This is a genomic window from Luteococcus sp. H91 (genome assembly GCF_038433135.1).
Classification (GTDB): Bacteria; Actinomycetota; Actinomycetes; order Propionibacteriales; family Propionibacteriaceae; genus Luteococcus.
In genome coordinates this window covers 1-50,646 of record NZ_JBCDMV010000029.1, presented here as the reverse complement: position 1 = coordinate 50,646, position 50,646 = coordinate 1, and the positions used below count along the sequence as shown (strand labels likewise).

Here is a 50,646-nt window from a genome sequence, read left to right as displayed (position 1 = left end):
GGCAGTGGAACCGACGCCTACCCGCAGCGCATGCGGGACCTTGTCACACCCCCATGCCAGAATCATGACTACGAGACCGGCAACGACGCTGGACCGTTGACCAACCAGCCCTCATGAAAGATCGAGGCTAGACGTGCAGCCGTTGCACTACTCCCTGGAATAGAAGAGGATGGGCAACATTATTGGGTATTGCTGGCACGAGTGCCTCGGGGATGGGTGGCGCAGATGGCTCGTTTGGCTTCGCTGACTTTCGGTGATCTCAAGGCGTGCGTTGATGAAAAGCTCGAGAGAGCCCGTGAGCAGTCGTCGGTGCAGGCTTGGCAGCGGCTCCGTGAGGTGATTGAAGAGCTGGCCGGGGAAAGCCCAAGGCAAGGTGAGTTCGATCCTGCCGCGAGTGGGGCTGTTTGGTGGCTGATTCGCGCAGAAGTATCGGGAATTCGTGGGATCCCAGAGTCGGGTATGGCTCTTGACTTCGAAGCAGGGCCCGGGATCACGATTGTGCATGGCGCCAACGGATCTGGGAAGTCTAGTTTCGCGCATGGTGTCGATATGGCTATTCACGGGAGCACCGCGGGTGGGGTGGTGCGTGCTTCAGGGGCAGCCGGCAGAGCGCGAGTCTGGGCGCCGGTGCCGGTGCATGATCAAGCACCTTCGGGGCGGATCCTGTTGGTGCTGCAGCAGTCAACGGGGGAGAAGCTCGCGCTGACGGTCAGAGTGCCTCGGGATGGTGAGGTGGAGATTCAGGCAACCCGAACGCCTGTTGGAGGTGTCGGGGCAACCGTGACGCTTGGGTCGGGGTGGCGCGATGCGGCTGTTGCGTATAGTCCGGTCTTTGCCTACGCGGAGTGGGAGAGTTATATCCAAAATTCTAAACAGTTGCAGGAGTATCTTGAGCGGCTTCTCGTTCTCGGCAACTGCTTTTCTCTCGTTCGTGATGAGATCGCAACTCGTTCCGAAGAAGCGCTCGAGGCTGCGCGGGCAGTGGAGCAAACTCGTGCCGACACGGTGCGAAACCTGGCCCAGCTGGCTGCAGATGAGGGGCGCCCAACTATTTCCCTTTTTTCGTTGGGTGACAACGTGGAGACCTGGCTCTCCGAGAACGAACTTGTGATGGCCGGTGGCGATGAGGTGCCCGTCAAGCTGGACCCGCAAGCCTTGAATGCATTGAATGGTCTCTTCGATGATGTCGAGACCGCCACTCTTGCGGTGGCCGGTCTGGGGCAGCAGCATAATCCGGGTCTCATTGGGAATCTGAAAGACCTGAATGACGCCCCTGATGAGTCCCCCCTGGCCTGTCCAGTTTGCGGCTCAGTCACGGATTGGCGCAAGCATCTTCAGGAGACCCTGAAGGCAAACAAGCAAGTTGTGGTTGCGGTGACGCGGTGGCGAGGGCTGATCGGTCAAGTGATCGAGGCAACCAGCGTGCTTCTCGCTGCTATGGGCGGCATGGCCGAAACCAGTGAACGGGACGAGACAGACAAGGCTATCGAGATCTTGAGTCGGCTCCGTGAGACGTTTCTGGATTCGGGCTATTCTGACCGCTGCTGCGCTGCTGCTGAAGAATTGGGCCAACACATGCGTTCGGATTCGTTTGCCGACGAGTATCGCCTTATGGTTGAGCGCGCATCAGACGAAGCGCGCTGGAGGCGGAGCTGTGCCGCGGCTGTAGCGCCATTGCTCCAAATTGTGCAAACGCGCGGTGAAGAGGCGATCCAATCCAAGCTCTGGGAGGATGTCAAGAAGCAACTGGCCAAGCTTGAGACTGATCTGATGCAGCAACGCCAAGGGGCCTTGAGGGTCGAGTCCAGTAGGGTGTTGAAGCACCTGTTGCAGGACGTCGGAATGGAGATCAGCAATCTCAGGGTGCTCAAGAAGCAAGCCACTGTCGAGCTGCAGGAAGACAGTGGAAATGTGCTGGGTCCCGGCATGTTGAGTGCGGGGCAACGCAATGCCCTGTTGCTCGCGCCTGCGTTGGCTGGAGTGGAAGATAGTCCGTTTGGTTTCCTGATTGTCGATGACCCTGTTCATTCCTTTGACGAGTTGCGGGTTGACTACTTGGCAAAGCACTTGGTCCAGGTGGCCAAAGATCGTCGCGTTGTTGTGTTAACCCACGATGAGCGGCTCCGGGAACATTTGGTGGCCAGTAGCCTTGACGCGGACGCGCGTAGTGTCAGGAGAGTGTCTGGGTCCAACAAGATCTGTGTGACAAGTGCTCCCTCGATTTCCGCACTCCTGATGGATGATGCAGAGTCATTGATGTTGCTAGACAACAGTCCAGATACGCTGATGGCGATGACGAATCCTATCCGTATTCTGTGTCGACAGGCTGTCGAAAATGCCCTACGTCGATTCGTCATTTCGAGGGCAATCGTTTGCGGTCAGGATCCGCGCGCGTGGCTTGAGAAGCTCGATGATGAATCCGCTGCTACGACGAAGAAGCGAATGGGGGTAGCGGCTGATCTGGTGGGTAGTGAAGGTTCAGTCGCCATTGATCGGGCGAAGCTCTTGATGTCTCCCTATGATGTTGGGTGGAACCAGGCGAGTCATGGAAATCCGCCTCGGTGCGTAGTATCGGATATCGAGCTCCAAGCAGCTCGGTCGGCCTGTGAGGCGCTGTCATGAACTCTATTGACGAGCTGCCAGGGGTCGAATCTCTGCCGGATGATACCTTCCTCCGTCTTCGGGTATCCGTACTTCGAACTCGTATTGAAGTGGTGGTCGCTGATGGATACTCGAAGTGTTCGGGGCGACCTGCGCGGCAGAATCGAGTGAACGAAAAGATCCCAGTGCTCCTGCGTCACTCCAAACCTCAGGAATGGATGAATGACTATGAGACGGTCAGGCTCGCTCGGTATTGCTATTCGCGATCGTCGGATGTCATGCACGGCCGCGCAACCATGCTCGCGGTAAACTCGTCGATCGTGGCAGAATGGGAGTCAATCGTCGACGACTTGGTTGAGTTGTACTCGCGTTTTGTGGAACGCGACAAGCAGGTTAGATCGATGTAGATTAGCCATCGGCTGTTTTCGATAGATTATTTCTCCGATTCGTCCGTGGATCGTCTAGCTCTCGTTGCAGCTCTTAATGGCTTGGCGGCGCACTTCTGTTCGCTGCCGCCAGGGGTTCCGATGCACTTTTGGAATGTGTCCCGGTCCGCTGGTCACCTGTTGCGGCGCAAGGCCGCTGCTGACGAGTCGATTGGTTTGTGGTAAGGCGAAATTGCAGAGCATCAGGCTGGTGATCGATCGGCCACGCCGAACATCCATTATGATGTCTTAGTGTTCGTCAAGTGTCGGCCGATGTAGCCCACGTACACGTTCCCGTCTAGTGATGTTGCATCGTAGTAGTAGAGGCGTGGGGAGATCATCCCGTAGTTGGCGATTCGGAAATGCGCCTGCATGAATGTGCTGCCGGACGGGTCGATCGTTGGTGGAACGGGTAGTGTCCGCTCCCTTTTTGCTTGCTTGTTGTTGTTCACCCACTCGGATTCCACGGCGGCGTGCTTGCCGGCCGAAGCAGCGCTGCGGGTCGTACGGCCGGGCGGCGGATTCTGCAGGAACTGATGCACGTTTCCGGAAAATTCCCCCACTTGAACGGATTGGGCATAGTCCTCCAGCGTGGCACAAATGTCGGCTACTGCTGCCGACCATGATCCGAGTGCGTCATGCTGTTCCAATGACAGAGTGTCCTTTGGGTCGCCAGTAAAGACGACGTGTGGCCACACCTGATTTGTGAACCACTCCAGGAGTGATTCCATCTGATCGGGAGCTTCAGGGACCACCGGCTCCGATGGATAGGCGAGTTCACCTTGACCGTTCACCAGTGCGTCGTGGCGAAGGCGGCTGAGCTCTGCTTCGAGTCGCCGTGTGGCGTCGGCTCGTTCGGCAACCTCAAGCTGCAGGTCCTCCTGCCTCTTGGTTAGCTCAGCGATGGAGTCCTGTTGGGACTCAATTCGATGCTGCTGGTCACTCAGACGATCTGCGAGTCGTGTCTCGCGCAGTGTTTGGGCATCGCGCATGGCCTGGAGCGTGGATGCCAAGGCGGCCCTCTGCGCATCAACAGAAACCAGTCGTTGGATCGCCTCCAGAATCTCTCGGGAGTTGCTGGAGCAGCCAAGTGTCGTGGCAATCTGCAGTAGAAGATCCGTACCGGTGTCGACGAGTGGAACCGTCGGGGTGGACTCTACTGGAGCAATCGTGATTGATTCTGCCGGTTGAAGCAGCAGTGCGTCCTGTGCGCGGTCCAGCAGACGATCCATGCGAAGTGCGCTGGGTGGCAGAGGACGCGAGACGGCATATTCTTTGACGGCATTGGTTACGATGCGACGAAGAATCTTCTCGTCGAGATTGACCAATGCGTGGGGTGACATGATTCGGTGTCGCCGATGATTGCCGCCTTCTTCGAGCTTTAGGTCAGGCAGAAAGGTGCGCAGGGATCCCGCAGGTACTGTCAAACTTCCTGGGAGATTCTCATGGAATAGCGTTGTTGTCTCAGGGGTCAGCACGTGGGTGGCAGCCATTCCTACCGTATTACGTGTGATCCCGTCCACCATCCTCCGCCAGGATTCTGGTTCAATTCCTGGCAGCGGCCCGGCGACGATCACTGGAATATGCCGCTCGGGTGAAGTGATGCCTTCGAGCAACTTATGGACATCATCGGCTGTGGTGACGAACGCTGGCTGGTCGCGAATGTCCAACGGCCCGTCCAAAGCGTGGAACTCTGCCAAGAGATCCCTGACGATGCGCGGCACACCAACGAACTGGTCCCGCTTGACGTCTCCTGCCAGCGGGCGGTTCGAGTTGGGTGGTTCGATATCGATCCAAATGCGGTTATTTGAAATCCCGAAGTGAGCAGAGATGGTGCTCGTCCACCCCTCTGGCTTGTTCTCGACCAGCTGGTAGCGAAGGCCTCGAAGCCCTTCTCCACGTGGTTCGTGGGACGCGACGGTGAGGACTGTGCTGTCGTTGAGTGAGTGAGTCCCGACAGAGACATCCTGCGATGGGAGCCGCTTGTGCCGGAGCCATTGCGATACGGCTTGGGGAAGGTTGCGTTCCAGATCGGAGTCCGCCGGCGTGCTGAAAACTGTGCGATAGCCGATCGTCATTTGGTCTTGTCCTTCGTCATGGGCCGGTCACCACGGGATATCTTCATCGTTCCTCGAAACCATGCTGCTCGAACTTGAGCGTGGCAGCGTTCTCGGACACGGTGCGGATCTGGGCCTCGGTGAACCCGGCGGCTTCGGTGGCTTCGACCTCGAGGTGGACGCTGATGCGGGTCGAGGGGTTGGCGCGCAGGTGAGCGAGGATCTCGTCGCTGATCTGCTTGAAGTCCATCGCCAGTCGGTCGGGGTTGAGCGATCGCTGCCCGTAGAAGCGGGTCTTGGCCGCTGTGGCAGGGGCGGGCGGCAGGGGCGGTGTCGGTGGCTGGGGAACCATGCCACCGCCGGTCTCGACGCTGCTGGGGCTGTCGTCACCGCCGATCGGCTGCGAGGCCGGGTCGGCGGGTTGAACATCCTTGGCCATCTGCACGGCCGCAACGTCGGCGCGGACGAGCAGCATGGTGTCGATGGTGGCAGGGGGCTGCTGGTCGAGGTGTTCGGGGGTCCAGAGTCCTTCGTAGCGCTGGGTGTCGTCGTTGTAGCGGGTGGCGAGGGCGAATCCTTCGAGCTGCCAGTGCAGGGGCATGTCGGTGACGCCGTGTTCGAGGACGGTCCGGTCCCGCAGACGGGGCATGTAGCAGTAGTCGCTGTACAGGCCCCAGAGGGTGCCGAGCGGCACGTGTCCGGACTGCCAGATCTGGGGGACGTTCTGGATCGCGAGGCGGATGGTGTTGGCGGCCTGCCGGGTGGACAGGTTGCCGTCGTTGCCGAGGCGCTTGGCGACGCGTTCGGCGAGCCAGTCGCCTTGGGTGTCAATGCGGCGCTCGTCGACGGTGAACGGCAGCTGCGGGTTGGGCTGGGTCGGCACCAACGCCCAGATGTAGGCCTGGACCAGCCGTGTGGTGGCGGTCTGGTCGGCCTGGGCCTTGCGGGTGCGGGCCTGGGTGCGCTGGTTCTCGGTCAGGTCGAGCTCGGCGCCGGAGTCGAGCACGAACGACCACCCGAGGTAGTCACGGATCGCGGCTTCGAGGCTGTCGAGCTGCTTCGTGTCGGGGGCGAGGTAGACCAGCGTGTTGCGGTGGGTGCGGTTGGCGGTGCCGCGGCTGGCGGTGGCGTGATGGGCGAAGTCCATCGCCTCGGACGTGTCCTTGCCCTTGGTGTGGGCGAAGCGTGGGTGCAGCACCACGAGCCGGGCGGTGTCGAGGTCGGGAATGTCGCTCGACGTATCAGGGCAGGTATGGACGGCTGCGAAGTCCCCGCGTCGGCCGGCCTGGGCGGCGAGGCGTCGGGTGATGTCGGCCCACACGTCTTCGATATGGAGGCTGTCAGCCTGGTCGCGGGCGGTGCGGGTGATGTTGGCCTGGATGTCGTACCAGTACTTGCCGTTGCCGGAGTAGAAGTAGGTGGCCTTGTCCTGCAGCCGGTTGAGGGCGGCGTGGAAGTTGCCGACCACGTCGCCGGGCATGGCGGTGCCGAGCATGACGCGTTGGGTGGCGATGCCCTTCGTGGTGGCGCCGGGCGCGATTGTTGGGGCAGCACCGAAGAACACGGTCCGGGCGAGGCGCTTGGTCAGCGCGCGGGCGCCGAACTGCGGGTTGTCGGTGTCGATGCGGACGGGTTCGGAGTTGGGTCCGTCCACGTCGGCGTCGATGATCGCCTTCCAGCTATCGGCCAGGTACTGGGTGAGTTCGCTGTTGACGCTCGACGCCGAGAGGGGGATGGATCCGGGCAGGATCATCGGGGCCTGGTCGTCGCCGGTCCACAGCGCGTGGATGACGGTGGCCATCAGCCGCAGCACACCACGCGTGCGCTGGAACCGCTCCAACGAGGACCACTCTTCGTAGAGAGTGTCGAACAGTTCGGGGTGCAGCGGGTAGGTCTCGCGGATTCGGCGGACGTAGTCGTTGTCGCGGACCTCGGAGGGGAACTCGCTGGGCGAGGTGCGGTACATGTCGACGAAGGCGTGGGCGGTGGCGTTGATCTCGGCCAGCGCTTCCGGGGTGGGCTGGGTGAACAGCCGCTGCTTGACGATGTGGTAGGCCTCGGTCGACGAGGCGGGCCGCCACTGGTCGGCCACGCGCCGCACCACGTTCTGCAGCCGCTTCAAGGCTTCGAGGCCGTTGGCGCCGCCCACTTCCTCGGCATTGCCGGCGGCTTCGTCGCCGTACTTGCCGACATCGGATGCGGGGATCGAGATCGCGAGCAGGACGCCGGGGGTGCCCTTCGCGGCCTCGGTCAGGGCCTGGGCGAAGGTGAACTGGTCATCAAAGGATCCGCCAGCCAAGTCGTCGCGGCCCACTAGGCTGCGGGCGTAGGCCACCCATTCGTCGATCAGGATCACCGCGGGGGCGTACTGGGCGAGCAGGATGTGGAGGGCCTGGCCTGGTGGGGTGCGGTCAGCGTCGGCGCGGGCGACGAGCTGGAACGCTTCGGGACCGCCGAGCTGCCAGGCGAGCTCGCCCCAGATGGTGTTGACGACGGTGCCATCGGGCTTGGTGACGCCGGCAGGCGAGATGTGGTTGCCGACGATCGCGACTCGGTTCACCTGCCGCGGGACATATCCGTTGGCCTGCAGCAGCTCCTGAGTCTCCTGCGGGAACGAGTCCAGCGGCAGGCCGGCGGCCAGATGCCACAGAGACAGCATGGAGTGGGTCTTGCCGCCACCGAAGTTGGTCTGCAGGTTGATCACCGGCGACGCATTCGGGTCACTGTTCAGGCGCTTCACGGCCCGACCGATCAGGTCCTGCAGGCCCTCGGTCAGGTAGGTGCGGCGAAAGAACTCACCCGGGTCGCTGTACTCGACATCGCCGCTCTGGCTGCTGGCGACCTTGTACAGGTCGGCGGCGAACTCGGAAGCGTGGAAGTTGCCCGTGGCCACGTCATGGTGCGGGGGCAGGACCTCGCGCCATGGCCGCAGGCCCTGGGCACCCGGGTTACCGACGGCCTGCTTCAGCACCTTCTTGTCGTCGCGGTCAGCTGTCATCCGGCGCAGCGAGACGCGAATTGTGCGCACACCCGCAGCAGCATCGGTCGCACCGATCAATGTCATCAACCGCTCACTGGTGTCCAAAGCGCGATAGGCATCGTCATCGGTGAATGACGCACCGTGGGCCCACTTGTTGCGCACATCCCGCAGTTCGGAGGCGAACGACTCGCCCACCCGGCCCAGCTGATTGCTGATCGGGTACCAGCCCGGCTTGAGCCCCGCGGTGACATTGGACTCGGTCAGGATCCGCAACTGTGTCTGCGGATCTGCCGGGTCGTAGACCTTGTCGGTGATGCCCTTCTTGGCGTCCTTGGCCTGCAGCAGCTGAGGCCACTGCGCACCCAGCGCCCGGTCCTCCTGCCCGATAGCGGTGGAGATGAAGTCATCCAATGCTGGCGACATCACCTGGAACATCTGGTCGATTCGGGCGCGGTTGCTGTTGAGCGACATGTCAGTTCTCCTCGTCGGTGAAGTCGAACGCACCCTGGGCGTGGCCTGTCTGAAGAGAGTGGTCGCGGGATGCTGCGACGATGTCGGGCCACGAGGTGACCAGAGTGTTGAAGCTGATGGCCTCCTTCGTCCAGCCCTGCGCCTCGCACACGCGGTAGAGCAGGTGGCCAAGCTCCTTGACCTGGTCCGGATCCACCGCAGCATCCGCACGGGCCTTCGCCTGGCGCAGGAACACACCGGCCTGGTTGATGCCCTCGGACTCGAGGACCCGGATGATGTGGTGCGCCGCCTCCCAGTTCGACGTGTGCGAATCGGTCGCCACGTCATACGACGCCGGCAGATCAGACGGCCGCAGCAGCTGCACCTTGCCCGCGCGGCTGGTGAGGATCTCGTCGCGGTCCATCACATCGACGCTGGTGTTGCGTGCCCGGGCCAGACTGTCCGCGTCACCGTAGGAACCGGACTGGTAGCCGTGCTGCTTGAACCAAGCGATCGCGAACCGACTCGTCGGATCCAGATCACCCTCCTGCTCATTGAGCACCTCATCCAGGATCTCGTTGATCCGCGCCAACGCTGAACGAACGGTCATCTTCGACCCATCAGGTTCGATCACACCCGAATAGCGGGAGAACACCGCCATGCCTGGACCGATCGCCGCTTGGGGCAGATCGACAGGTGCCACGGCGCCCTGCTGCAGCTTCCGCAGCGCATCGGGAAGCTCTGCCTGCAAGGCCTTGATGAACCCACGTCGATCCACCATCGGCGCGTCCTCCGGACGCGGACGCAACGACAACACGATGGACGATGCGAGCGCATTGGTGCCCGAGGCGATCATGCGATTGCTCAGCTCGCTGCGCATCGGCCACGTGGCGGTGATCTGCCAACCCGAGCGGATCATGCCCTCCAGCAGCGTTTCCCAACCCGACGATGCCGTGCCGGTGAGGTCGGACTCGGACTGCTTGAAGGCGTAGTACACCGTGATCGGAAAATCCCTCAGGGCTTGCTCACGCGCATTGGCGAAGACCTGCCGGAAACCATCCTCGAAGAACCGCTTCGCTCCGTCCTTGCCGTCGTGCCGGTATGGGTTGGCCACAAGCTCCTCGGCCTTCGGCACCAGCATCGTCGACAACAACTCGGGATGGACATCGCGCAGCGAACGGCGTAGCCAGACGTAGAAAAAATCCGACAGGTCGGAGTAGCCGATGTTGTCGTAGTAGGGCGGGTCTGTACTGACCAGCACTCCGGAAGTCAGCACTTGGGCAGCGTCTGCTTGGCGCGCTGTACTTGTGGCGGTGGCAGTCACGTAATGGCGCTCGAGAACTGATGCCACCCAGTTGAGGTCATTGCCGTAGTCCCCGGACGAGCCGCCGGCGAGATTCGCTTCGGCAAAGTCCCACGCCATCGGAATGGCCTGACGAGCAAAGAGGCCTCGGACAGCTTCCATCTTCGGGCTGCTGTCCCAAGTATTGATCGAGGTGCTCTTATTCAGGGTTCGGCTCAGCGCCATCGCGAGGTAAGTAGCAATCGCGTCTGCGTACTCCTCGGCCGGGCGACTGCGGGCGAGCGAGTGATGGGCGGTGTCACTGAGTAGGCGCTCCCGTGCCTCCACGACCAGATCGCTCAGCGTCGTTAGGGCTTGGAGCTGCCGTGCCGTGAAGAGGTCCACAAAGTGGGTCAAGCCGTACGTGGGCGCCTTCAGATCTCGGGGATAGTAGCCGAGAGTCCCTTCCACGGAGTGAGCTGGGATGGGCACCGCTGCGGCAGAGACTTGATCTGCGGTAGGGGACAGATAGATGCGGCGACGACTACCCTCTGCTGCGACCGCCATGAGCACCGTGCCCAAGGCGCGCTCACGTCCTTGCTCCTTGATGTACTGCAAGGGGATTCCAGTGCTACAGGCGACGCAGGTAGCCCCGGTTCGGCCAACAGTGCCCGCGTCTGCGACTGCAGGATTGACGGGCGGGCCATCCACGACAGCAAAGGTGATGTGTGTCCCACTTTGGCTGTGCACGACATTGGGCGCGATGTGCGCCTCCTTGCCCTTCTTCTTCCCTAGCCACCATGAACGAGTGAGAGGCGTCTCAGCTCGGCAAGCGGGGTTGGGGCAGGTGACGGTGCGCGCCCAGATCCAAGCGATGACGTTGGCGGTGGTGCCGTCGGGGAGTGTGGCCTTGGGGTAGAGGTGGCCGATGCGCTGCTGGGCTTGGTCGCGCATCCAGTCGCCGTAGGCCCGCACGTCGGCGGCTAGGCCTTCGGCGCCCTTCCATGAGTTTCGGGTGTCGGCGAGGCCTGGGAAGACGGGGGGCTGGTCCTTAAACTTGGGCGGGATCTCGATCAGGGCCTTGTTGATCAGTACGGCGACTGGGTTCAGGTCGGAGGCGTGGGCTTCGAGCCCGAGGCGCTGGGCTTCGAGCGGGATGGTGCCGCCGCCGGCGAAGGGGTCCAGGATCGGCGGCGGGTTGCCGTTGGTGGATTTTAGGATCTCCTGGTGCGCGGCTTCGAGGAGTTTCTCGTCGCAGGTGTTCTCCCACACGACGAGCTGTTCGATCATGCGGTGCAGCCGGTCGCGTTCGATGCGCTGCTTTTCCTCGGTCAGGGTGTCGTCGCTGGAGGGGTCGTCGACGAGCTGGGCGAACAGCACGGCCCTGGCTGCTGCGAGCGGTCGGCGGGCCCACCACAGGTGGAGGGTGGAGGGGTGGCCGTGGCGGATCGACTTCTCCCTGGCTGATTCACGGTTGATCGCCTCCAACGGGAGGGATACCTCGATCAGCTTGCGCTTGACTGCCACGGCTGGGTCACCAGTTCCTTCATGCTGTGGCGCTCCCAGCATGGGGGCGCGGTGGTTTGTTCCGGTCCCCGTACCGGTGTGTCCAAGTGTGCCGGTCACGGGGGTGAGTTTCAGCTCACGCGGGAGGAAGTTCCTTGGGAGTGTGGAGCAGGGCTCGCTGGTAGGCCAGGTTCGCGCGCATCCCGGCAAGCGTGGCCGGGTTCCCAATCGGTTGGGCGAGCGCGGTGGGGTTGGCGTTTGCGAGGCGCTGCGTGAAGTCGTCGATGTTGGCCGCCAGCGCTTCGAGCCCGAGATCGTCGAGGGCGATGGTGGGTTTGTCCGTGGTGAGCGCGTCGAGGGTCTCGATGGTGCGGTCGATGTGCTCGGTGGTGAGGCTCTGGTCCTGACCCGCGGTGATGTAGGCGGTCAAGGCCTTGTTGAGGCGACGTTTGAGGGCGTGCTTGCGGCGATCCACGAGGGTGGCGGTTCCGGCGGCCGCGGCTCCGACCGCGAGGACTGTGGCGGCGCCGGCGATGACGACGGGGTTCTTCGCGTGGGCAGCCAGGGCCTTGGCTTGTGGGGCGATGTCCTTCGCCTTCTTGACGGCGAGTTCGGCGACGGTGGGCAGGTGTTGTGCGATGGCACCCCCTGCATCGCGGACGACTCCGCCGTACTGGACGAGGGCACCGCTGTCGAGACCGGCCTGGACGGCTGGTTCGACGTAGAGGGCGACGATCTGGATCGGCATGGTCGGGGGATCCTTTGGGTCAGTGCGGTGGGTTGCCGCGGTCCCACATAGGGAGCCATTTGAGGGCGATGTACTCGGTTTGCAGATCGCCGAGGATGGTGGTGGCGAAGGGGTCGTCGACGTAGACGATGCGGTCGCGCTCGGGTCCGTCAGGGGAGACCTCGATCATGGCGAGTCGGTAGTCGGGCTGCATGTTCTTGGCCGTGAGCACTTCGGTGTGGCTGATGTTGAAAGTGTCGGCGCCCTTGATGCGGGCCTTGACCTCGATGCACAGGCTCTGTCCAGTGGTGGGGTCGATGGAGCGGATGTCGAAGCCGGGGTTGTTGAAGGGCTGTTCTTCGGGGATCCGTCCCAGGGCGCGTTCGCTGGCGAGGGCCAGCTCGACGCCGCGGCGCTCGACCTCTTTGGTCTCGCGGGCGAAGTGGGGTGGGAGCTCGTCGTCGGTGAACATGCTGCCGGGCAGCACGAGGGCGGTGGTGATGATCCGCGGCGGCCGGATCGACAGGGCGGCTTGCTTGTCGAGCAGGGCCATGCGGGCGATGCGTCGGGCTTCGAGTTCCTCGGCCTTGCGGTTCAGGTGCTCCGAGGACAGCTTGACGGGCTCGCCTGCGCGTTCCTTGTCAGCGGCCGCGATGGCGTCGAAGACGAGCCGGTCGCGTTCGTTGATGAGTCGGTTGGTGACTTGGGTGCGGGTCTTGTCGATCTCTGCGGTGATGCGGGGCTTGACCTCGCCCAGGTACTGGGGGAGGCGTTGGGTGATGATCCAGTCGCTGGCGGCCTTCTCCGCGTGGGCGATCCAGGGCAGCTGGCGGGCCTGCTCGACCGCAGCATGGTTGGTCGGTGCGGGAGTGCAGTCGAGGTAGGGGGCGGGTCCGGCGTCGGCGACTTGGCCCTGGTCGTCGACCCAGGCGTAGGAGAAGCGTCGGGCGACGGGGGTGGGGTCTGCGGCGTTGGTGATTTCCTCGACGAGGCCGACGAGCAGTTGTGGGGTGTCGATGGCCGGTGAGATCAGCACGGTGCCGGCCTCCAAGGCGTTGTCGAACTCGCGGGTGATGGCGTCCATGACGGCGTCGTGGAGGGCGTGGCCGGGGGCGATGAGCTCGGCCCTGGTGAGGCCGTCGGGTTGGATGTGGGCGAGGTCGAAGCAGACCCGTTCGTAGCGGGAGGCGATCGGCCGGTCGAGGTTGGTGCGCAGGCTGGCGGGGACGTGACGGATCTCGTAGCGGCCGTGTTCGCGGCGGGTGAGCTTGCCGCCGAGTCGGGTGAAGGCGGCGGTGAAGGCCTGCTGGATGTAGTGGGGTTGCAGGCGGCGGGCGCGGGCTTCGTCCATCGCGCGGCGCAGTTCATCGAGGCCGTCGGTGAGGGGATTGGCGGCCAGGGCGCGTTCGTCCAACAGCTCCTTCAGTCCGTCCCCGACATCCGCCTTGATCACCTGGTTGTTGCGGGCGCGCACTTCGGGATCGTCGCCGTATCGGATCGCGTTGAGGAGAAGCGTGCGCAGGGGAGTCCCTGCGAAGGCCTCGCCGAGCACGTCGAAGACGCGTCCGCCGTAGGTTTGGCGCATCTGGTCCAGTTTGCCGAGCAAGGCGGTGAACACTTCGCCTTCGCGGGTGTTGTCGGCGACCAGGTTCCACAGCCGGCAGACCTCGGTCTGGCCGATGCGGTGGATGCGGCCGAAACGCTGTTCGATGCGGTTGGGGTTCCAAGGAAGGTCGTAGTTGACCATGAGGTGCGCGACTTGCAGGTTGAGGCCCTCGCCGGCAGCGTCGGTGGCGAGCAGGATCTGCACGTCGGGGTTGTGGGTGAATTCCTCGGTGATCTGGCGCCGCTCCACACGCGAGACGCCACCGTGGATCGCGACCACCTGTTCGGGCCGGCCCAGCAGGCTGCTGATGCGCTGCTGGAGGTAGTTGAGGGTGTCGCGGTGTTCGGTGAACACGATCAGCTTGCGCGGGCGCCCGTCGGTGGCGCGGGCGATGGTTTCGTCCTGCAGGATGCGCGACAGTTCGGACCACTTCTTGTCCGTCCCCGAGGCCCGCACCTGCGCGGCCTTGCCGATCAGCATGCCCAGTTCGGCCAGTTCGGCGTCCAGCTCTTCGAGGGTGGCGGCGGCGGTGGCTTGGTCGATCAGCTCGTTCTCGAGCTGCTCGGTCTGCTCGGCGGTGTAGTCGTCGTCATCGAGGCCCTCGAGGTCGACCGTGTCGAGTTTCGAGTCGTCGACCAGGACGCCGTTGACCAGGTCGGTGCGGCGCTTGGTGAGTCGCTCGGAGCGGCGCACGAGTGACTGGTAGATCGCCTCGGGGCTGGAGGCGACGCGGCGTTGCAGGACGGTCAGGGCGAATCCGACGGTGTTCTTGCGCTGGTCGTTGAGCCGCTCGGCGCGGTTCATGCCCTCGCGGACGTAGTGGGTGACGGCCTCGTAGAGCTCCTGCTCGTCCGGGGTGAGCTCGTAGGGGACCGTCTCGGCGATGCGTTCGGGGAACAGGGGCTTGCCCTCGAAGGTGAGCAGCTGCTCCTTGACCATGCGGCGCATGATGCCGGCGGTGTCGGCCTTCTGGGTGGCCTTTCCGGCGAACCGGTCCGGGTCGAGAAGGGTGAGGAAGAGCTGGAAGTCGTCCTCCTTGCCCGAGTGCGGGGTGGCGGTCATCAGGAGCAGATGGCGGGTGACCTCCCCGAGGATTTGGCCTAGTTCGAAGCGGCGGGTGAAGCGCTGCTCGTTGCCGAAGTAGTGGGCGCCCATGCGGTGGGCCTCGTCGACGATGACCAGGTCCCACTCGGAGGTGCGCAGGCGGTCCTTGAGCTCGTCATTGCGGGAGAGCTGGTCCATGCGGGCGATCAGCAGCGGGTGCGAGTCGAAGACCGAGCCGTGGACGGTGGCCTGGATCATCGGATTGGTCAGCAGCTCGAACTCCAGCCCGAACTTGAAGTACAGCTCGTCCTGCCACTGCTCCACCAGCCCGCCCGGGGCCACGATCAGGCAGCGGTGCACGTCATCGCGCAGAAGCAGTTCCTTGATGAACAACCCAGCCATGATCGTCTTGCCAGCACCCGGGTCATCGGCGAGCAGGAAACGCAGGGGAGTGCGGGGCAGGAGTTCCTGGTAGACGGCGGTCAGCTGGTGGGGCAGGGGCTGCACATCGCTGGTCGAGACAGCCAGCATCGGGTCGTAGATGCCCGCCATCTTGATCCGCTGAGCCTCCGCCGCAAGCTTGAAATCGCTGGCAGGGGCGTCGAACGGGCGGCGGTTCGCATGAGCGAGCCTCAGATCTTCCTCATGCTCGCGGAAGAGGATCCTGGCGTTGTACAGGCCGTCAGTGGCATAGACGACCTCGATCGAGTTCGGCCCCGGCCAGTTGATGTCGATCAGCTTCACAGGGGTGCCGGGAATGATGCCGCTGACCACTTGGCCGCGCTCGAGCTCTTCAAGCTTCATTGCCATCCTCTGGGGTGGGGGATGTGGCCAGACTAGTGCTTGCATCATTGGGATTCTGCGTAGGTGTCGGGTCCCGGACGTCGATACAGCTGGCCTTCAGCTGGGGCGCTGGAAGGCTGCCGAGGTCGGAAGTGCAAGAGGTGTGTGCGACTTCGAGGTTCTCGTTTCTCCGGGGTGTTCGTGAGCACCGAGCAGTGACAGCGGGGTTGTCCTGAATGTCGAGGGTTCATCGGGACAGGCTGCGGTGGCTGATCCAGACGAGCTGGCCTCGACGGCGATCCAGGTTCACGACGGAAGGGGAGCGGTTGGGCGAAAGCTGGCGGGCTGAGCAGCCGGGTGGTGACCGGCGTGGTGGGCGGCCTGCGGCGAGCCGGAGCACGACGCTCGTGGTGGTCGGGGGACGCCGCCCGAGCAGGTGAAGTCCACCGGATGCGGCCCAGTCCGAGGGCTGTCGCTGAGCGCCGGCCCGAACAGTCAGTGGAGTTCGGAACATGTTCCGAACTATCATTGGGGCATGGCATCCATCGAGACTGGGTCCAAGGCGACCAAGCGTTCTGCTGCGCACACCACGGCGAGGAGTGCGAGTTCGGGGCGATTCGTGGGCAATGCCATGACGGTGACGCGGCGGTCCTCCGATTTGAGCAAGAAGTCGGCCGAGGTGTTCGCCGAGGCTGAGCAGGGGCCGGTGACGGTCACTCGGCGGGATGGAGAACCCATGGTGTTGATGGCTGCGAGACGGGCTGCCGAGATGGACCACTTGCTGGACTCTGCTGCCCAGTTCACCCAAGCCCTGCTGCGGGGTCAGTCTGAACCGGTTGCGGCGATGTCTGAGGTGTACCCGTGGATGATGGCGCTGACTCCCGAGGATCGGTCGGCCTGCGCCACCGAGCTCAGGGATGCTGCCCTGGCGTCCTTCTCTACTGGACAGGCGCGCCTGCTGGAGGAAGCTGAGGCATCGTGGCGCGGCACGGCTGAGGCAGTGGCGGCCGGGCTCGTGTGCGCGGACGTCGACTGGCTCGACGATGAGCCGCTCGTTGGGCGTCCCTGACCTGACCAAAGGGGGTGAGGTGCTCCAGGGCCAGGCGGAAGAACTGCTCAGTGTCGAGGCAGTTGCGGACGATCTCGGTGTCAGCCAGTTGATCGTGGCCAGACTCATCGACCGTGGCGCGATCGAGGCCACTGGTGGGGGAGTCTCTCGGAACGTCAGAGCATCCGAGGTGGAGCGTTATCTGCGGGAGCGCACGATGAAGCGTCGAGCGGCGCTCGCGACACTCGCTGGCGACATCGATGCCGATGTGCCCATCGACGAGGTGGTTAGCACGCGCTGAGCTCAACTCGCGCCAGCACCCATTGATACTAATGTGTCATCGGCCACACAATAGTGTGTATGTCGAGCATGTCCACTGGTGAGGTCGCGCAGCGGCTGGGTGTCTCCCGCACCGTCGTCGCTCGCCTGATTGCTGACGGCAGTCTGCCTGCCGAGAAGGTGGGCGGCTCCTGGGTTGTCGACGCGGATGACGTGGGGCGGGTGGCTGACGCCCGTCGTGGTCGAGCGCGACCCATGTCGCCTCGGATGGCGGCGGGTTTCCTCGATGTGATGGCCAGGGCTGAAGGGGATTCTGACGTGGGGCACTTCCTCAGCCTCAGTGCCACGGAGCGGCACCGGCTTCGGACCCGTCTGGACCGGCTGGTGGCCGCCAATGAGCCGGCGAAACTGCTGCGGTCGTGGCTCTCCAAGCGCCACCCGATTCACCGATTCACGATGCGGGGGAGCGCGGACGAGATCCTGCAGCAGTATCGCTGGGCGGCGGCGGCGGCGGGGGCGTTGCACCCTCGGCTGGGGCTGGCGATGGGGTCGGTTATCGACCTGCACTTGACCCAGCGAGGTGCTCGCGGACTGGTCGAGGACTTCTGGTTGGAGCAAGATCCGCGCGGACCGGTGCGAATCCACGTTCAGGAGGAACCTCGGGTCGACCTTGCTGCCGCGCTGGCGGATGTCGCTGACCTGGGTGGTCCCCGTGAGGACCACGCCGTTGCCGAGGTGATCCGATCGTGGCGGTGATCAGCCCTGCAAGCACCACGCCGGTCGGGCGGTGGTGGGCCCGGTCGATGCGGACGATCTTCGCGAGCGGGTGAGCGTCGGCCGCGTCTGACTTCGCCCCCGACGTCGAGTGACGTTCCCGATAGCGGGCGGCTGACAGCGGGTTCAATGCCTACACCCGGGGGCAGGGTCCGCTCTTGGCGCGGCTGTGGCGTGGCCCGAGAGGGGCCACGCCACAGTCAGTCGTGCGGTTGTGGTCAGCTCCGGCGGGCTTGTGTCAGCTCAGCGTCCTCGAGTGCGACGGTTGCGCGTCCGGTTCGGCTGCCGGTCTCGGGAATGGTTAGGTAGATGACTAGGCAGATTGCCACGATCCCCACCATGTACCAGGCGACCCACAGGGGATGGCCAGCGCCCACGAAGGCTGCAGCGATGGCGGGGGCAGTGCCACCGAGTGAGGCGATGACGAGCTGGTGGGCGAGTCCAATGCCAGAGACTCGCTTGGAGGCTGGGAAGAGCTCTGCCTGGATGGTTGGGTAGACCGCCTGCCAGATCCCGAGGAATACCCACCCTGAGGCTGCCACGACGACGTAAACGAGGAAGCCGGGGCGCTGGAGCAGCAGTAGGAGTGGGTAGAAGAGGATGATCATGCCGACCGCGCCGATGATTGGGAAGATCTTGCGGCGTCCCATTACATCGGACAGCCACCCGCAGAGGGGCACGATGGCGACGAGCAGGGCCAGACCAATCACACTGCCGGTCAGGGTGGAGGCCGCACTTCGCCCCGAAGTGATCTGTGCATAGGTGGGGAGGAAGGTTGCCCATGTGTAGTAAGCGACAGCAGGCGCAGACAGGGCCGCTGCCTGAATCAGCTGCTTGGGGTGGTTGCGGAAGAGGCTCAGAAGTCTTGCTCCAGCTGTTTCGGTGTCGACGGTGGCGCTGTCCTTGTACTCATCGGTCTCGTCGGCATGGGTGCGGGCGTAGAGACCGACCAGGCCGAGGACGCCGCCCAGGATGAAGGGGAGGCGCCAGCCCCAGGCAATAACCTGAGCGGGCTCGAGAAGACCCGTCACGAGTGCGGCGCAGCCGGTGGCGACCAAGGTGGCCAAGCCGCTGGCCATGTTGGAGAAGGACCCGAATAGTCCGCGACGATTGGCGGGGGCATGCTCGACCATGAAGGAGATGGCGCTTTGCTGCTCGCTGCCGGCCGAGATCCCTTGCAGGATTCTGGCCACGACGAAGAGGATGGGCGCTGCGAGCCCGATAGTGGCGTAGCTGGGGGTGAGGCCGATGATAAGTGAGCCCAGAGCCATGCCCGAGACAGACATGGTCAGCACGATGCGCCTGCCGTAGCGGTCTGCGAGTGGGGAGATGATCAGACCGCTGAAGGGACGGATCACGAAACCGATCGCGTAGGTGAGCAACGCCGCCATGAGCGAGGCGTGCTCGGAGTGACTGGGGAAGATCAGCGGCGAGAAGGTCTTTGCCATCAGGCCGTAGATGTACCAGTCGAACCACTCGACGAAGTGTCCGACCGTACCTGCGATGAGATTGGTGCGGGTTCGTGGATTGTGTGGAAGCCGCCCGCTTGGGGTAGGGGTAGTCGCCGAGGCGCTGATACCGTTCGACATTGAACTCTCCTGTGTGCGAGGGATCCTGCAGGGATCCCAGTCATTTGGGTGTTCGCGTGACTCGTGGTCGACTGCCATCGAGAAGACGAGTCATTGCTGTGATTGAGGGGGCGCTCGCTGTGATCAGTAGGCCCTTGTGCCGCGCTTGCGGCGGCTGTGCTGGTTCAGCGAGTGCCTCCGATCTGCGAGGTGGCCTGACTTGTCCACTCCCGATTTGGCGCCTCATGAGTGGGGAGGCCTGCAGCGGTGAGGATCTGGTCGAGCAGTTGTTGCGTTGCAACCGCTTCTCGGGCGCTGGTCAGTGGCTGGTTCCGATCCTTGATCCGGTCCAGGAAATGGTGGACGGCTTCTGCAAATCCGAGGGTCTGGGTGGCTGTGGCCCAGCCGAAGGCTTCAGAACTGAGGCTGCGGCTGGTGGTACCGGTGGGTGTGCTGATCGAAATGGACTCGGGGGCGATGATCTCGACGGAGGTGCTGTGTCCGTAGGCGTCCAGCTTCTCTCCCCAGCGGGCAGCCGTTCGTGCGGCGGTGAGGATGCCGGTGTTGCCATTGTCAAAACGGATGAGCGCGGCTGTGCCGTCTTCCTCCCATTCGTCCTGACCCGCCGCATGGGCGCTGACCTCGATGGGATGGCCGCCGCAGTACCAGCGGATGAGATCGATCATGTGAATCGCATTCTCGAAGGTCGCTCGATACTCGGACCCGGGGCGGTTCTTCTGGGCCACGCAGAAGGTGGCGCCCTTGTGGCCGAAGGCCTCTCGCCCCGCTGCGTAGACCGGCGCGTAGCGTCGGTTGAAGTCAACCATGAGGATTCGATCCACTTTGTCGGCGCTGTCGGCCAGAGCGCGTGACTCAGCGACAGTCGGCGCGAGCGGCTTCTCGCAGAAGACGTCCAGTCCGTTGGCGAGGCAGGCCTGCACGGCTTCTGCGTGCGCGAAGCGAGGGGTCAGGATGAACGCGGCGCCGAGCTCCTCGCTCTCGAGCATTTCTTCGACCGTGCGGTAGGCCTTGCCGAAGCCCCAGCGACGCATCAGGTGGGACGGATCATCCTTGCGGGTGACCAAGGCCGCCAGTTCGATGTCTTCGCGGTCGACCAATGTGGGCAGCTGTGCGATCGTCGCGATGTTTCCGGCGCCCACTACGCCAACTCGAGTCCTGGCGGTCATCGCTGCGCCTCCGTCTGCTTGTTGATCAGGGTCTTGAGGTGTTCGAGCGAGCGGGCCAGGCCCTCGCGGGGCTCGGGAAGGTCCTGAGGGTGCCAGCGATACTCGTACTCCAGCGACAAGAGCCCGTCATAACCGCGCTTGGCGAGTTCGCCGACGATGTCGGTCCACGGCAGGCTCCCTTCACCCACAACGCGAGACTTGACGGCACGCTCGGAGGCCTGAACTCGTGCAGTCTCAGCTGCCCGGAAGGGGGCGTCGGGGTCGGTGAAGACCAAATCCTTGACGTGCACGTGGCTGATCAGATCTCCTTGGACCTGAAAGGCCTGTTCGAAATCCTCGTCATGGGTGAAGGTTAGGTTGGCCTGGTCATAGAGCACGCGCACTGCTTCGTGTCCCACTTCGCGAACGAGGCGGGCCGTGGCCGCTGCGGTCTGGGTCATGGTGCCAAAGTGGTTCTCGACGCACAGGGTGGCGCCAGCGTCGGCTGCTTCTGATGCCAGCACGGACAGAGCCTTGGTCAGCTGCGCCCAGTGGCCCTCAAAATCCTCGTCGCCTGGGTGCCATGACCCAGCGTAGATTCGGATGACCTTGGCGCCCAACAGCTCCGCCGCTTCGATTGCCCCACGAAGCTCGTCGACTGCGGCTGTCCATTCCTGGTTGTTGAGGGAGTTATGCGCAGTTGTGTAGGGCGTGAGCCCCAAGATCGGAAGATCCAGCTGGTCGGCAGTCTGGCGGGCACTCTTGACCGCAGCCAAGTCGCCAACTGGCAGGCCGCTCCTGTAGTCGTTCTGGTAAATGACCTCTGCGCCGTCGAGGCCGATGGACCTGAACAGCTCGAGTGCCTCGGGCACGTTGCAGTGCGGTGTGCCAAGTGTGTGTCCGGTGATGCGCATCATGCTCCTTCGTGATGATTCGGGTGGTGGGCTTGGGAAGACCATTCAGCTGGTCCGACCAAGGCCGGCAAATTGACCGTCTTGGATCGTTCGGCCAGCTCCATCAACAGGCCCCACGGCGTGAGGAAGTACACCCAATTGCTGCCGGCCATGTTGGGGCTGTCCGAGGGCACAGTCTTTGTGTCGCCCAGGAGGCGCACCCCGGGAATGGTGCGCAAGACGGTAACCGCAGCGGCGACGTCCTCGACCGTCAGGCAGAGGTGGTGGCCGCCGGCGTCGCAGTGACGGGGCGCCAGCTCGCGGCGTGCTGCGGAGGACCACTCGAACAACTCGATGTTGAGATTGGGCGGGAATCGGAGCATTGCCAGGGTCATGGAGCTATCCGCGGGCACATCGAAGTTCTCAGGCATGAAGCTGGCATCGGCCGGACGGCTGGCCCGGTACAGCTCCTGGGCCCCGAGCACCTCGACGAAGAAGCGCACCGCCTCGTCGAGGTTGGGGACCGTGAAGGCGACGTGTTCCGTGTATTGCAATCCTGGCATGCGGGGGTAGGGGGCGGGTGAAGTGTTCATCGTGGCTCCAATGGTGAGGTGGATGAACGGACCAGCAGGTCCGGCGTGAGAGAGATATGCTCCGTGACACCGTGATCGACGCTCTTGAGGGCGAGATCGAGGGCGATGTCGCCGAGTTGTTCGATGGGTTGACGGATTGTGGTGAGTCCGGGATTGCAGCGTCCCCCCAGATCGAGGCCGTCAAACCCGATGACCGAGACATCGGCAGGCGTCTTGAAGCCGCGTTTCGCCAGCTCTGCAATGAGGCTCATCGCGGTGAGGTCGTTGGCAGCGATGATTGCGCTGGGCTTGTCCTGCATGGATTGGAAGTGGGCTGCCGCGCGCAGGCCCGCGTTCGCATCGGTCCCGTCGTCCAGCAACAAACTGTCGTTGCCGGCGTGCTCTAGGTATGACTTCAGTCGCTCTTGGCTCGTGTGAGTACCTGAAATGCCTGAGACGTAGCCGATTCGGCTGTGTCCCAGAGATCGCAGATGCTCGAAGGCCAACTCGATGCCGCGGTGGCTGTCGACCGAGACGCTGGGGGAGGGGGACGATGGCGCCACGCGATCAATCACCACGACCCGGCGCCCAAAGGGAGTGCTGGTCAGTTCTTCGAGGTCCAAGCGGGTCGAGGGCGCAATGACGCCGAATGGCGACATGAGCGAATTCATCATCTCCAAGTAGTGCATCGTTCTGTCGGCGTCGCCATTGGTGATACACATCACGAGCTGGTAGCCACGCCTCTGGGCGGCTTGGCTGACCGAGTTGGCGAGCTCGGCGAAGAAGGGGTTGAGCACGTCTGGGACGATCAGGGGGACGAAGGCGCTACTCTGACGGCGCAGTGCCTGAGCCAGCGGACTCATCGCGTAACCGAGCTCCTCGGCGACGGCCAGAACGTGGCGTCGGGTCTTCTCGTTCACTGAGTCCGGTTTGGAGAAGGCTCGCGAGACAGTGGAGCGGTGCACGCCGGCACGCTTGGCCACGTCATCGATCGTCACTTTGTCAGCCATTCTGATTCTCCTGGATATCGGCGTCACGAGCACGCCAGACGATATCCATGGAGGCTTCGAGTTCGGCGAGAGTTGGCATCCCGGCGAAGCCAGAGTTGAGAGTTGCAGCGACCTGTCGCACGAAGGGGTCATAGAGGGGGTCGCTGTCCACGTCGATCTGGGCCGTCTCGGTGTGACCATCGCTTGCAGTGAACATGACTGTGCCGACGGTATCGATCGACACGAAGCCTCCAGGGCCCGCGCTTGTGTAGCTGCAGTAGCGCTTCAATGGCGAGTCGGGGAAGGCGTAGCCAACCTCAATGATCGCCTCGGCACCTGTATCGGTGTGGATGATGAGCGTCGCATGATCCTCCACGTCCTGTTCGTGCAGGGTGGACGTCAAGTTCGAGGCAAGACCCGCTACGGATCCATTGACGTGGCGAAGGAACATGTCAATGAAGTGGGGGCCAAGATTCGCCAAGGCGCCGCAGCCAGCCTGCTGTCGCGTGAGCATCCAGGGGTTTCCGTTGAGCAGGTACCGCTGTGGGGGGCCCGCGATGAAGGAGAGTCTCTCGTAAACCGGTGCGCCGACCCTCTCCAACCACTGCTCGACAGGGCCACCCCGCTGGATGAGTGGGACAGTGGCAGGCACCCCCGCCTGTTCAGCTGCAGCACGGACAGCCTGGAGTTCGGCCAGAGATGTGCCAAGGGGCTTCTCGACGACGAAGGGAATGCCTCGTCGGATCAGGTCGAGACATGTGTCAGCCATCTGGTCATGTGAGCCGAAGACATAGGCCAGCTGCACGTCTTGCATGGCAAGCGCCTCGTCCAGGCTGTCCAGAATCGGGCATTCCCACAGAGTCGCCAGGTCCACGACCGTCGGGGTTTGGATTCCGGTGATGGCGACGACGTGGTGGGTCTCGAGGAGAGCCTGTGCGTACAGCGGGACATGCCAGTGGTGGGCGCCGATCACGATGGTGCGCGGCTTCGCTGCGCACGAGGGTGAGCCGTGTCCGGACGGCGGGTTTGACTGCCCTGGTAGTCGGGCGTCGAGCTGCTCGGATGCGTCCATCGGCGCGGTTGACATGTGAATCGCTCCTCATTGAGATCGATTGCTGAGATCGGTTGCAGAAACCGTATGGCGGGTGCGAGGATCTGTCAATAGGAGCTGTGCCACCAACAAGGAGACGACGATGTTCACCAAGCAGCGCACACTGGAAGCCATCCACCACACCGGAGCGATTCTCATCATCCGGTTGGACGACATCACGGCCACGGAGCAGGTTGCCCACCGCGCCATCGAGGGCGGCTTCAAGGCCCTCGAGATCACTCTCACAACCCCGGGCGCGGTGGACCTGATCCGCAAGTTGAGCTCTGAGTACGCCGACCGGGACATTGCCATTGGAGCCGGCACCGTCCTCGACGATCACTCTGCTTACGCCTGCGTTCAAGCAGGGGCCAAGTTCTTGGTCAGCCCTCAGCTCAACCCGGAGATGATCCGCGTTGCCAACCGCTATCAAGTCCCAACCGTTAGCGGGGCATATTCCCCGACCGAGCTTGTGGAGTCCGCGGAGGCTGGTGCGGACATCCTCAAGCTGTTCCCCACCGAAGGCGCTGGGATTCCCTATCTCAAGGCGGTGGCGGCACCATTGGCGCACCTGCCGTTGATGCCGTCCGGCGGTGTCACGACGGCTAACGTCGCAGATTGGTTCGCCGCAGGCGCGTGCTGCGTCGGCGTAGGCAGCGCCGTCACTAAGGCCTGGCAGCCGGACGGAGACTTCAGCCGGGTCACCGCCGCGGCCAAGGACTTCCTCGAGGCCATCAAGATTGCCCGGCGATGACTCGGCCGCGACTGTGGATCGTCATCGGGACCGCTGGATCGGGTAAGACAACGATCGCTCAAGGCCTTGCTCGGTCAAACGGCGCGGCCTATCTGGACAAGGATGCGATGTCAGCGCGCTTCGTTGAGGCCGCGCTCCTCGAGGCTGGGTATGACCCCGGGGATCGTGAATCCAACTCGTACTACTTGGAGCAGCTGTTGCCACTCGAGTACGAGTCTTTGCTCGACGTGGCGGGATCCAATCTTCGTTTGGGGCGATCGGTCGTCCTCGACGCCCCCTTTAGCCCATACCTGGACGATCCCGATTTCATCACCGATGCTGCCAAGCGACTTGACTGGCCGTCCGTCGACATCGAGGCAATCCAAGTTCGAGTGCCGCCGACAGTGCTTCAGGTGCGTCTCGCGGAGCGGGGCTTGGACCGCGACCGGTGGAAGCTCGCCCATTGGGATGACTACTGGGCAAAGCATGGGAACCGTGCCTGCCAATGGCGGGGTGTCGATCTGACGAACATTGATAACTCGGCGGACGTCGCCTGAGCGGTCGCTTCTAGGCCACGTCACGGACGACGTGGAGAGCTCTTTCCATTTCCAAGAGAGGTTCAATGATGATCACAGGAAATACGACCCTTGTGGCGCATCTGGGGTATCCCACGATGACCTTCAAATCTCCCCGCCTGTACAACAGCTGGTTCGCTGCGGCTGGCGTCGACGCAGTCATCGTCCCCATGGGCGCTCGTGCTGAGGGCTACCCGGAGATCTTTCGCGCAGTGTTTCAACTCACGAATCTTAGAGGCGCGTTGGTCACCATGCCGCACAAGGTGACCACCTTGGAGCTCGTGGATGAACTCACCTCGACCGCGCGCGTGGCGGGCGCCACGAATGTGGTGCTGCGTCGTGAAGACGGGACCTTGATTGGGGATCAGTTCGACGGTGCTGGGTTCACCAACGCAATCTCTGCCAAGGGGTTTGTGGCGCGCGGCAAGAGAGCCCTGATTGTAGGCAGCGGAGGGGTCGGGTCAGCTATCGCAGCTTCGCTCGCCCAAGAGGGAATACGGGAACTTGTGCTGTACGACGCTCATCGTGAGAGCTCTGAGAGGCTGGCGGCCAGAGTCGCCGACAACTTCCCGGCGGTGAAGGTCGAGCTTGGTGATACTAGCCCGGAAGGGTGCGACCTTGTGGTGAATGCCACCCCCTTGGGCACGTATCCCACAGACCCGCTGCCCGTGAATGTCAATGCGCTGGAGCCCGGGTGCTTGGTGGGGGATGTCTCGCTCAAGGCCGATATGACTCCCCTTCTCAAAGCGGCCCAGCAGCGAGGCTGCCAGATTCAGGTGGGCACTGACATGGTCTTTGCGATGGCGCCATCGGTGCTCGACTTCCTGGGTTTCCCATCGGCAGATGCGAGCCTCCTACGCAGCCACTACATGGCTGCTGAGGGATGACCTGCTGGTAGCCCTTGCTAGGACTGCGCTGGCAGTTCCTGAACCGATCGGAACCGGTCTCCGGCATGCAGCGGTGTTTTACAAGCTCTGTCGGTCAAGTCAGCGCCGCTCTGGGATGCCGAAACGGTAGGCTCAGGCCCATCCACAGTCGAAAGACACGCGAGAGACACGAACGCCCGCTCGGCCCACCTCCCAACAGGAGAAACGCCTGGTGAATCGGGGGAACGCACTGGTCATCGTCCTCTTCGAGTCCTGTCGCCCCGACAGTTTCGCGAAGATCGATGACAAGGCGTTTTCCTGGGTTGACTGAGGGAAAGGCCCTGTTTGATGTTCCAGCTCCGATGCGCACCAAGGGGCCTCCGCGGGGCTTTACCGAGCCCGGTTGAGCGTCAGCCGCTAACCGTGACGGCTTGCCCGGGCGCCGGTGTGCTGGCGGGATCCCCATGCGCTGACGTCACGATTCAGTACCGGGGCTAGGGCCTATGATGCGCCGCAAGACCCGCGCGTAGCCGAAGGCGACGGGCCCACGTGCGAGCGCCGCCACGGTGTCCGGAATGCCACGCGCGCCGAACTCTTGTTGCCAGTGCAGCCTGCTTCCGGTGCCCGCGGCCTCGACGCGCGCTCGGATGGTGCCGGTGAGGATCGGGCCGGTCTTCACCACGACGGCCAGGAGGGGCGGTTGCCAGGTGTCCACCAGCATCCGGTCGTCGAACCACACCGGGCCAAGCTGGGTGCGGGCGACGAACCCCTGACCCTCCCGCAGAGGGGAACCGTCGCTGCTCCGCACCCGGGTGAGCGGGACTGCGGCCGTGTGCCGGCTCAGGTCCCAAAGCCGGTCCCAGAGTTCGGTGGGGGTCAGCGCCGAATCGAGCGTGACCTCGAAGCTGGCACGTCCTGCCCGGTGCTCAACCATGGCGTGGCACCGTCGCGGTCCGGTGGATCACCGGTGCCGAGGAGTCGGTGGGGGACGTGAAGGACCAGATGTTCCCTTGGGATGGCGTCACCTCGCGACGGTAGCAACAATTCGACTGACAGCGCTTCTTGGCTGTCGGTGGGGGGTTTCAGGCCTTGCGTTGATCTGCGGGTTCTGGACTCCTCGGTGTCCCGGGCTGCACGATGGCACACCCGCGAAGCTTTGGGTGGATCCTTGGGCTGGGGCGGATACTGGAACTGGCGGCCCAATCCACTGGGTGCCCACATTTCCCACCCCAGGAGCACACCATGTCCCAGCTGATCACCACGTACCTCCAGGACCACCTTGCCGGCTCCACCGCTGGCATCGAATCCTTTGACCGGGTCGCCGAGGGCCACTCCGACGAGGCTGTTCGCAGCGTCGTCGCGGCCCTGGCCGACGAGATCCGTGCCGACAAGGCCTCGCTGGAGGGCGTCATGGAGCGCGTCGGCGCCAAGCCCTCCACCGTGAAGAATGCCGGGGCATGGCTGGGAGAGAAGGCAGGCCGCCTGAAGCCCAACGAGCGCCTCGCCCAGCGTTCCCCGCTGTCCGACCTCATCGAGCTGGAGATGCTCGTCACTGCGGTCCACGGCAAGGGTCTGCTCTGGAAGGGTCTGCTGCAGCTCAATGACCAACGACTCGACTCGACGGAACTTGAGGAACTGGCCCGTCGTGCCGACCAGCAGGAAGCGACGCTGGAGGAGCTCCGCCGCAGCCAGGTGGGCAAACTGTTGGCCGAGTGAGGCCCCCGTGTCACATCAGGACAACCAACGAAAGGAAGACCCATGACGAACACCCCCGAATCCCCCCGCGACCTCGCCGGCCAGGCCCAGGAGGTGCTGACCCACCCCACGGAGCAGTTCTCCGAGGGCCAGACCGCGGGAACCGCCATCCGCAACACCGCGGACGAAGTGGCGCAGCAGGCCTCCGACATCGACGCCGGTGACGTCGACGACCTCATCGAGCGCCAAGCCAACTCCTGAGGTCCAGCATCCCCGAGCTGTCATCCTTCGCGCGGTCCGGCGAAGCTGGCTGCTCGGGGTGCACCGTCATCCCGTAGGGTCCTGCCCTCCCGACGCTGCGCGGAGCACCGCCAGGTGTGCCTCGACGCACGCGTCCAGGCCGCCAGCCTCCGCGGCGGCGCGGCGCACCTGGACACGATCCAGGCGCTCGGCCACGGTCACGGCCGCCGCCAGGCTCTTCAGCCGGTCGTCCTCGACGGCGCCGGAGTGGTCGGGCACCACCACCCCGGCGCCATCGGCCACGGCCTCCCTGATCCCGCCTCGCCCCAGGGCCACCACCGGGGTACCGCACAGGGCCTGCTCCACGCACACCAGGCCGAAGGGTTCGTCCCAGTCCGGGGTCACCAGCGCCACGGCACTGGCCCCGACGACTCGTGCCAGGTCCGGCCCGTCCAGGTGGCCGGCCATCGTCACCCGTTCGTCCAGCATCGGGTCCAGGACCCGACGCACGTAGTCCTGGTCGCTGGGTGGCCCCACCAGAACCAGGCGACGCCCCAGCCGACGGGCAACGTGGACGGCTCGGTGGGGGGCCTTCTCCGGGGTCAATCGCCCCACCCACACCAGGTCCCCGTCGGGGGATCCGGCTCCCAACGGCCACACCGAGGGGTCCACTCCGTTGGGCACCACCGCAACCTCTCCCAGCGTCGTCCACTGCGCGGCGAGGGCTCGTGACACGGCCACGTACCGGGCCGACGGTGCCGCCAGCGCCGCCCCCAGCTCCATCCAGGGAAAGGGCGGTGTGTGCAACGTGGTGACCACCGGCGCCCCAAGGGCCCCCGACAGTGACATCGGGAGGTGGTGCAAGCTGTGGTTGGCGATCACGTCCAGGTCACGGCGGGCGGCCAGCATGGCGCACGAGGCCGTGAAGGCGTGGTGGTCCGCGAGGAACCACTCTTCGGGTACCTGGGCGTCCCGCAGCGACACCTCCGACAGCGGCGGCAAGGGCGGATAGGTGAACAGTTCATCGGCCAGGGCGCCCGGCGTCCCGTCTGCGGCGTGCAGGACGACGTGGTGCCCCCGGGCCCGGAAACCCGCCACGAGCTCGGCGGTGATGGACTCCATGCCTCCGGCGTAGGGGCGCGCCAGGCAGTTGCGGTTCGTGGCCAGAACGGCGATCCTCACGGCCGCGCCTGTCCGGTAGCTCCCTCGTCGCACGGGCCGTCCTGCGCCGGCAGTGCCTTCAGGTAGCGGGAGAAGCCGGCCGGGGCCCGGCCCCGCAGGCGACTCGACGTGACGACGCGGTTCCGATCGGTGGAGCTGACCACCACCCCCGGTTGACGCCGCAGTCGCTCCACCAGGTCCACGTCCTCATGGGCGCCGATGGCGGCAAAGCCTCCCACCGCGAGGTAGGCACTTGCCCGGAATCCCAGGTTCGCGCCGTGAACGTGGTGGTGGCCCTCTCGTAGGTCGTGGCGCTGCAGCCAGGCCCGCATTCGTCCGGGGTCAAGACGGCCGTCGGGGACGACCGTGCCCACGAGCACGTCGATACCCGTCGTGGCGCAACGCACCTGCTCGTCCAGCCAGTTGCGCGGCACGTGCGTGTCGGCGTCGGTACAGGCGATCCACAACGACCGGGGGTCCGCCGTCCCGTGTTGCGCCAGGGCCCAGTCGACCCCCGCCCGCCGTGCGGCCCCCACATTGCGGACCGTGACCGGCAGCGCGTCGCAGCCGTGAGCCCGAGCCACCTCGGCGCTCCGGTCGGTGCATCCGTCCAGCACCACGAGGCGTCGCACCACCACGTCTGGACGGATGGCCGCCAGCGCGATGACGGCCCCGTCCAGATGCCTGAGGGTGTCTGGGAGGGTGTCTTGTTCGTTGCAGGCCGGTACCACCACGGTGAGGGAGGTGACACGCGTGGGGTGGCCGGTCTCGTCTGGGCCCTGTGCCGCGGACAGCGGTGCGAGGGCGCTCACAGTCCACCTCGTGGGGCCACTGGCCGATGCGGCGCGCTGAGGGTGATGGTCACGTCGTCGTCGGTGTAGCGGGCCGTCGTGGGCCACAGGCTGTCCACCTGGGCCTCGACGAGCCGTCCGTCCAGGGGGATCTCACGAGTGGGGCGTCGCCAATGGGCCGCCAGGACGGTGCCATCGGCTTCCAGCAGGCTCGTCACGGCCGACAGGGTCGCCAACAGCGCGGCACCGTCGAGGAAGTAGCCAACCTCGGAGAGCACCACCAGGTCAAAGGGCCCCTCCAGCTCCGGCAGGACAGACGACAGGGAACCCTGCCGCCACTCGACATTGGTGATGTGGCGATCGCGGGCCACTCGCAGGGCCTCGGCCGAGTGGTCCACAGCCACGACCTCGCGCGCCCGGGCGGCCAGGGCCGCGGTCAGGCGCCCGGTGGAACAACCCAGGTCGAGCACCCGTCCCAGCGTCTCGTGCGGCAGGATGGCCTCCACCAGGGCCTGGCGGCGTGCCTCGTACCAGCTGGTCTCGACGTGCCACGGGTCGTCACCGTGCTCGAACATCGCGTCGAACTCACCCGGCGCCACGGCACCCGGCACGCGGCGGTGGGGGAGCACGCCGTCGGGGTCGATGAGCACCTCGGCCACTCGAGCGGCACGTTGCCTGGCCTGACTGGTCAGCACCGGGCCGGCCCCGGGAGCCCTGCCGAATGGGGTGTGCTGGCTCTCGAAGCAGTCCAGCGCCCGGGCCCGACGGTGCAGCGCCTCGGCACCCGGGCAGGACAGCACCAGGTCAGCGACGGGGAGGTCTTCGTCGGTGCCCCAGTGCCACAGCCACACCGGGTAGGAGACGCAGGCGACTGCGGCGTCGTCGGCGGCGGCCTGTGCCACCCAGCCCAGGGCGTCGTGGTCGGCATGCCCGTCGTGGGACCAGGGAGCGGCCAGCAACAGACGTTCGTGCCGGTGCCGTTGCAGCAGGTCGTCCACCAGCGCCTGCAGCGCAAGGTTGGTGTCCGCTTCACCCAGTCGCCCGTCGGGCAGGCCCCAGTGCTCGGCAGGAGCCAGACCCAGCTCGTCCAGGGCCGCGGTGAGTTCGTCGCCTCGGACCTCGGCCAAGCCGGCCCGCGAGATGCAGGGGGAGTGAGGGTGCGAGGCCTCCCCGCGGGTGGCGACGACGACCTCGATCGCCGGGCCGGTTGCTGCGAGGGCTGCCAGCGTCGCCCCCAGCCCCAGCGTCTCGTCGTCGGGGTGCGCCGAGAGCACGACGATCCGGTCAAAGCGGTCGGCGAGGCCGGTCAGGTCCACGACCGGCAGTTCATCCCAGGGCACGGTGGTCAGCCACTGGCCCTCCGGGCGGCCGGCTGCGGCCGCGCTCCAGCGGTCACCCACGTCAGCCTCCCAGCGACTGGCGGCCGAGGTCTGCCAGGCTGCGTTCGGCATGGTGCTGACGCAGGTACACCGTCAGGTCACCCACCAGCCGGGCATGCCGCTCGTCACCCGTCATGGGTCCCGGCCCCAGGGCGTGGCCGGCGACGGTGAGCGCCAGCTCCCCGGCCTCGGCGACGATGCACCGCACCCGCGCGGCCAGGAGGGCACCATCGGGGCCGCAGGCGCATCCTGTCTCGACCTGGCGGACCGCATCGGCCAGCGTCGCATCGATCACGTGGCGCAGGGCATCCAACCGCCCCAGGTGGAGCAGGGCGATCTGGTCCGGTTCCCGGTCCCGGGCAGCGGCATGGACCCGCTCTGTCAGCGCGTCGACGCCCCCGGCCCAGACCGCTGCGACGCCGATGCCACCCCAGGCGAAACCGGGACGATCCAGGTAGAAGTTCGGCCCCTCCACCGGCGCCACGGGGACGTGGTGCAGGCGCAGCCCGGTCGAGCGAATGTCGGCCAGGCCCCGGGCCACCCAGGGTTGGTCGAGGACGTCGACACCGTCGGCGCCGAGGTCCAGGACGAACAACCGCTGGCCCTCGGACGTGCCGGCGGTGACCAACGCCCGGTCGAGCCGGTCGGCCAGCGAGCACCACGGCTTGTCACCGTCCAGGAACCACTGGCCGTCGACCTCGGTGGCGTGCAGACCCGGGGCTCGCGAGGCGTAGACGCCCCAGGTGCTGCCCTCCCCGAAGGCATCCGGCCCGGTACCGGCCTGCGCGAGGATCGCGCACGCGTCCAGGTGCGGTTCGACCACCCGGGCGCTGGTGAGGTCGTGGGCGCCCAGGCTCCGCAGGGTGTGCACGTAGTGCCCGAAACCTGTGGGGTCGGCCAGACCCGCGCCCACAGCGGACAGATGCGGGGCAAGTGCCAGGGCGGCGGTCACGTCGCCCCGGGGCAGGGTGTCAACGTCGGTCATGGGGTCCTCCTGGTGGGGGTTTGGTGGGTGGGAGAGGTGGGCGGGGCGGGCCCCGGGAACGGTGATCAACGGGGCCGGACACATGCCGTCACCGGGCCTCCTGCACGGTCCGCCACCCGTCGCCGGTGCGCCGGACCAGTCCGAGACCCTCGAACTCCTCCAGCCAGCCAGTCATGCAATCGGTGCCCCACCGTGCTCGAAACAGTGCGGCGTTGCGGACGATGTCCTCCACATGTTCGACGGGAGGCCGCGAGACGGGGTGGTGCTGATGGTAGGCGTCGGCGCCGCCAACCCAGCAGATCCCGCCACCGGCCGTTCCCAGGCGGCGGGCGAAGTCGGTGTCCTCGCCGCCGTAACCCTCGTAGGCCTCGTCGAAACCACCAACCGCGGCGTGGTCGGCGACTGTGATCGCATAGCTCAGCGACCAGAACAGCCGCAGGTCCGTTCCGGGGAGCAGTGTGCCGGCCGCCGGGTCGGGGCGGGCGGTGTGCGGGGCCCGGTGCGAGCGCACCGTCTCCCAGTCAATGCGTGGCGTGTTGGCGGGGTCGGTGCCCGGCAGGTCGACGCGGGCGTCGGGGCCCAGGTAGGTGACCGGGCCGCACCAGGCCACCGGTCCGTTGCCCAGGCCCGGTGGCCGGGGCGAGGACATGGCGTCAGCGTAACGCTGCAGCAGCAACGGATCGGCCAGGCAGTCGACGTCCAACAGGACGAGTTGATCGCTGTCGGATGTCGCCACGCCCAGGTTGCGGGCCCGGGCCAGCGGGAGTCGGGAGGGATCGGCATCCATCGCGACGAGGGTGATGGGCAGCCCCAGTTCTGCACCGGTCCGCTCTGCCAGGGCCCCGGCCCGGTCGTCGGCCATCGCGACCACGACCACCCGAGTGGCGGGCAGGATCTGGTCGGCCAGCGAGGAGAGGCAGCGCCGCAGGTGTTCGTGGCGGCCGTGGACGGTGACCACGACGGCGAGCTCGGGTGATCCGCTGTTCATCGGCCCTCCTGGGCGTCGGGCTGGCCGGGGTGCGCGCGTGCCACGTCACAGATGGCGGCGGCGGCGCGGCGTGCGCCGAATCCGTCGTGCCAGTGCGCCCAGCCCTGGCCGCCGAGGGCAAGGGCCTGCTCCACGAGTGCGGGCCACTGCTCGTGGTCGGGTGATCGTTCGCAGCACACGGCCAGACCGGCGGCCTCCAGGGCGCGGGCGGTGTGCAGTTGCTCGTCGAAGGGTCGGGGCTCAGCGACGACGACGGCCGGCCGTCGGGCCGCTGCCACCTCGGCGACGGCATTCTGGCCGGCGTGACAGATGACGACGCAGGCAGCGTGCAGCTCCCGCCAGACCTCGTCACCGGTTCCTGACGGCTTGTACCACTTCCAGCCGGGCATGGCCGCCGCCAGGCGCGCCGGATCGGGGCCGGTGCCACCCCCACGACCCCACAGCACCAGCCCGTGCTGTCCAGGCCCTGCGGCCCAGCCGGGGGCCTCGGGAGCCGGGGCCGAGTCGAAGCGGGTGAGGGCTCCGACGTGATCGGTCTTGTCCAGCCAGGCCGTGGGCCACCACGGCTCCGGGCAGTCGGCCGGCCAGGGTGCGAGCAACCGCGTCGCCGCCCCGTAACAGGCGCAGTGGGCCGGGTCGTCTCGCTGACCGCGCATGGCGACGACGACGGCGGGCACGCCCAGCAAGCGGGCCAGCAGCGTCACCTCCGCCGAGACATCGACGACCAGCACCTCGGGGCGGTGTTCGAGCAGCCATCGGGCGAGGGCACCCATCCGGGACCGGTAGGCGTCATGGTCCAGTGGGGCCCAGTGCAGGGTACCGCCCGCGGTGGGGTCCTGGTGGTTGCCCTCGGCGGGCACGGCGTCGTCTGCCAGGTCCACCCATGCACCCTGCCACCCCTGCGGGCGCGGCAGGGTGGACAGTCCCGTCACCTCGTGGCCGAGCGCTGTCACCTCGTGGCAGATGGCGGTTGCCCGCGAGACATGACCTGCCCCGTGGTGGTGGACGTAGTAACCGATCATTGCCCCACCGGCCCATCGCGCCGCGAGCTCGCCACCTGGCGGTAGATCCGGCGATGGGCGGCCCGCACCCCCTCGGCCTCGGTGCGCCGTTCCTCCCGGGTCGCGGTCCACTCGACACGCCTGTCCAGGGCGGCTCGCAGGGCGCCAGGCAGGGTGCCCTCGATGTCGTCGAGACCGAAGGTGGGGCAGTCGTGCTGGTCGTGGTAACAGCCCACGGCCGGCGCCACGACGGCGGTTCCCACGTCGCGGCAGGCTTCCAGGTAGCCCGAGTGGGTGCCGAAACGGTAGGGGAGCACCACGGCGGACAGTGAGGCGAGGTGGTCCAGCAACCCGTCGTCGGAATACCGCTCGTGAGGTGCCACCGTGATGCCCGCTCCATCACTCTCGCCGTCCTGCCAGTGACGCAGCAACCGCGCCAGCTCCGGGTCTCGGGCCTCCAGACCGTCGAGCACTTCGGCGTGGATTCCAACACGCAGGTCGCAATCGCAGCCCGTGACAGCCGCGGCCACCTGGGCCAGCTGGGCCGCGTGCATCATGTTGGTGCGCAAGCCCTTCAGATCCACACCCACCAGCGGCCGTCGGCCCTGCCCTCGGCGCTTGCCACGTGGTCCGGCCGCGCCGCCGATCCGGGCCAAAGGCGCGACGTGGGGGTGCGGCAGCACGACGGCCGCTCGACCCCAACGCCGCCGAATCTCGGCGGCTGCGGACCGGGTGAGGGTTACCACGGCATCGGCCTCACGGAGGAGCAGGTCGAGTCGCTCCGCATGGGGAGCGTCGTCCTCCAGGTGCGGGTTTCGCAGGTCGTGAACGGTCACCACCAGCGCGATCCCGCGGCGGTTGAGCTCGTCCACAGTGGCCCGGAACTCCCACAGCGGCACCTGTTCGACACCGAAGTGCACGTGGACCACGTCGGCACCGGCCAGCGCGGCGTCACGTCGTGCCGGGTCGAAGAGCGCCGGGGGCCACCAGAAGCCGTCCGCGTCCGGGATCTCATCCAGCACCAGCAGGCCGTCGTGGGTGTGCCCCTGGGGGCCGATCGCTGTGGCGACATAGGGGTGGTTGGCGGGCACGCAGCGCACAGCAATCGCGGATTCATCGGGGTAACGCTGGGGCACTCACCCAGCTTTCTACACCCTGCCGGTGCGCACCACACACGTAGGGGTGGGCCGACGGTCGGTCTCCCAGCGGCCCGTCGGCCGAGGGGGCCGGCAACCCGCGCGGCTCGCGGCTGCTGGCTGTCACCGCTTCCGACGCCACAACTCGGCCGTCAGCCCCGTCGCGAAGGTCGTCCACGCGGCATAGGGGGAGAGCAGCACGCCGCGTTCCCGGCGCTTGCCGACCCTGCGGACCAGGTCGGTGGAGCTGGCGGCGAGGGCTGCGGCGACGGCGGTCGCCGGCCCCAGGGCCTTGCCCCGCCAGAAGACCCAGCACCACGAGCCGTTCAACACCAGGTTGAGACCGAGCGCCGCGGCGAAGCGCCGGGCCTCGTCGGTACGGTCCTGTTCCAGCAGGTCGGTCAGGTGCAGGGCGCTGATGACGGCGATGTCGGCATAGAGCGCCGTCCACACCGGGCCGAACAGGGCGTTCGGGGGCTGCCACGCCGGGGTGTCCAGGCGCTTGAACCAGCCGGTGTTGGGGATGGTGGCGACGGCCCCCAGAGCGGCCGTCGCCCCGACTGCGGCCGAGGTGGCGGCCAGCACCTTGGCGAACCGGTACTGGTCCTGGCCCCCACTGGCGAGCTGCACGGCCTGTTCGAACGTCCTGGTTCCACCCGGCGGCTGACCGACCAGCTCATCGAGGTCACGTTCTGCGACGACGGTGTCGTGGTGGAGCGACTCGATCAGCGGGCGGGCCATCGCGGCCTCGATCGGGGTCACCAGGCTGATCCAATACGAGGCGAGCCGGGGAGTCCACACCGGGGCCGTGATCGACGGACGGGGGCCCATGTGCTTCACACGGGCGTAGCGGTCCATCATCTCGGCATAGGTGAGGACGTCAGGACCGCCGACGTCGAAGGTGCGGTTCTGCTCGGCCGGGAGGTCGACGGCGGCGACGAGGTAGTGCACGACGTCGTCCACGTGGATCGGCTGGATGGTGTTGTCCAGCCACCGCGGGCCGACCGAGCCGGGCAGGCGCTCGGAGAGGCAGCGCAGCATGTCGAAGGAGGCAGAACCGTCGCCCAGCACCACGCCCGCCTGGATCGCGGCCGTGGGAACGCCGCTGGCCATCAGGATCTCGCCGACCTCGACCCTGCTCGCCAGGTGGGGGGAGAGCTCTTCGCCCTTGGGGTGCAGGCCGCCGAGGTAGACGAGGCGACCGACCTGCTCGTCCTTGGCGGCGTGGGCGAAGGTGGTGGCGATGTGACGATCCTGCTCCGCGAAGTCCTGCGCGCCGCCCATCGAGTGGATCAGGAACCAGGCTGCCTCGGCGCCGTGCATGGCCTCCCGGAGAGCACCGTCGTCACTGGCATCACCCTGGACGACGTGCACGCGCTCGCCCCAGTCGGGGAGCTTGCGGGGATCGCGGGCGAGAACTCGGACGTCCCAGCCATTGTCGAGCAGTCGTTCGACCACCTGCCCCCCAACGTAACCGCTCGCGCCTGTCACCATTCCCACTCGTGCCTGTGTCATGCCCATACTCTCCCGTAGCGGAGGACATGCCCACCGCCATTTCTGCTGTCGGCGCATGAGGGTCTCGACGGCGGTGCGGGTGCACGAGGCGCGTTAGGTTGGGGTCGTCACCGGGAACCGGACCACACCGAGGAGGGCCCGATGGGACCAGACGAGATCAGCAGGTTCGTGCATGACTCGCTGCTGGACCCGGCCATCGAGTCGTCGCCGGCCGGGCCGGGTAGTCCGCTCAGGCGACGCGTGGTGTGCCTCGTGACCTTGGTGGCCGGCGCGTTGCTCCTGCGTGCCTCGTTGTCCGTGGCGCCAGGCGATCGACTCTTCTACCCGGCCACCGCCTCCCTCGCCCTGCTGTGGCTGGTGGGCGCGCGCCTGTCAGGACCGGTCGTGCCCGGTCACGCTCGCTCCAGTCGTGGTGACCGGGCGAGCCACGGGGTGGTGCAGTCGCTGGTGTGGGGCGGGCTGTTGCTGATTTTCTTCCTGGCCGGCGCGCTGGTGGTCTCCCAGGTGCCGCCGCTGGCGGGCCCGGTGCAGGACCTGTTGGACCACGCCCGACGCGGATCGCTGCCCATCGTCGCCCTGCTCACCGCCCTCAACGGGCTGGGGGAGGAGTACTTCTTCCGGGGTGCCCTCTTCCAGGCCCTGCCCCGACACCGCCGGGTGCTGGTGAGCACCGTGCTCTACAGCGTGGTGACGGCCTTCTCCGGTATTCCTCTGCTGGTGCTGGCGGCGGCCATGCTGGGCGCCGTGGTGGGGCTGCAGCGTCGGGCCACCGGTGGTTTCCTCGCGCCAACGATCACGCACCTCGCCTGGTCCCTGGGGATGCTCTTCCTGCTGCCGGGTGCCATGTCGCTCGGCGCGGCGCTGTTCGGCTGAACCACCCGCTTGCCGTCGGTGGTGAAGGTCGAGTTTCGCGCGCACTGGCCGTCGGCCCGCTGGGCGACGGTGGGGTCTCCCGCACCGTCGTCGCCCGTTTGGTGGCTCAGACTGGCCGCACGCCCCATCACTTGGGCGTGATCACCCATGGCGTAATGCGCCCGGAACTCTGGTGTGGTTGGCATCGGGCGGACACACTGGGTGAACCAGGCCCGACCAAGGAGGACGACATGACCACTCAGGCAGACCACGTCTCGAAGGTTCGAGACATCGCCGACAGCGCGCGTTTTGCCATGCTCACCACCAAGGATGCAACTGGCGCTCTGGTGTCACGGCCGATGACCGTGCAGGAGATCGGTGATGACTTCACCGTCCTGTTCATCACCCAGCGCGAGACCGACGTCGCGCAACAGGCCGACGGGTCACAGGTCAACCTCGCTTTCCAGGACGGTATGGATTTTGTCTCGATCGCCGGGCGTGGTGAGCTGCGCGATGATCGCGCCAAGCTCGAGGAACTGTGGAACGCCGCCAACGAGGCATTCGCTGAGGGCGGCCCGGAAGACCCGTCGAATGTGATTCTTGCCGTGCGTGGGGACACCGCCCAGTTCTGGGATTCCCCGTCGAAGCCGGCTCTGGCGGTGGGCCTGGTCAAGAGTGCCCTCGGCCGAGGTGGGCGCCCCGACGGCGGTGACTCGGGGGTGGTGAACCTCTGAGTGACAGCCATGCGTCGGCGCGCCGCGCCCGCTGAGGTGGTTCCCGGGGAATATTCGGACGCCGAGGTTCGCTGAGCACTGAAACCCAGTCGAACATGAATGCCAATGAGGTGATCGGCAACCGGGCGATCGAGCTGGCTGGGGGAGAGCTGGGCAGCAAGACGCCGGTGCACCCCAATGACCACGTCAACCGTGGCCAGTCCAGCAATGACACCTTCCCGACGGCCATGTACATCGCGGTGGTCAGCGAGCTGCAGGCCACCCTCTACCCGGGTGTCACGAAGTTGCGCGACACCCTGGCGGATCTTGCGGAGCGCTACGACGACGTGATCATGGTGGGCCGCACCCACCTGCAGGATGCGACGCCGGTGCGCCTCGGCCAGGTGATGGGCGGCTGGGTTGCCCAGCTCGACGAGGCCCTCACCGCGGTGCATTTTGCCGACATGCAGACCCGCGGGCTGGCGATCGGCGGCACGGCCGTCGGCACCGGGCTGAATGCCCACCCCCACTTCGGTAAGCTGGCCGCGCAGCGGATCAGCGACGAGACGGGGATCGACTTCGAGCAGGCGGACAACCTCTTTGCGGCGCTCAGCGCCCACGACGCGCTGGTGGGTGTCTCCGCCAGTCTGCGGACCCTTGCCGGCGCGCTGATGAAGATCGCGAATGACGTGCGCTGGTATGCGTCGGGGCCGCGCGAGGGGATCGGCGAGTTGCTGATCCCGGAGAATGAGCCGGGCAGTTCGATCATGCCGGGCAAGGTGAACCCGACCCAGTGCGAGGCGCTGACCATGGTGGCCACCAAGGTCTTCGGCAACGACGCGACCGTCGGCTTCGCCGGTAGTCAGGGCAACTTTCAGCTCAACGTCTTCAAGCCGGTGATGGCCTGGGCGGTGCTGGAATCCATCCAGTTGCTGGGTGATGCCTGCGTCAGCTTCAACGACCACTGCGCCGTGGGCATCGAGCCCAACCGTGAGGTGATCGCACAGCATCTCGAGACGGACCTGATGCTGGTCACCGCCTTGAATCGGCATGTCGGCTACGACGCGGCCGCGAAGATCGGCAAGAAGGCGCATCACGATGGCAGCACCCTGAGGGAGGCGGCGGTGGAGCTGGGCGTCGTCACCGCCGAGCAGTTCGACCAGTGGGTGGTTCCCGCAGACATGACGGCGCCCACGGCCACTGACCGCTCGCGTCAACTCACTCCATTCCGGATTCCCGCAGGGTGATGTTGATCCGGCCGAAGCTCAGACCGCAGCCGTCGGGCGCCGTGCCGGGCAGCACCTTGGTCACCCCGTGGAAGGCGAGCCGTGAGGCGCCGCCGAAGACGAACAGGTCACCCGAGCGCAGCTCGAGATCAACATAGGGACGGGATCGGGTTTCGGTGTTGCCGAACCGGAAGCGGCAGGTATTGCCGATGGAGAAGGAGACCACCGGCGCTGGGGAGCGTTCCTCCCGATCCTGGTGCATGCCCATCCTGGCGTCGTCCTCATACCAGTTGACCAGGGCGGAATCGGGCCGGTAACGGGCGCTCACCTCCGGGTTCCCGGTGGCTGCCAGCAGCGCCTGCTGCCCGAGCCGAACCAGCCAGTCCGGGACCGGGGGCACCCGCTCGCCGTTCTGGTCGATGGCCTCGCGGGTCAATCGTCCGGGATTCCAGTGCCACCCCAGGCACACGCTCTGCACGCTCATCGGGTGCCCACCGATCAACGGGTGCCGCGGTGGCACCGGTCCGCGCCCCCATTCGTGGAAGCGATCCACCAGCCAGCGCTGCTGCTCCAGGGGAAGATAGCCCGGCACATGGTGGGCGCCCGGCGGCAGCTCGACGATGGGGCGCGGCAGGTCCTCGTCGCCGATCAGGGGTTGCATGCTCACCCCTCCAGCGTGGCACGGTCATCCTGAGGGGTGTGGCAACTTTGCGCTGCCCCCGCTCCGGCGCCTGTCAATGTGGCCCCGACGGACGCGAAACTGGTCTCGTGACCACACAGGAGGCGCCGTGCTGACCGCTCTGGTGTGCTGGATCAGCCAGGCCCTCAAGCGTCTGGTGATGGCGGTGCTGTGGGTACTGCTGGTGATGGTCTTCCTGCTGGTGGTGCTGGTGCCCGCCTCGGTCTGGACCGAAGGTGTGCCGTCCTCGGACGCTTCACCGGGCAGGGACGCGAGTGCTGCGCGCAAGGGGCGCGGCGCGCCCACTACCGGGGCCTCGTCGGCTGCCCCCTCCAGCCCGCCGAAACAGGCGCCACCCGCGATGTGGCGCCCAAGCTTCCCGGCTCTCCCGGTGGGGACCTGGGACGACAAGGCAAAGCGCTCGGTGCTGGATTATTCCGAGGTCGACGAGACGTCGCTGAGGCTCGCCAACCAGATCAATGCCGCCGCCTTCCCAGAGCATGCCTGCCGGCTGGGGGAGTCCTCCAGCCTGGCCGCACTGGAGACGGCATCGGAGGTCTATGCCAACTGCCTGCTGGACGCCTGGCGGCCGTGGCTCGCCAAGCATGGATCCCAGGATCCGAAGCGGATCGTGCTCCTGCACTGCGCCCGGGCAGAACGCAGCAAGGAGCGCAGCTGCAGGCAGGGCGATTCGTTCTTCGGCCGCGCCACCCCGGACAACCGGATCTTCCTGGCGTCCCGGGCCACGCCCGGCCGCTACGGTTCGCTGGCCATCGAGTTCACCATCGCGCACGAGGTGGCGCACAACCTGCAGTTCCAGGTGCGGCCCCGCTCGGGCGGCGAACGTGCGTTGATCCTGGGCATCGCCGACGCCGACGGCGCGCGGCTGTCACGTCGCACGGAGTTGCAGGTGGAGTGCATGTCGGTGGCCATGGTGGGCAAGTCCAGCCAGCGCAGCGGTGTGTATCAGCAGGCGCTGGACGAGGTCTTCACCAGCGACGCCGAGCATTGGGACCGGCCACGCCACCTGTTCTGGACCAAGCAGGCCACCAAGGATCGGGTGGGCGAGTGCAATGCCACCCTGGCCACCGACGATCTGGTGGCCTACAAAGGGACGGGCTGAGATGCGGTCGCACGCCATGCGCGCCCTGATCGTCGCTGGGCTTGCTGTGGCACTGCTGACCGGCTGTGTGCCCGTTCCGATCCGGCTGCCCAGCGGGGGCGGCACCAGTGCACCGGCTTCCACTGGTCGCGCCCCGGAGGCCACGACCAGCGCCGTGGTCCCGCGGGAGGAGGAGGGCCCGGTCAAGCCCTACCAACCGTCCTTCCCAACGCTGCGCTACGGCCCCGACGACGGCAAGGGTGCCCCCGAGGTGGACTACTCCAATGTTGACCAGGCGAGTCAGCGGCTGGCCAGGGACCTGAAGCGGGCGGCCTTTCCCAAGCATTCCTGCCGCCCGCCGGTGGAGGGGCCCAACAGCTTCACGGGCGTCGAACAACGCTCCGAGGCCTATGTCAATTGCGTACTGGACGCCTGGCGCCCGTGGCTGGCCGATCACGGTTCGGTGGAACCCACTCGGATGGAGTTGCGGCACTGTGGGTTGGCGCCGCACTTCGGCTCCAAGGATTGCGCTGGCGACGACGGCGTCACCTGGAACACTCGCACCGGCGTCTTCTACCTGGATGACGGTTTTGACCTGTGGGGACGCGAGCGCGGTGACATTGCCGCGACGCTGAACCGGATGGTGGCAACGGTGCTGCAGGATCAGGTGCGTCCCAAGGACGGCGACCTGGTGCTCACGATGGGAGTCTCCGACCAGCGTCACCGCCAGAATCGTCGCCGTGAGTTGCAGGTTGAATGCATGGCAGCCGGCCAGTTGAACGCGTCAACCGACGCGGTGGCCCGCAAACTGGTGGGCGAGCGCAGTTATTACGACCCGGGTGAGTTCTACTGGGACGAGGCCTCGCAGAAGTACTGGCAGCAGCGGGGTCGCAAGGGCGTCGTGGGGGAGTGCGACGCGATGATCGCGGCCCCCGAACTGGTGCGCTACCACGGGAAATAGCCTTCCAGCTGGCCGGGATTGGCCGGGGTCCGCGACGATCGGCTAGACTTCACGAGCCCCAATCGTGGGGCACTGCGGATGTAGCTCAATGGTAGAGCCCTAGTCTTCCAAACTAGCTACGCGGGTTCGATTCCCGTCATCCGCTCCACAGGAAGGGCCCGGCCTCTGGCCGGGCCCTTTGTTCATCCCGGAGGGCTGGAATTCTGGCGGGAAGATCGGGCAGTGGAAGGTTCCAGGATCCTTGGGCAACCGCCAGGCGCGCCAGAATTGCAGTCGGCGTGGGGCACGGGCGGTGCGCGTCGGTTTGCCAGCGCCACCATGCTCGCTACGATTGGGCGGTCTGCCATTTGCGCAAAAACTGACGATCAGGAGAACCTGTGCCCAGCACTGTTGAGCAGCTCAGCCCGTCCCGGGTGAAGCTCACCATTGACATGCCCTTTGAGGAACTGAAGCCGAGCCTGGACAAGGCCTACGCGGAAATCGCCCAGCAGGTGACCATCCCCGGCTTCCGCAAGGGCAAGGTTCCCGCGGCCATCATCGACCAGCGCTTCGGGCGCGGCATGGTGCTGCAGGAGGCCATCAATGACGCCCTGCCGAACGCCTACGGCCAGGCCGTCGTCGAGCACGAGCTGGTTCCCCTGGGCCAGCCCGAGATCGACGTCACCAACCTGGAGGACGGCAAGTCCGTCCAGTTCACCGCCGAGGTGGACGTCCGTCCCGCCTTCGACCTGCCGTCCTTCGCCGACATCTCGGTTGAGGTCGATCCCACCGAGGTCAAGGACGAGGACTTCGAGGAGCGCCTGACCATGCTCCGCGAGCGCTTCGCGACCAATACCGATGTCGAGCGCGCCGCCCAGGAGGGTGACCTGGTCACCGTCGACCTGGAGGGTTCGCAGAATGGTGAGGTCCTGGAGGACGCCACAGCCGAGGGCATCCAGTACAAGCTGGGCTCCGGCGGCATGCTCGAGGGCATGGATGAGGCCATCACCGGCCTGAAGGCCGGCGAGAGCAAGACCTTCACCTCCAAGCTGCTCGGCGGCGGCCACCGCGACGAGGAGGCCGACATCAAGGTGACCGTCACCAAGGTGCAGGAGCAGCAGCTGCCCGAGGTGGACGACGAGTTCGCCCAGATGATCAGCCAGTTCGACACCGCCGACGAGATGCGCGCGGACATGCGCTCCACCCTGGAGAACATGGCCCGCCTGGAACAGGCCGCCGACGCCCGTGACAAGGTGCTCGAGGCCGTCATCGCCAAGACCGACTTCGAACTGCCGAAGAACCTGGTCGAGGCCGAGATCCAGGCCCGCAAGGACCAGGTCAACCAGCAACTGGCCTCCGCCGGCCTGACCGTCGAGCAGTACCTGGCCGACGCCGAGGACGAGACCGCCGAGAACGAGGACGATTTCTGGGCCGAGATCGAGAAGCGCTCGATGGATGCCCTGAAGGCGCAGATCGTGCTGGACAAGCTGGCCGACGACGAGGAGTTCGAGGTGGGCCAGGAAGAGCTCACCCAGATGATCTTCACCAAGGCGCAGCAGAACAACACCTCGCCCGAGCAGGAGATCCAGCACATGCAGGAGCACAACCACCTGCCCGAGTGGATGCAGGAGATCCGTCGCTCCAAGGCCCTGGCCAAGATGGTCAATGAGGCCAGCGTCGCCGACACCGCCGGCAACAAGGTGGACCTGAACAAGATGGGCCCCGACGGCGCCATCATCGAGTCCGACGACGAGGACGAGGCCGCCGAGGCCCAGCCCGCGAAGAAGGCCCCGGCCAAGAAGGCCGCCGCCAAGAAGGCTGCTCCGGCTGCCGAGAAGGCCGACGAGAGCGATGCCCCGGAGAAGGCCGACGAGGCCGATGCCGAGGAGAAGCCGGCCGCCAAGAAGACCGCGGCGAAGAAGGCCCCGGCCAAGAAGGCTGCCGCCAAGAAGGCTGCTCCGGCTGCGGAGAAGGCCGACGAGGCCGATGCCGAGGAGAAGCCGGCCGCCAAGAAGACCGCGGCGAAGAAGGCCCCGGCCAAGAAGGCTCCCGCCAAGAAGGCCACCCCGGCCGCCGGGAAGACCGCCGATGAGGCCGAGGTGAAGGCCGACGAGGCCTGAGCCACCCCGCACGCCTAGACTGGACTGGACGCCGCGCCTCGTGCGCGGCGTCCAGTCTGGTTCCACCCACGATCACCCACTCCCAGGAGTTCCCCCGTGTTCGAGAAGCTGCAACGCCGGGTCCGCTCGGCAGGCCGGCCACACCCCGCCGTCCTCGAGCAGGTCTCGACCGATCGGCCCTTTGGCCCGGAGACGCCCGAGCAGGCCGCGGCCCGGGTGACCGATCGCTCCGCCGCCCGGCGACGGGTGGTGGTGCGGGAGGCGTCGGGGGCGCACGCCGCACCGCTGCACGACGGCTCGGCTTCCCCCAGCAGCCCGCCCACGGCCGACCGGGGATGGTCCCTGCAGGAGCGGTCGGCGTCGATGCCGCGGATCGTGCTGGTGATGCTCGGACTGGCTGCTGGCCTGGTGGCCCTGCGGGAATTGCAGGAGCTCTCCAGCCTGGTGGCGCCGGTCTTCTTCGCACTGAACCTGATGATCACCGCCTACCCGCTGCAGCGGCTGCTGGTGCGCTGGGGAGCCCCCAAATGGCTGGGCTCCATCGTCGCCGGGTTGGCGGTGCTGCTGGCACTGGGCCTGATCATCTTCGGGCTGAGCTATGGAGTCGCCGCGATGGTGGGGGAGCTGCCCAAGTACACCGACCAGTTCACCGCCCTGTACGACCAGTCGCTTGCGCTGCTGGCCCGGCTCGGCTTCGACGAGGCCGTGCTGGTGAAGGCCTTGAAGGGGATTGATCCGAACAGCGTGGTGAGCGTGGTCACCGGCCTGCTGTCCAATGCCAGCGGCGTCGCCACCCTGGTGGTGGTGATCCTGACCACGCTGATCTTCATGGTGATGGATGCCACCGAGATCGAGGAGCGGATGGCTGCTGCCGGCCGCACCCACCCCGGCTTCGTGCACGGGCTGGAGCTCTTCGCCCAGGGCATCCGCAAGTACTGGCTGGTCAGCACGGTCTTCGGTCTGATCGTGGCCGTGGTGGACTATGTGATCCTGATCGGGGTCGGCGTGCCGCTGGCGCTGGTCTGGGCCCTGTTCAGCTTCCTGACCAATTACATCCCCAACATCGGTTTCGTGATCGGGGTGATCCCACCGGCGCTGCTGGCACTGGTCGACGGCGGCTGGAAGCCCGCGGTGATCGTGGTGGTGGCCTACAGCGTGGTGAACTTCGTGATCCAGTCGATCATCCAGCCCCGGGTGGCCGGGGATGCGGTCGGCCTGACCCCGACGCTGAGCTTCCTCTCCCTGCTGCTGTGGGGCTGGGTCTTCGGCGGTCTCGGGGCCCTGATCGCCCTGCCGCTCTCCCTGCTGGTCAAGGCGATGCTGGTGGACATCGACAAGGACACCCGCTGGGCCAACACCCTGATCTCGTCGCGGATCAGCGACGGTGAGCCGGTGCCCGGAACCAGCACACCCGCAGGGGCGTAAACGCCAACAGCGAACACCCTCGCGGCGCCGTTGTTTTGGTTCGATCTACGGGTAGGTTGCAGGGGTGAACGAAAACCTAACTGACACCACGACTCGCGCCGCAACTGGCGTCGGCAGTGGCTTCGGGATGACCGACAATGTCTACCAGGCCCTCCTGGCCAATCGCATCGTCTTCCTCGGCGACGAGGTGAAGGACGAGAACGCGAATGCCATCTGCGCGCAGCTGCTGCTGCTGAACGCGGAGGACCCGAACAAGGACATCTACCTCTACATCAATTCTCCCGGTGGATCGGTGACGGCCGGCATGGCCATTTTCGACACCATGCAGTGGATCAGCAATGACGTCGCCACCGTCGCTATGGGGCTGGCGGCCTCGATGGGCCAGTTCCTGCTGAGCGCCGGCACCAAGGGCAAGCGCTACGCCCTGCCGCACAGCCGGATCATGATGCACCAGCCGTCCGGCGGCATCGGCGGCACCGCCTCCGACATCCGGATCCAGGCCGAGCAGTCGCTGCACATCAAGCGGGAGATGGCGGGCCTGATCAGTCAGCACACCGGCCAGCCGCTCGAGCAGATCGAGGCCGACTCCGATCGCGACCGCTGGTTCACCGCCCAGCAGGCGTTGGAGTACGGCTTCATCGACCACGTCTACGAGCGCGCGTCGCAGATCAGTGCCGACGCCCCGAACCAGTGAGGACCGCCATGACCATGCCCCAGATGACCATGCCGGCCATGCCGGGTGGGCTGGCACCGGCCGGCCCCTCCATGGAGTACTACATTCCGCAGTGGGAGGAGCGCACCTCCTACGGCATGCGCCGGGTTGACCCGTACACCAAGCTCTTCGAGGAGCGGATCATCTTCCTCGGCACCCCGATCAGCGACGACATCGCCAATGCGGTGATGGCCCAGCTGCTGTGCCTGCAGCAGATGGATTCCGAGCGTCCGATCAGCATGTACATCAACAGTCCCGGTGGTTCCTTCACCGCGCTGACGGCGATCTACGACACGATGCGCTACATCAAGCCCGACGTGCAGACCGTCTGCCTCGGCCAAGCGGCCTCCGCCGCGGCCGTGCTGTTGGCAGCCGGCACCAAGGGACGCCGGATGGCGCTGCCCAATTCGCGGATCCTGATCCACCAGCCTGCCACCGAGGGCAGCTACGGCCAGAGTTCCGACCTGGAGATCCAGGCCAACGAGATCCTGCGGATCCGCAGCCTGATGGAGAACATGCTGGCCACCGACACCGGCCAGAGTATCGAGAAGGTCAGCCGTGACATCGAGCGTGACAAGTACCTGACCGCGCAGGAAGCGGTTGAGTACGGCATCGTCGACGACATCCTGACGTCGCTGAAGGATCTGGGCTGAACCACGCCTCCGGCCACCCCCGCGAAATGTCCCGCGGGGGTGAGCCTTGGGGAGTTAGGGTTTGCGCAAGAGTTGAAAGGAAGTCGCATGGCGCGCATCGGGGAATCGGGTGACCTGTTCACCTGCTCCTTCTGTGGCAAGAGCCAGAAGCAGGTCAAGAAGCTGATCGCTGGCTCAGGCGTGTACATCTGTGACGAGTGCATTGACCTGTGCAACGAGATCATCGAGGAGGAGTTCAGCCAGGGCAGCGACGTCGGCCTGCTGGATGACCTGCCCAAGCCCACGGAGATCCGCGACTTCCTGAATGCCTACGTGATCGGCCAGGACGAGGCCAAGAAGACCCTCGCCGTGGCCGTCTACAACCACTACAAGCGGGTGCAGGCCGCCGCGGGCGCCGCCCCCACCCGTCGCTCCGCCGAGGACGACGGCGTCGAGCTGGGCAAGTCGAACATCCTGATGATCGGCCCCACCGGTTGCGGCAAGACCTACCTGGCACAGACCTTGGCCAAGATGCTCAACGTGCCCTTCGCCATGGCCGATGCCACCGCGCTGACGGAGGCTGGCTATGTCGGTGAGGACGTCGAGAACATCCTGCTGAAGCTGATCCAGGCCGCCGACTTCGACGTGAAGAAGGCCGAGACCGGCATCATCTACATCGACGAGATCGACAAGGTGGCCCGCAAGAGCGAGAACCCGTCGATCACCCGCGACGTCTCCGGTGAGGGCGTGCAGCAGGCCCTGCTGAAGATCCTGGAGGGCACCGTCGCCTCCGTGCCGCCGCAGGGCGGCCGCAAGCACCCGCACCAGGAGTTCATCCAGATCGACACCACCAATGTGCTGTTCATCGTCGGCGGTGCCTTCGCCGGGCTGGAAGACATCATCAACGATCGGATCGGCAAGCGTCCCTTGGGCTTCAACACCTCGGCCGAGGCACGCACCGAGATCACCGATCCCTTTGCCCAGACCTCCCCGGAGGACCTGCACAAGTTCGGCCTGATCCCCGAGTTCATCGGCCGACTGCCGATGATCGCCACAGTCAGCCCGCTGGACAAGCAGGCGCTGACCCGGATCCTCACCGAGCCGCGCAATGCGCTGGTCAAGCAGTACCGCAAGATGTTCGAGCTCGACGGGGTGCAGCTGGAGTTCACCGACGACGCCGTCGATGCGGTCGCGGAGAAGGCGCTTGAGCGCGGCACCGGTGCCCGCGGCCTGCGGGCGATCCTGGAGGAGACCCTGCTGGACGTCATGTTCGAGGTACCCAGCCAGGAGGCGATCAACCAGGTGGTGGTCACCGGCGCGTGCGTGCGCGGCGAGGCCCCGCCAACCCTGGTGGCTCGCAACAAGCGGCTCAGCGCCTGACCTGGAGCCGGCCGAGGCGCGGTCCGGAGGAAAACCTGTCTCAAGTGCGGGCTAGGCTGGCGACATGTCAGCCAAACCCGTCGTCACCCTGCCCACCCCTGACCTGCTTGCCCGGCTGGAACCCTTGCTTGGTATGGATGCAGAGCTGCACCTGTGGCCGATGGAGGCTCCGTCGGGGCTGGCCCACATTGACCTGGCGGTCCAGCCCTACATGTCCCCGGCCAGCGTGCTGGACGTGCTGCAGGGAGAGGACGTCGCGGCGGTGCAGGCCCAGTCGCTGGGCTTTGACAACGTCGAGCAGCACCTGCCGCAGGGCGTCAGCTACAGCAATGCGGTCGGCGTGCATGAGGGGGCGACGGCCGAGCTGACCCTGGCGCTGGTGCTGGCCGCGCAGCGGGACCTGCACCTCCACCTGGCCGACCAGCCGTCGGGAGCGTGGAACCAGCGCTTCGCCCCCGGCCTGCTGGGCCTGACCGTGCTGGTGGTGGGCGTCGGCGGTGTGGGCACCGCGATCACCCGTCGACTGGAACCCTTCGAGTGCACCATGTTGCGCTCCGCCTCCCGTGCTCGCACCGACGAACTGGGTGAAGTGCATGGGCCCGAATCACTGCCGGAGTTGGTTTCCCAGGCCGACGTGGTCATCCTGGGCGCACCCCTGACCGAGCAGACCCGCGGCATGTTCGACGCCGAGATGATCGGCCGGATGAAGCCCGGTGCACTGCTGGTCAACATCGGTCGCGGCCCACTGGTGGACACCGACGCCATGACCGCCGCCGCCCGGGAAGGGCGGATCCGGGTGGCCCTCGACGTGGTGGATCCCGAACCGCTGCCCAGCGACCACCCACTGTGGACCACCCCGGGCGTGCTGATCACCCCACACGTCGGCGGCCGATCCACCAGCATGCAGGATCGTGTGGTGGAGCTGATCGTTGGCCAGGTGCACCGGCTTCGCGACGGCCAGCCCCTGGACCATCGGGTGCTGTGAGCGGTGGACGAACAGCACGTCGCGTCAGGTTCACATCGCCTTGTCAGCGGAGGCGTCGCGTCGTCCGCCGGAGCGAAAGACCACGAAGCGCATCATGGTGTACATGAAGGCGGCCTCGGCGGTGGCGGCACCCAGCCGGGCCAGCTGGAACTGCACCCCCAGACCGTGCAGCAGTTTGGACAGGCCGAGCACCAGGCAGGTGTAGTTGATCACCACCACGATCACGTAGCGCACCAGCTCACCGCCCACCTTGGAGTGGGACTCGAAGTTGAAGGCGCGATTCAGCACGTAGGCCAAACCGAGCGCGATGATGTAGCCGATGCTGACGGACCAGCCATAGGGGATGTGGAGCACCCGGTAGCACAGCGTGAGCAGCACCATGTCCGTGGAGAAGGTGAAGGCGTTGATCAGCACATAGCCGATCAGGGTGGCGGGGATGAGCCGTTGCAACGGGCCGGGCAACAGGGCCCACAGCCCGTCGCGGACCCGATCGAAATGGTGCCGCCAGCGGGTCGTCGTCGTTTCCGGCGCGTTCACGAGCCCCAGTCTACCCATCCACGAAATCAGGCCTCATCGCATCCCTCGTCCGCTGCCGGCTCGCTCCCGTCGTGGAGCCAGGGCTGGTCCTGGGCGACCACGCCGCGGGTGGTGCCCCGGTAACCGTGCTGGTCAAGGGCAACTTCGTCGCGCGCGGTGCCGCGGTAACCCTCCTGGTCCAAGTCCACTTCCTCACGGGAGGTGTGGTTGTAGGTGTCCTCGTTGGCATCGGTGTGGTCCAGTGCGTGCTGTTCGCTCATGGTGCTTCCGTGCTGTTCGCTCATGGTGCTTCCCTCCAGCCAGTTGCCGGGACTGCGAGTGTTGCCACCCACGGTACCCATCGGCCCCACGACGCGCAGCCGCGGCCCCGAACTCATGGTTCGGGGCCGCGGCCGGTTGCTGGGTGCCCGCTGGGGCATCAGCCGGTGGTTCAGCGCTTGT

The 50,646-nt window shown here is 66.0% G+C and carries 40 protein-coding genes, 1 tRNA gene and 3 pseudogenes; 21 read left to right on the top strand and 23 right to left on the bottom strand.

The features are described 5' to 3' along the window. Positions 1–216 precede the first annotated feature (216 nt). The gene (locus AAEX57_RS14035; protein ID WP_342092897.1) at positions 217–2,622 is read left to right on the top strand and encodes a hypothetical protein; all 2,406 of its coding nucleotides are present in this window, start codon (positions 217–219) and stop codon (positions 2,620–2,622) included. A 643-nt stretch (positions 2,623–3,265) separates the two neighbouring features. Here AAEX57_RS14035 and AAEX57_RS14030 read toward each other — a convergent pair. From AAEX57_RS14030 to AAEX57_RS14010, 5 genes are all read right to left on the bottom strand, one after another. Continuing rightward, positions 3,266–5,104 carry a hypothetical protein gene (locus tag AAEX57_RS14030; RefSeq protein WP_342092896.1) on the bottom strand — a complete coding sequence of 613 codons (1,839 nt, stop codon included), beginning with the start codon at positions 5,102–5,104 and terminating at the stop codon, positions 3,266–3,268. Between the two features lie 43 nt (positions 5,105–5,147). Next, the gene (locus AAEX57_RS14025; protein ID WP_342092895.1) at positions 5,148–8,534 is read right to left on the bottom strand and encodes a Swt1 family HEPN domain-containing protein; all 3,387 of its coding nucleotides are present in this window, start codon (positions 8,532–8,534) and stop codon (positions 5,148–5,150) included. Between the two features lies 1 nt (position 8,535). Then, on the bottom strand, positions 8,536–11,322 hold the full coding sequence (locus AAEX57_RS14020) for a DUF1156 domain-containing protein (protein ID WP_342092894.1): 2,787 nt from the start codon (positions 11,320–11,322) through the stop codon (positions 8,536–8,538). Between the two features lie 115 nt (positions 11,323–11,437). After that, positions 11,438–12,049, bottom strand: a complete 612-nt coding sequence (locus AAEX57_RS14015) for a hypothetical protein (RefSeq protein ID WP_342092893.1) — start codon at positions 12,047–12,049, stop codon at positions 11,438–11,440. 19 nt (positions 12,050–12,068) lie between these two features. Continuing rightward, on the bottom strand, positions 12,069–15,482 hold the full coding sequence (locus tag AAEX57_RS14010) for a helicase-related protein (protein ID WP_342092892.1): 3,414 nt from the start codon (positions 15,480–15,482) through the stop codon (positions 12,069–12,071). A gap of 514 nt (positions 15,483–15,996) precedes the next feature. Between AAEX57_RS14010 and AAEX57_RS14005 the strand changes: the two genes are divergently transcribed. Genes AAEX57_RS14005 through AAEX57_RS13995 form a run of 3 tightly spaced genes read left to right on the top strand, consistent with a single transcriptional unit; the run spans position 15,997 to position 17,544 of the window. After that, the gene (locus AAEX57_RS14005; protein WP_342092891.1) at positions 15,997–16,530 is read left to right on the top strand and encodes a hypothetical protein; all 534 of its coding nucleotides are present in this window, start codon (positions 15,997–15,999) and stop codon (positions 16,528–16,530) included. Further along, the gene (locus AAEX57_RS14000) at positions 16,505–16,810 is read left to right on the top strand and encodes a helix-turn-helix domain-containing protein (RefSeq protein ID WP_342092890.1); all 306 of its coding nucleotides are present in this window, start codon (positions 16,505–16,507) and stop codon (positions 16,808–16,810) included. The genes AAEX57_RS14005 and AAEX57_RS14000 overlap by 26 nt, the downstream gene beginning before the upstream one ends. Before the next feature lie 59 nt (positions 16,811–16,869). Beyond that, positions 16,870–17,544: a helix-turn-helix domain-containing protein gene (locus tag AAEX57_RS13995; RefSeq protein ID WP_342092889.1), complete on the top strand. Its 675-nt coding sequence runs from the start codon at positions 16,870–16,872 to the stop codon at positions 17,542–17,544. A 236-nt stretch (positions 17,545–17,780) separates the two neighbouring features. Here AAEX57_RS13995 and AAEX57_RS13985 read toward each other — a convergent pair whose 3' ends face one another. From AAEX57_RS13985 to AAEX57_RS13960, 6 genes are all read right to left on the bottom strand, one after another. Next, entirely contained in the window at positions 17,781–19,151 is a 1,371-nt protein-coding gene (locus tag AAEX57_RS13985; protein ID WP_342092885.1) for an MFS transporter, read from the bottom strand. 164 nt (positions 19,152–19,315) lie between these two features. Then, positions 19,316–20,317, bottom strand: coding sequence for a Gfo/Idh/MocA family protein (locus AAEX57_RS13980; RefSeq protein WP_342092884.1), 1,002 nt, complete (start codon positions 20,315–20,317; stop codon positions 19,316–19,318). Further along, on the bottom strand, positions 20,314–21,213 hold the full coding sequence (locus AAEX57_RS13975) for a sugar phosphate isomerase/epimerase family protein (RefSeq protein WP_342092883.1): 900 nt from the start codon (positions 21,211–21,213) through the stop codon (positions 20,314–20,316). Before AAEX57_RS13975 ends, AAEX57_RS13980 begins: the two co-directional genes overlap by 4 nt. Further along, positions 21,210–21,782, bottom strand: coding sequence for a VOC family protein (locus AAEX57_RS13970; protein WP_342092882.1), 573 nt, complete (start codon positions 21,780–21,782; stop codon positions 21,210–21,212). Before AAEX57_RS13970 ends, AAEX57_RS13975 begins: the two co-directional genes overlap by 4 nt. Further along, a complete protein-coding gene (locus tag AAEX57_RS13965; RefSeq protein ID WP_342092881.1) occupies positions 21,779–22,771 on the bottom strand; it encodes a LacI family DNA-binding transcriptional regulator in 993 nt (330 codons plus the stop codon). The genes AAEX57_RS13970 and AAEX57_RS13965 overlap by 4 nt, the downstream gene beginning before the upstream one ends. Next, positions 22,764–23,837 (bottom strand): Gfo/Idh/MocA family protein, encoded by a 1,074-nt coding sequence (locus tag AAEX57_RS13960; RefSeq protein ID WP_342092880.1) that lies wholly within the window; start codon positions 23,835–23,837, stop codon positions 22,764–22,766. The genes AAEX57_RS13965 and AAEX57_RS13960 overlap by 8 nt, the downstream gene beginning before the upstream one ends. 106 nt (positions 23,838–23,943) lie before the next feature. Between AAEX57_RS13960 and AAEX57_RS13955 the strand changes: the two genes are divergently transcribed. The 3 genes from AAEX57_RS13955 to AAEX57_RS13945 all read left to right on the top strand — a co-directional run bounded on the left by AAEX57_RS13955 (position 23,944) and on the right by AAEX57_RS13945 (position 26,032). Then, positions 23,944–24,591: a bifunctional 4-hydroxy-2-oxoglutarate aldolase/2-dehydro-3-deoxy-phosphogluconate aldolase gene (locus AAEX57_RS13955; protein ID WP_342092879.1), complete on the top strand. Its 648-nt coding sequence runs from the start codon at positions 23,944–23,946 to the stop codon at positions 24,589–24,591. Beyond that, entirely contained in the window at positions 24,588–25,127 is a 540-nt protein-coding gene (locus tag AAEX57_RS13950; RefSeq protein WP_342092878.1) for an AAA family ATPase, read from the top strand. Before AAEX57_RS13955 ends, AAEX57_RS13950 begins: the two co-directional genes overlap by 4 nt. Before the next feature lie 65 nt (positions 25,128–25,192). Continuing rightward, complete coding sequence (locus tag AAEX57_RS13945) at positions 25,193–26,032, top strand: shikimate dehydrogenase family protein (protein ID WP_342097798.1); 840 nt, start codon at positions 25,193–25,195, stop codon at positions 26,030–26,032. A 454-nt stretch (positions 26,033–26,486) separates the two neighbouring features. On the opposite strand, the gene AAEX57_RS13940 is transcribed toward AAEX57_RS13945, so the two are convergent. Next, complete coding sequence (locus AAEX57_RS13940; RefSeq protein WP_342092876.1) at positions 26,487–26,945, bottom strand: SRPBCC family protein; 459 nt, start codon at positions 26,943–26,945, stop codon at positions 26,487–26,489. A gap of 308 nt (positions 26,946–27,253) precedes the next feature. On the opposite strand from AAEX57_RS13940, the gene AAEX57_RS13935 reads away from it, so the two are divergent. Then, on the top strand, positions 27,254–27,727 hold the full coding sequence (locus tag AAEX57_RS13935) for a hypothetical protein (RefSeq protein WP_342092875.1): 474 nt from the start codon (positions 27,254–27,256) through the stop codon (positions 27,725–27,727). Between the two features lie 42 nt (positions 27,728–27,769). Further along, complete coding sequence (locus tag AAEX57_RS13930) at positions 27,770–27,967, top strand: hypothetical protein (protein WP_342092874.1); 198 nt, start codon at positions 27,770–27,772, stop codon at positions 27,965–27,967. 66 nt (positions 27,968–28,033) lie between these two features. On the opposite strand, the gene AAEX57_RS13925 is transcribed toward AAEX57_RS13930, so the two are convergent. The 8 genes from AAEX57_RS13925 to AAEX57_RS13890 all read right to left on the bottom strand — a co-directional run bounded on the left by AAEX57_RS13925 (position 28,034) and on the right by AAEX57_RS13890 (position 36,902). Continuing rightward, entirely contained in the window at positions 28,034–29,128 is a 1,095-nt protein-coding gene (locus tag AAEX57_RS13925; RefSeq protein WP_342092873.1) for a glycosyltransferase, read from the bottom strand. Next, positions 29,125–29,919, bottom strand: a complete 795-nt coding sequence (locus tag AAEX57_RS13920; protein WP_342092872.1) for a glycosyltransferase — start codon at positions 29,917–29,919, stop codon at positions 29,125–29,127. Before AAEX57_RS13920 ends, AAEX57_RS13925 begins: the two co-directional genes overlap by 4 nt. Next, positions 29,916–31,349, bottom strand: a complete 1,434-nt coding sequence (locus tag AAEX57_RS13915) for a bifunctional PIG-L family deacetylase/class I SAM-dependent methyltransferase (protein WP_342092871.1) — start codon at positions 31,347–31,349, stop codon at positions 29,916–29,918. The genes AAEX57_RS13920 and AAEX57_RS13915 overlap by 4 nt, the downstream gene beginning before the upstream one ends. Next, the gene (locus AAEX57_RS13910) at positions 31,300–32,262 is read right to left on the bottom strand and encodes an acyl-CoA dehydrogenase family protein (protein WP_342092870.1); all 963 of its coding nucleotides are present in this window, start codon (positions 32,260–32,262) and stop codon (positions 31,300–31,302) included. Before AAEX57_RS13910 ends, AAEX57_RS13915 begins: the two co-directional genes overlap by 50 nt. A gap of 88 nt (positions 32,263–32,350) precedes the next feature. After that, positions 32,351–33,250: a glycosyltransferase family 2 protein gene (locus AAEX57_RS13905; protein ID WP_342092869.1), complete on the bottom strand. Its 900-nt coding sequence runs from the start codon at positions 33,248–33,250 to the stop codon at positions 32,351–32,353. Beyond that, complete coding sequence (locus AAEX57_RS13900; protein ID WP_342092868.1) at positions 33,247–34,272, bottom strand: glycosyltransferase; 1,026 nt, start codon at positions 34,270–34,272, stop codon at positions 33,247–33,249. The genes AAEX57_RS13905 and AAEX57_RS13900 overlap by 4 nt, the downstream gene beginning before the upstream one ends. Next, complete coding sequence (locus tag AAEX57_RS13895; RefSeq protein ID WP_342092867.1) at positions 34,269–35,387, bottom strand: glycosyltransferase; 1,119 nt, start codon at positions 35,385–35,387, stop codon at positions 34,269–34,271. Before AAEX57_RS13895 ends, AAEX57_RS13900 begins: the two co-directional genes overlap by 4 nt. A 123-nt stretch (positions 35,388–35,510) precedes the next feature. Then, the gene (locus AAEX57_RS13890) at positions 35,511–36,902 is read right to left on the bottom strand and encodes a tryptophan-rich sensory protein (RefSeq protein ID WP_342092866.1); all 1,392 of its coding nucleotides are present in this window, start codon (positions 36,900–36,902) and stop codon (positions 35,511–35,513) included. A gap of 141 nt (positions 36,903–37,043) precedes the next feature. Here AAEX57_RS13890 and AAEX57_RS13885 point away from each other — a divergent pair, with 141 nt between their 5' ends. The 3 genes and pseudogenes from AAEX57_RS13885 to AAEX57_RS13875 form a co-directional block, all read left to right on the top strand. Then, complete coding sequence (locus AAEX57_RS13885; RefSeq protein ID WP_342092865.1) at positions 37,044–37,775, top strand: CPBP family intramembrane glutamic endopeptidase; 732 nt, start codon at positions 37,044–37,046, stop codon at positions 37,773–37,775. Between the two features lie 230 nt (positions 37,776–38,005). Further along, positions 38,006–38,488 (top strand): pyridoxamine 5'-phosphate oxidase family protein, encoded by a 483-nt coding sequence (locus tag AAEX57_RS13880; RefSeq protein ID WP_342092864.1) that lies wholly within the window; start codon positions 38,006–38,008, stop codon positions 38,486–38,488. Between the two features lie 83 nt (positions 38,489–38,571). Next, a pseudogene (locus AAEX57_RS13875) lies at positions 38,572–39,714 on the top strand (class II fumarate hydratase); the annotation flags it as partial. On the opposite strand, the gene AAEX57_RS13870 reads toward AAEX57_RS13875, so the two are convergent. Next, positions 39,686–40,354 carry an alpha-ketoglutarate-dependent dioxygenase AlkB family protein gene (locus tag AAEX57_RS13870; protein ID WP_342092888.1) on the bottom strand — a complete coding sequence of 223 codons (669 nt, stop codon included), beginning with the start codon at positions 40,352–40,354 and terminating at the stop codon, positions 39,686–39,688. The pseudogene AAEX57_RS13875 and the gene AAEX57_RS13870 overlap by 29 nt on opposite strands. A gap of 127 nt (positions 40,355–40,481) precedes the next feature. Between AAEX57_RS13870 and AAEX57_RS13865 the strand changes: the two genes are divergently transcribed. The 9 genes and pseudogenes from AAEX57_RS13865 (at position 40,482) to AAEX57_RS13825 (ending at position 49,668) form a co-directional block, all read left to right on the top strand. Next, positions 40,482–41,495, top strand: a complete 1,014-nt coding sequence (locus AAEX57_RS13865) for a hypothetical protein (protein ID WP_342092863.1) — start codon at positions 40,482–40,484, stop codon at positions 41,493–41,495. Position 41,496: 1 nt separating this feature from the next. Continuing rightward, positions 41,497–42,435 carry a hypothetical protein gene (locus AAEX57_RS13860; protein ID WP_342092862.1) on the top strand — a complete coding sequence of 313 codons (939 nt, stop codon included), beginning with the start codon at positions 41,497–41,499 and terminating at the stop codon, positions 42,433–42,435. Between the two features lie 74 nt (positions 42,436–42,509). Next, positions 42,510–42,583: transfer RNA gene (locus tag AAEX57_RS13855), tRNA-Gly, on the top strand. A gap of 229 nt (positions 42,584–42,812) precedes the next feature. Next, a pseudogene (tig, locus tag AAEX57_RS13850) lies at positions 42,813–44,474 on the top strand (trigger factor); the annotation flags it as partial. 156 nt (positions 44,475–44,630) lie between these two features. After that, positions 44,631–45,959, top strand: coding sequence for an AI-2E family transporter (locus AAEX57_RS13845; protein ID WP_342092860.1), 1,329 nt, complete (start codon positions 44,631–44,633; stop codon positions 45,957–45,959). A gap of 127 nt (positions 45,960–46,086) precedes the next feature. Further along, positions 46,087–46,653, top strand: a complete 567-nt coding sequence (locus AAEX57_RS13840; RefSeq protein ID WP_342092887.1) for an ATP-dependent Clp protease proteolytic subunit — start codon at positions 46,087–46,089, stop codon at positions 46,651–46,653. Positions 46,654–46,661: 8 nt separating this feature from the next. Beyond that, a complete protein-coding gene (locus AAEX57_RS13835; protein ID WP_446721163.1) occupies positions 46,662–47,324 on the top strand; it encodes an ATP-dependent Clp protease proteolytic subunit in 663 nt (220 codons plus the stop codon). Between the two features lie 87 nt (positions 47,325–47,411). Continuing rightward, a complete protein-coding gene (gene clpX, locus AAEX57_RS13830) occupies positions 47,412–48,683 on the top strand; it encodes an ATP-dependent Clp protease ATP-binding subunit ClpX (RefSeq protein ID WP_342092859.1) in 1,272 nt (423 codons plus the stop codon). A 64-nt stretch (positions 48,684–48,747) separates the two neighbouring features. Continuing rightward, on the top strand, positions 48,748–49,668 hold the full coding sequence (locus AAEX57_RS13825) for an NAD(P)-dependent oxidoreductase (protein ID WP_342092858.1): 921 nt from the start codon (positions 48,748–48,750) through the stop codon (positions 49,666–49,668). A gap of 30 nt (positions 49,669–49,698) precedes the next feature. Here the strand turns inward: AAEX57_RS13825 and AAEX57_RS13820 are convergent, their stop codons facing one another. Further along, positions 49,699–50,205 carry a GtrA family protein gene (locus tag AAEX57_RS13820; RefSeq protein WP_342092857.1) on the bottom strand — a complete coding sequence of 169 codons (507 nt, stop codon included), beginning with the start codon at positions 50,203–50,205 and terminating at the stop codon, positions 49,699–49,701. A 26-nt stretch (positions 50,206–50,231) separates the two neighbouring features. Further along, positions 50,232–50,646 (bottom strand): annotated as a pseudogene (locus tag AAEX57_RS13815) (hypothetical protein); the annotation flags it as partial.

What these genes read in the sequence shown, in the direction of transcription:
- AAEX57_RS14030 (WP_342092896.1), bottom strand. Translation starts at nt 5,104, where the DNA reads ATGACGATCGGCTATCGCACAGTTTTCAGCACGCCGGCGGACTCCGAT.
- AAEX57_RS14025 (WP_342092895.1), bottom strand. Translation starts at nt 8,534, where the DNA reads ATGTCGCTCAACAGCAACCGCGCCCGAATCGACCAGATGTTCCAGGTG.
- AAEX57_RS14015 (WP_342092893.1), bottom strand. Translation starts at nt 12,049, where the DNA reads ATGCCGATCCAGATCGTCGCCCTCTACGTCGAACCAGCCGTCCAGGCC.
- AAEX57_RS14010 (WP_342092892.1), bottom strand. Translation starts at nt 15,482, where the DNA reads ATGAAGCTTGAAGAGCTCGAGCGCGGCCAAGTGGTCAGCGGCATCATT.
- AAEX57_RS14005 (WP_342092891.1), top strand. Translation starts at nt 15,997, where the DNA reads ATGGCATCCATCGAGACTGGGTCCAAGGCGACCAAGCGTTCTGCTGCG.
- AAEX57_RS14000 (WP_342092890.1), top strand. Translation starts at nt 16,505, where the DNA reads ATGAGCCGCTCGTTGGGCGTCCCTGACCTGACCAAAGGGGGTGAGGTG.
- AAEX57_RS13995 (WP_342092889.1), top strand. Translation starts at nt 16,870, where the DNA reads ATGTCGAGCATGTCCACTGGTGAGGTCGCGCAGCGGCTGGGTGTCTCC.
- AAEX57_RS13985 (WP_342092885.1), bottom strand. Translation starts at nt 19,151, where the DNA reads ATGTCGAACGGTATCAGCGCCTCGGCGACTACCCCTACCCCAAGCGGG.
- AAEX57_RS13980 (WP_342092884.1), bottom strand. Translation starts at nt 20,317, where the DNA reads ATGACCGCCAGGACTCGAGTTGGCGTAGTGGGCGCCGGAAACATCGCG.
- AAEX57_RS13975 (WP_342092883.1), bottom strand. Translation starts at nt 21,213, where the DNA reads ATGATGCGCATCACCGGACACACACTTGGCACACCGCACTGCAACGTG.
- AAEX57_RS13970 (WP_342092882.1), bottom strand. Translation starts at nt 21,782, where the DNA reads ATGAACACTTCACCCGCCCCCTACCCCCGCATGCCAGGATTGCAATAC.
- AAEX57_RS13965 (WP_342092881.1), bottom strand. Translation starts at nt 22,771, where the DNA reads ATGGCTGACAAAGTGACGATCGATGACGTGGCCAAGCGTGCCGGCGTG.
- AAEX57_RS13960 (WP_342092880.1), bottom strand. Translation starts at nt 23,837, where the DNA reads ATGTCAACCGCGCCGATGGACGCATCCGAGCAGCTCGACGCCCGACTA.
- AAEX57_RS13955 (WP_342092879.1), top strand. Translation starts at nt 23,944, where the DNA reads ATGTTCACCAAGCAGCGCACACTGGAAGCCATCCACCACACCGGAGCG.
- AAEX57_RS13950 (WP_342092878.1), top strand. Translation starts at nt 24,588, where the DNA reads ATGACTCGGCCGCGACTGTGGATCGTCATCGGGACCGCTGGATCGGGT.
- AAEX57_RS13945 (WP_342097798.1), top strand. Translation starts at nt 25,193, where the DNA reads ATGATGATCACAGGAAATACGACCCTTGTGGCGCATCTGGGGTATCCC.
- AAEX57_RS13940 (WP_342092876.1), bottom strand. Translation starts at nt 26,945, where the DNA reads ATGGTTGAGCACCGGGCAGGACGTGCCAGCTTCGAGGTCACGCTCGAT.
- AAEX57_RS13935 (WP_342092875.1), top strand. Translation starts at nt 27,254, where the DNA reads ATGTCCCAGCTGATCACCACGTACCTCCAGGACCACCTTGCCGGCTCC.
- AAEX57_RS13930 (WP_342092874.1), top strand. Translation starts at nt 27,770, where the DNA reads ATGACGAACACCCCCGAATCCCCCCGCGACCTCGCCGGCCAGGCCCAG.
- AAEX57_RS13915 (WP_342092871.1), bottom strand. Translation starts at nt 31,349, where the DNA reads ATGCCGAACGCAGCCTGGCAGACCTCGGCCGCCAGTCGCTGGGAGGCT.
- AAEX57_RS13910 (WP_342092870.1), bottom strand. Translation starts at nt 32,262, where the DNA reads ATGACCGACGTTGACACCCTGCCCCGGGGCGACGTGACCGCCGCCCTG.
- AAEX57_RS13905 (WP_342092869.1), bottom strand. Translation starts at nt 33,250, where the DNA reads ATGAACAGCGGATCACCCGAGCTCGCCGTCGTGGTCACCGTCCACGGC.
- AAEX57_RS13900 (WP_342092868.1), bottom strand. Translation starts at nt 34,272, where the DNA reads ATGATCGGTTACTACGTCCACCACCACGGGGCAGGTCATGTCTCGCGG.
- AAEX57_RS13890 (WP_342092866.1), bottom strand. Translation starts at nt 36,902, where the DNA reads ATGACACAGGCACGAGTGGGAATGGTGACAGGCGCGAGCGGTTACGTT.
- AAEX57_RS13885 (WP_342092865.1), top strand. Translation starts at nt 37,044, where the DNA reads ATGGGACCAGACGAGATCAGCAGGTTCGTGCATGACTCGCTGCTGGAC.
- AAEX57_RS13880 (WP_342092864.1), top strand. Translation starts at nt 38,006, where the DNA reads ATGACCACTCAGGCAGACCACGTCTCGAAGGTTCGAGACATCGCCGAC.
- AAEX57_RS13870 (WP_342092888.1), bottom strand. Translation starts at nt 40,354, where the DNA reads ATGCAACCCCTGATCGGCGACGAGGACCTGCCGCGCCCCATCGTCGAG.
- AAEX57_RS13860 (WP_342092862.1), top strand. Translation starts at nt 41,497, where the DNA reads ATGCGGTCGCACGCCATGCGCGCCCTGATCGTCGCTGGGCTTGCTGTG.
- AAEX57_RS13840 (WP_342092887.1), top strand. Translation starts at nt 46,087, where the DNA reads ATGACCGACAATGTCTACCAGGCCCTCCTGGCCAATCGCATCGTCTTC.
- AAEX57_RS13835 (WP_446721163.1), top strand. Translation starts at nt 46,662, where the DNA reads ATGACCATGCCCCAGATGACCATGCCGGCCATGCCGGGTGGGCTGGCA.
- clpX (WP_342092859.1), top strand. Translation starts at nt 47,412, where the DNA reads ATGGCGCGCATCGGGGAATCGGGTGACCTGTTCACCTGCTCCTTCTGT.
- AAEX57_RS13825 (WP_342092858.1), top strand. Translation starts at nt 48,748, where the DNA reads ATGTCAGCCAAACCCGTCGTCACCCTGCCCACCCCTGACCTGCTTGCC.